Source organism: Pseudomonas sp. (genome assembly GCF_049653025.1).
Taxonomy (GTDB): Bacteria; Pseudomonadota; Gammaproteobacteria; order Pseudomonadales; family Pseudomonadaceae; genus Aquipseudomonas.
Map to the genome: position 1 here is coordinate 1 of NZ_JBASFM010000016.1, position 57,671 is coordinate 57,671.

The following is a 57,671-nucleotide window of genomic DNA, read 5'->3' on the forward strand; positions in this document are numbered from 1 at the left end:
GCTTACTCAGATCAACTTCTTGATGTTCCATGCCGCTCATGCATCCCTCACCCAGGTAACTGTCAAAGCGTGTGATTAGCCGCTGATGGTAGCCATGTGCGCCTGCGGTCGTTCAACTTTAGGTTGATCGACTCATCGCGCAACTACTTTGCGCAGGCTGCAGGGCCCAGTTGTCAGTTTGGTTGATATTGGCGGTCATGTGCGACTGTTAAGCCGGATTTATGCAGGATCTTGAGAATTTAGCCTTAGCCAGGGCTTAAAAACGCCGTCAGCGGTGTTGCAAGCGATCTTGGCCATCGCCAGATTTAGCCATAAACAAAACTGTCATGTGGAACTTGCTACAATGCGCGCCTTCTAACTAGCGGTTTTTACACAGAAAATCGCCGGTACTGAATCAATCAAGATAACTTTCCCCACGCTTTGGATGTATATGGATTTTTGGCTCGCGATACAGACGCTTTTGCTCGGTGTGGTTGAAGGACTGACAGAATTTTTACCAATTTCCAGTACGGGTCACCAGATCATCGTCGCGGATTTAGTTGGTTTTGGCGGCGATAGAGCCATAGCTTTTAATATCATCATCCAGCTCGGCGCGATTTTGGCGGTGGTCTGGGAGTACCGCCGCAAGATCCTCGAGGTGGTCGTTGGCCTGCCCAAGCAGGCCGAGGCGCAACGCTTTACCGGCAACCTGATCATCGCAGTACTGCCGGCCGTAGTGCTTGGCGTGGCCTTTGCTGATGTGATTCATCACTATTTGTTTAACCCGATCACCGTCGCCACCGCGTTGCTGGTGGGTGGGCTGATCATGCTCTGGGCCGAGCGGCGTCAACACCAGATCAGCGTTGAGACAGTCGAACAAATGCGCTGGACGGATGCCCTCAAAGTCGGCTGCGTGCAGTGTTTGGCGATGGTGCCTGGCACCTCACGCTCCGGTGCGACCATCATCGGCGGCCTGCTGTTTGGCTTGTCGCGTAAAGCCGCCACCGAGTTTTCCTTCTTTCTGGCGATGCCGACCATGGTCGGCGCGGCGCTGTACTCGGGCTACAAGTACCGTGAGATTTTTCAAGCCAGTGACTTGCCGGTGTTTGTCTTAGGCTTTGTCACCGCCTTTGTGTTTGCCATGATTGCGGTGCGCGGCCTGCTCAAATTTATCGCCAAACACAGCTATGTGGCCTTTGCCTGGTACCGGATTGGCTTTGGTCTGTTGATTCTGGCCACTTGGCAGTTTGGCTGGATTGACTGGGCCACGGCGCAAGGCTGATACCCCACTATGGCACCTCGTGCGCCGGTACAGCATCTGCGACTTAAGCTGCTGCTGTTTGCCGGGTTGTGCGCCTTACCGCTGTATGGCGCCACACAGTTGCTACTGAGTTATGGGCTTGTTTGGCCGTTGGCAGCTTACGGGTTATTTAGCCTGGTTAGCTTCGCGCAGTACTGGCATGACAAGGCTCGCGCCCACCAGGGTCATTGGCGTACGCCCGAAAAGATCCTGCAAATAACCGCGTTAATCGGCGGTTGGCCCGGTGCATTGTTGGTGCAACAAGTATTTCGCCACAAGACTCGCAAGCTCGCGTTTCAGTTACCGTTTTGGCTGATAGTGTTGGCGCATCAAAGCTTTTGGAGCTATTGGCTGATTGTCGACGGCCCACTGGTTGGCGCCAAGCTGCTGCGACTGGTTTATTGATCCAGCAACAACCCTACTTGGCGGATTTTCGGCAGCTTGCGCACCACCAACTGATGAGAGCGGCGCAACAATTGCTCTAACTCGGCATCGCCCAGCGGCGCCGGCATGGCCATGCTGATCCAGTGGGCGCGGGCCAAATAGGGGGCAGGGCGGATGCCGGGGCGGTCGATAAAGCCGAGAAATAGATCGTCGTCGACCTTAAAGGCCAAACCGCCGCCCATAAAGTCGAGAATGGCGAACATCTTGTTGCCCGCTATCGAGAACACCCGGTTATTGCCCCATTTCAGGTCTTCGCGGGCGCCTGGCAGACTGAGGCAAAAGTCGGCGATCTGTTGTGCGCTCATCACTTGCGGCTCTCCTTGGACTGAATTGCGACTAGCCTTAATGCTCCCTTCAAACAGGAGCATTAAGGCTATGTCACTTTCAATGTATCAGGCTTCGATTCCGGTTTTTACCCGCATGCTCGGTAACCTCTCGGCGATTCTCGACAAGGCGGCCGCATTTGCCGAAGCGAAGAAAATCGAACCCCAAGTGCTGCTGAATGCCCGCTTGGCCCCGGATATGTTTCCCTTGGTACGGCAGGTACAGATCGCCACCGATTCGGTGAAAGGCTGCGCCGCGCGTTTGGCCGGGGTGGATGTCCCCAGTTTCCCCGACACCGAGAGCAGTTTTGCGCAGTTGCAGGAGCGCCTGCAGAAAACCCAGGCTTTTCTGAACAGCTGCAGTGCCGCGCAGATCGATGGCAGTGAAACCATGCGCATAGTGCTGAACTTTCCTGGCCAGGAGCTGAAGTTTAGCGGGCAGGATTACCTGGTTAACTTTGTGCTGCCGAACTTTTATTTTCACCTGACCACGGCCTACGCGATCCTGCGTCACAACGGGCTGGAGCTGGGCAAGATGGATTTTCTCGGGCGCCCGGCCTGAAACAAAACGGCCCCGTTGCTTGTGCGAGCAGCGGGGCCGTTTTATCTCGGCTGGCTGCATTACGCAGTCCAGCCGTTACTCAGAGGCTAGCGATCAGGCGATCACGCCCTGGCTGCGCAGGTAATCATCGTAGGTGCCGCTGAAGTCGATGATGCCGTTGGCCGACAGTTCGATGATGCGGGTCGCCAAGGAACCAACAAACTCGCGGTCGTGGCTGACGAAAATCAAGGTGCCTGGGTAGTTTTCCAGCGCCAAGTTCAAGGCTTCGATGGATTCCATGTCCAAGTGGTTGGTCGGTTCATCCATGATCAGCACGTTAGGCTTTTGCAAGATCAGTTTGCCGAACAACATGCGGCCTTGCTCACCACCGGAGATGACTTTTACCGACTTGAGGATATCGTCGTTGCTGAATAGCATGCGCCCCAGCGTGCCGCGAATCACCTGTTCACCGGTAGTCCACTGACCTATCCAGTCGAATAGATTCAAGTCGTCTTCGAAGTCGTGGGCGTGGTCCTGGGCGTAGTAGCCGAGTTCCGCGCTTTCAGTCCACTTCACCGAGCCGGCATCCGGGGTCAGTTCGCCCACCAGGGTGCGCAGCAGGGTGGTCTTGCCGATGCCGTTCGGGCCGATGATGGCCACGCGCTCGCCGGCTTCCACGGTGAAGCTGAAGTTCTTGAACAGAATTTTGCCGTCGAAGCCCTTGGCCATGTGATCCACGGTCACGGCGTTGCGGTGCAACTTCTTGGTTTGCTCGAAGCGGATGAACGGGCTGATCCGGCTGGACGGCTTGACCTCGGCCAGCTGGATCTTGTCGCTCTGCTTGGCGCGCGAGGATGCCTGCTTGGATTTCGAGGCGTTGGCCGAGAAGCGGCTGACGAAGCTTTGCAGCTCGTTGATTTGCGCTTTTTTCTTGGCGTTATCCGACAGCAGTTGCTCGCGCGACTGGGTCGCGGCGGTCATGTACTCGTCGTAGTTGCCTGGGAACAGGCGCAGCTCGCCGTAATCCAGGTCAGCCATGTGGGTGCACACGCTGTTCAGGAAGTGACGGTCGTGGGAGATGATGATCATGGTGCTGTTGCGCTGGGTGAGGATGTTTTCCAGCCAGCGGATGGTGTTGATATCCAGGTGGTTGGTTGGTTCGTCCAGCAGCAACACTTCCGGGTCGGAGAACAGCGCCTGCGCCAGCAGTACGCGCAGTTTCCAGCCCGGCGCGACTTCGCTCATCGGGCCGAAATGCTGCTCCAACGGAATACCCAGGCCGAGCAGCAATTCACCAGCACGGGACTCTGCGGTGTAGCCGTCCATTTCAGCGAACTCACCTTCGAGTTCGCCGACCTTCATGCCATCTTCTTCGCTCATTTCCGCCAGGGAGTAGATGCGGTCGCGCTCGGCTTTGACCTTCCACAGCTCTTCGTGACCCATGATCACGGTGTCGATCACGGTGAATTCTTCGTAGGCGAACTGATCCTGACGCAGCTTACCCAGGCGCACGTTCGGCTCCAGCATCACCTGGCCACCGCTCGATTCCAGGTCGCCGCCGAGGATCTTCATAAAGGTCGACTTGCCGCAGCCGTTGGCCCCGATCAGGCCGTAGCGGTTGCCGCCGCCAAACTTGACGGACACGTTCTCGAACAGCGGCTTGGCGCCGAATTGCATGGTGATGTTAGCGGTGGAGATCACGAATCTTGGTCCAGATAAACGGGCGCACAGGCGCGAAAGGGGCGCGATTGTAGCGGGTTACGGCCACAAAAGGCAGCAGATGGGACAGGCGGAGTTTCTATTTGATGAATCACCCCTAGCTTTGTAGACACATCCGAGTGGCTGCTTTATCGATTGGGAAAGGGCTACAAAGAAAAGCCAGGCAGTGCCTGGCTTATTTCATAACGGTGCAGGTCATCAAAACAAAAAAATCACCCTGAGGTGCTTTTTTGTAAGCGCGACTAACGGGGTAAAGCCACTGCATTGGCCCGTGCCATATGCAGTTTCTTGTAGCTCTCGACCAGGCGCAGATGCCTATCGAGGCCTTCCAGTTTCATGCTCGTAGGCGTCAGGCCGTAAAAGCGTACGCTGCCATCTACTGAGCCGATTGCTGCATCCATCCGCTGGTTGCCGAACATCCTGCGGAAGTTGGGTTCAAAGTCGGCCAGTTCCAGTTCGTCGTCCAGCTGCACTTCCAGCACCACATTCAGGGCCTGGTAGAACAGCCCGCGTTCGAGGCTGTTGTCGTTGTACTGCAGGAAGGCCTCCACCAGCTCTTTCGCCTCGTCGAACTTCTTCAGCGCGACATAGATCAGCAGCTTCAGCTCCAAGATCGTCAGCTGGCCCCAGACGGTGTTGTCGTCGAATTCGATGCCGATCAGGGTGCCGATGTCGGTGTAATCATCGGCATCGCAGTTCTCCAGGCTCTTGAGCAGGGACTTGAGCCGCATATCGCTCAGGTTGTGCAGGTTGAGGATGTCCGCGCGAAACAGCAGCGCCTTGTTGGTGTTGTCCCAGATCAGGTCTTCCACCGGATAGATTTCCGAGTAACCCGGCACCAGGATGCGGCAGGCGGTTGCGCCGAGGTCGTCGTACACCGCCATATACACTTCCTTGCCCATGGCTTCGAGGATGCCGAACAGGGTCGCGGCTTCATCGGCATTGGACTCTTCGCCGTCGCCTGAGAAGTCCCACTCGACGAACTCGAAATCGGCTTTGGCGCTGAAGAAGCGCCACGACACCACGCCGCTGGAATCGATAAAGTGCTCGACGAAGTTGTTCGGCTCGGTCAGCGCCTGGCTCTCGAAGGTCGGCGGCGGTAGATCGTTGAGACCTTCGAAACTGCGGCCCTGGAGCAGTTCGGTGAGGCTGCGCTCCAGCGCGATCTCAAGGCTCGGGTGGGCACCGAACGAGGCGAATACGCCACCGGTGCGCGGGTTCATCAGGGTTACACACATCACCGGGAACTCGCCGCCCAGCGACGCATCCTTCACCAGCACCGGGAAGCCTTGTTCTTCCAGCCCCTGAATGCCGGCGAGGATGGCCGGGTATTTTTCCAGAACTTCCTGCGGCACATCCGGCAGGGCCAGTTCGCCTTCGAGGATTTCGCGTTTTACCGCGCGCTCGAAAATTTCCGACAGGCACTGCACCTGCGCCTCGGCCAGGGTATTGCCGGCGCTCATGCCGTTGCTGAGGAACAGGTTCTCGATCAGGTTGGAGGGGAAGTACACCACTTCGCCGTCCGATTGGCGCACAAACGGCAGCGAGCAGATGCCACGCGCCTTGTTGCCCGAATTGGTGTCGTACAAGTTCGAGCCGCGCAGTTCGCCATCGGGGTTGTAGATATCCAGGCAGTACGGGTCGAGGATTTCGGCTGGCAGCGCATCCCTGGGGCCTGGCTTGAACCAGCGCTCGTTCGGGTAATGCACGAACGGCGCGTTGGCGATCTCTTCGCCCCAGAATTGGTCGTTGTAGAAGAAGTTGCAGTTCAGCCGCTCGATAAACTCGCCCAGCGCCGAGGCCAGCGCGCCTTCCTTGGTCGCGCCCTTGCCATTGGTAAAGCACAGCGGCGAGTGCGCGTCGCGGATATGCAGCGACCAGACGTTGGGTACGATATTGCGCCACGAGGCGATTTCGATCTTCATGCCCAGGCCGGCTAGAATTGCCGACATATTGGTGATGGTCTGCTCCAGCGGCAGATCCTTGCCCGCAATGTAGGTATGCGCACCTGAAGCCCCCTCTGAACTAGAAGCAGGCATCAGCAGCGCCTGGGCATCGGCATCCAGATTGGCCACTTCCTCGATCACGAACTCGGGACCGGCCTGCACCACCTTTTTCACCGTGCAGCGGTCGATGGAGCGCAGGATGCCCAGGCGGTCTTTGTCGGAGATATCCGCTGGCAACTCGACCTGGATCTTGAAAATCTGTTGATAGCGATTTTCCGGGTCGACAATGTTGTTCTGCGACAGACGGATGTTCTCGGTAGGGATATCACGCGTCTGGCAGTACAGCTTGACGAAGTAGGCCGCACACAAGGCCGAGGAAGCCAGAAAGTAATCGAAGGGCCCGGGTGCCGAGCCATCGCCCTTGTAACGGATAGGCTGGTCGGCGATCACCGTAAAATCATCGAACTTGGCTTCAAGTCGAAGGTTGTCGAGAAAATTGACCTTGATTTCCATGCGGGATTACCAGAATAGCGAAGCAAAAAATTTGGCCGCTATTATCCGGCTTTTCTTCCGTAAGTCTTGTCCATCAGCCCAATCGTGGAGACTCAGCATGACCAACAAGAACACGATCTGCCTTTGGTACGACCACACCGCTCTGGAGGCCGCGACCTTCTACGCCAAGACCTTCCCGGACAGCGCAGTACTCGCTGTCCATCGCGCCCCTGGCGACTATCCCGCCGGCAAGCAGGGCGATGTGCTGACGGTCGAGTTCAGGGTCATGGGCATCCCGTGCCTCGGGTTGAATGGAGGGCCTGCGTTCCAGCACAACGAAGCGTTCTCGTTCCAGGTCGCGACCGACGATCAGGCCGAGACGGACCAGCTATGGAACGCGATCATCGACAATGGCGGACAGGAAAGCGCGTGCGGTTGGTGCAAGGACAAGTGGGGCGTCTCGTGGCAGATCACCCCACGCATCCTGATGGACGCGATAACCAGCGCCGATCAAGCGGCGGCCAAACGTGCGTTCGAGGCCATGATGGGCATGAGGAAGATCGACATCGCGGCGATTGAGACTGCGCTGAAGTCTTGACCCCCATCGTTTGGGGCGGTGAATAGGTTGGGCGTGGCAGGCTGTTTAGCGCAGCGAGCTTAGTTAGAGCAGCAAGCCCAGCTTCAGGCGCTTGGGCAGTTTGCCGACCACCAGTTGATGTGAGCGGCGCAGCAACTCGCCCAGTTCGGCATCGCTCAAGGGGTAGGGTGGCTTCATGCTGATCCAGCGAGCGCGGGCCAGGTAGGGAGCCGGACTAATTCCGGGGCGGTCGCAGAACCCGAGAAACAGGTCGTCATCGACCTTGAAGGACAGACCGTTCGTGCCGTTGATATGCAGCAGGGCGAACATCTTGCTCTGCGCCACGGAGAATACCCGCACACCGCCCCACTTGATGTCCTCGCGGGCACCCGGCAGGCTCAGGCAGTACTCGGCAACGTCCTCGGGGCGCATAGCATTCCTTACTCGCGATAGAAAACCTGCACCAGATGATAGCCAAACTGGCTTTTCACCGGGCCGTGCACTTCGCGCACCGGCTTCTTGAAGATCACCTGATCGATGGCGCGCACCATCTGTCCCGGACGCACCTCACCCAGGTCGCCACCTTTTTTGCCGGAGGGGCAGGTCGAATACTTGCGTGCCAGCACATCGAAGGCTTCACCGGCGGCGATGCGTTTTTTCAATGCCGCCGCTTCGGCCTCGGTTTTCACCAGAATGTGGCGGGCCATTGCCTTTGCCATGACGGCCTCCTCGGTTTTAGGTGGGGGTATTGTGCCAGTATTTTCAACCGCTTAGCGCCTGAACCAAGCAAGCCCCGATTTTCCCGGGAGCGATGCGCAATCTTGGCCTAACGTATTAAAGCCAACCCACGGGATATCTCGTTATGGACCTCAATGCCATGCTCAAAGTCCTGTCCAGTCAGGACGGGTCAGACCTTTATCTTTCCACTGGCGCGCCGCCGTGCGCCAAGTTCAATGGTGTGCTCAAGGCCTTGAGCGCCGAGCCGTTGAAGGCCGGGGAAGTGGCCGAAATTGCCGCCTCGGTGATGGATAGTGCGCAGCGTGAGGAATTCGAACGTGAGCTGGAGATGAACCTGGCGATCTCGCTGTCCAGCATCGGCCGCTTTCGTATCAATATCTTCAAGCAGCGCAATGAAGTGTCGATCGTGGCGCGCAACATCAAGATGGAAATCCCCAAGTTCGAAGATCTCAAACTGCCGGAAGTGCTGCTCAAGACCGTGATGGAGAAACGCGGCCTGGTGCTGTTCGTCGGCGGTACCGGCTCGGGCAAGTCGACCTCCCTGGCGGCGCTGATCGACTACCGCAACCGCAACAGCGGCGGCCATATCATCACCATCGAAGACCCGGTGGAGTACGTGCACAAGCACAAGAAGTCGATCATCAACCAGCGTGAGGTCGGGGTGGATACCCGCAGCTTCCATGCCGCGCTGAAAAACACCCTGCGCCAGGCCCCGGATGTGATCCTGATCGGCGAAATTCGCGACCGCGAGACCATGGAACATGCCCTGGCCTTCGCCGACACCGGCCACCTGGCGATCTCCACCCTGCATGCCAACAACGCTAACCAGGCGCTGGACCGCATTATCAACTTCTTCCCCGAAGACCGCCGCCCGCAGCTGCTCAACGACCTGGGCAACAACCTCAAGGCGTTTGTCTCGCAGCGTCTGGTCAAAACCATCGATGGCAAGCGTCGCGCCGCCGTCGAAGTGCTGTTGGGCACCCCGACCATCCGCGATCAGATCAAGCGCAGCGACTTCTCCGAGATCAAGGAAACCATGGAGAAATCGAAAAACCTCGGCATGCAGACCTTCGATCAGGCGCTGATCGACCTGGTCAACGACGGCAGCATCGATGAAGAGGAAGCGGTGAAAAACGCCGACTCGGCGAACAACGTGCGCTTGAAGCTCAAGCTCTATCGCGACAACCCAGGCACCTCAGCACCTGCCGCTGCGCCCGCGCCAGTTGCAGCCGCACCGACCCCGGCCGCGCCTGCTGCGTCAGCCGGGGAATGGGGGCTGGAGTTGAAGCTGGAAGATATCGAAGAAGACGCTCCGCCACCGGAGGACCCCGGCCGCGCCGGTATTTAGCGACGACGAAGCGCGGTTTCGCACGGCTAGGGCTGTGGCAAATAGGCCTTCTGCATGCGTCGTGCGGTGCCGTTGGCCCTGAGTGCCTCGACCGCGCGTCGCAGTTTGTTGACCAGCGCTGCATCGCAGGCTTTGGAGCAAGCCAGATACAGGTCTGTTCGAGCCAGTGGCGGGCTCATCTGCAGGTTGTTATTACTTTCTGGCCATAGATACAGCCCTTCAGGTATCCCGGTAAACCAGGCGTCGACGCGGCCCAGCTCAAGCATTCGCGCTGGGTTGTCACCGAGTTTGAGGGTGACAATCTGCTCATCGGAAAAACCCTCGGCCTTGAGTATTTCAATTTGCGCGGTACCCAGACCGACCGCAATCCGCTGATAGCGACGGCGGGCTTCGGCAAAGGTGCGAACCGGGGTGTCGAGGCTAAAGAATGCACGCTCAAGTGGCATGACGGGAGCAATCCAGGTGTACAGGGCTTCGCGCTCCGGGGTGCGCGAAAGCGGAATGATCAGCAGGTTATGGCCGCGGCTGACCTGCTGCTGGGCGCGAGCCCAGGGGGTTATATTGATATGGCTGAGATACCCCGCGTGGGCAATGGCGGCCAATGCCACATCGCCGACCATGCCATAACCGCCCTGAAAGCTGACAAAGGTCAGCGGCGGCGCGTCCGGCATATGCAACTCCAGCGGCTCCTGTGCTGTTGCGCTCAGGCTCAGTGGGGTCAGTAATATCGCGAGACAGATCCAGCGCACAACCACGGCGGCACTCCAGCAGCGACTGGCTAGGAGTATAGGCCCTGCAGGGTAGTGGGCTGGATTTTGGTACTTCAGTCCCGTAGTTCAGCCAGATCGCGATACAGCTCCAGCGCCTGCGGGTTGGCCAGGGCGTCGGTGTTCTTTACCGGTTTGCCGTGCACCACGTTGCGCACCGCCAGTTCGACGATCTTGCCGCTGATGGTGCGCGGGATATCCGCCACGGCGATGATCTTCGCCGGCACATGGCGTGGCGTGGTATTGGCGCGGATCACCTGGCGAATCTGCGCTTGCAGCGCGTCGGTCAGTTCGACGCCATCGCGCAGGCGCACAAACAGCACCACGCGTACGTCATCGTCCCACTCCTGGCCGATGGCGATGGACTCCAGCACTTCTTCGACCTTTTCCACTTGGCGGTAGATTTCGGCGGTGCCGATACGCACGCCGCCGGGATTCAGTACCGCATCGCTGCGACCATGAATGACCAGGCCGCCATGGGCGGTGATCTCGGCGTAATCGCCGTGAGCCCAGATGCCGGGGAAAGTCTCGAAGTAGGCCGCATGGAACTTGCTGCCGTCGTCATCCTTCCAGAAGCCAATCGGCATCGATGGGAAATGCTGAGCGCAGACCAGCTCGCCTTTTTCCCCTGTTACCGGCTGGCCGGCGTCGTTCCACACCTGCACGTCCATGCCCAAGCCCTTGCACTGCAACTCACCGCGCCATACCGGCAGCACCGGGTTGCCGAGGGCGAAGCAGGAAACGATATCGGTGCCGCCGGAGATTGACGACAGGCAGATATCGGCTTTGATCTCGCGGTAGACGTACTCGAAGCTCTCGTGGGACAGCGGCGAGCCGGTCGACAGAATCGCCTTGAGCCGTTCGAGTCGATGTGTGCTGCCTGGCTTGGCACCAGCTTTTTCCAGCGCCGCGAGAAACTTGGCGCTGGTGCCGAAGAGGCTGATGTTTTCTGCGTCGATCAGATCGATCAGGCGCTCGGCACCCGGGTGGAAGGGTGAGCCGTCGAACAGCACCAGAGTCGCGCCCAGGGCCAGGCCCGAGACCAGCCAGTTCCACATCATCCAGCCGCAGGTGGTGTAGTAGAACAGCGTGTCGTCGGCATGCAGGTCGGTGTGCAGGCCGAGTTCCTTGACGTGCTGCAACAAGGTGCCGCCAGTGCCATGCACGATGCACTTGGGCACGCCGGTGGTGCCGCTGGAATAGAGGATATACAGCGGATGATCGAAGGCGACCTGGGTGAATTCGGGCTCGCCGCCGGCCTGGTAGAAGTCCTGCCACCGCGCGACCTTGGCCGCAGAGTGGAAGTCGGCGGCTTTGGCCTGGGCGTTGGAGTAGGGCACCACAATCAGCTGTTCGAGCGAGGGCAGGCGTTCGAGGATTTCATTGAGCTTGGCAGTCAGGTCGAGGTTCTTGCCGGCGTAGCGGTAACCGGCGGCGGCGATTAGCACCTTGGGTTCAATCTGGCCGAAACGGTCGATCACGCCCTGGGTGCCGAAGTCCGGCGAGCAGCTCGACCAGGTTGCACCGAGGCTACTGGCGGCCAGCATGCCGACCAGGGTTTGCCAGGTGTTGGGCATAAAAGCGGCAACCCGGTCGCCAATACCCACGTCGGCAGCGCGCAGGCTGCGTTGCAAACCAGCGACATGGGCGGCCAGTTCGGCATAGCTCAGTTGCTCGCGGGAGCCGTCCTCGCCAATGGCGATCAGGGCAGGGTGGTTATCGCGGCGGCGCAACAAGTGTTCGGCGAAATTCAGTGTTGCGCCAGGAAACCAGTGAGCGCTGGGCATGGCGCTGCTTTCTTGCAGCACTGCCTCGGGCTGGGCGTTAAAGCGTATTTCAAAGAACTCGACAATCGCCTGCCAGAACGACTCGCGCTGGGCCACGCTCCAGGCGTGCAGGGCCGGATAGTCGGCCAGTTGCAGGCTGTGGTGCTGATTGACGAAGCGGCGGAAGCTGTCCATCCGAGTGGCGGCGATACGTTCGGCAGAAGGCGTCCACAGGGGCTGTTGCATCGTGCTTCCTCATCATTCTTGTTATGCCGGCGCGGTTAGCCGGCTTATTGCTGCAAGCCTACTGGCTGGCGGGGGGGCTTGCGTCGAGTTGTTGAGCGCTCGCGCTGATCGCTAGCAGCAGCTGCTGTAGTCGCTTTGCACCGCCATCAGGCAGCGGGCAGTAAGCCTGACGGCGGTGCTTTACAGTGCGTAAATAAAACCTTACGCGCGGCCTGCAGCTAGGCGCTGGCAAGCTTGGCCCGTGCCACCCGCGAGCCGTTGGGCTTGTCCAGGACTGCGCAAATGCGCTGGCCGGCAGCGATCAGTCGGTCCATATCGATGCCGGTTTCAATGCCCAGGCCATTGAGCAGATACAGCACGTCTTCGGTCGCGACATTGCCGGTTGCACCTTTGGCGTAAGGGCAGCCGCCCAGACCCGCCACCGAGCTGTCGAACACGCTGATGCCTTCCAGAAGGCCCGCGTAGATATTCGCCAGAGCCTGGCCGTAAGTGTCGTGGAAGTGCCCGGCCAACAGGTTGCGTGGCACCTCGCGGCCGACCACGTTGATCAGGTGACGGGTTGCCCCAGCGGTGCCACTGCCGATGGTGTCACCCAGCGACACTTCATAGCAGCCCATGCTGTACAGCTCGCGGGCCACGCTAGCCACTTGCTCGGGCGGCACATTGCCGTCATACGGGCAGCCCAGCACGCAGGAGACATAACCGCGCACGCGGATGCCATATTGCTTGGCGGCGTCCATGACCGGGACAAAGCGTTCGAGGCTTTCGTTTATCGAGCAGTTGATATTCTTTTGCGAGAAAGCTTCCGAGGCTGCGGCAAACACCGCCACTTCGCGCACGCCGGCCTCCAGCGCGCCTTCAAAACCTTTCAGGTTGGGAGCCAGCGCCGCGTAGGTAATGCCCGGCAGTTGCTGGATCTGCGCAAACACCTCGGCGCTGCCCGCCATCTGCGGTACCCACTTGGGCGAGACAAAGCTGCCCACCTCGATATAACCGAGGCCAGCGGCGGACAGGTCATCGACCAGGCGTACCTTGTCGGCCACGCTGATCGGCTGTTGCTCATTCTGCAAACCGTCACGCGGGCCGACTTCGACCAGGCTGACTCGTTTGGGTAGGTTCATGCCTCTTCTCCGTAGGGTGGATGGCGCTTTTCCATCCACCATTGCCGGGTGGAAAACGCTGCGCGGTTTTCCACCCTACAAAAATATCGGTTTATGCGCTGGCTTCGTCGAGTTCCACCAGTACGGTGCCTTCGCTGACCATCTCGCCCTCGCTGCAATACAGCGCCTTGACCACGCCGGCATGGGTTGCACGGATGCTGTGTTCCATCTTCATCGCTTCCAGTACCACCAGCGCCGTGCCGGTTTCCACCGCCTGACCGGCCTCGACCAGCACCCGTACGATACTGCCGTTCATCGGCGCGGTCAGGCCGCCGTGATGCTGATGGCTGGCTTCGACTTCGGCAATCGGGTCGACGCGCTGGATACAGCGTAACTCGCCGGCAAATTGCAGGTAGAGGCTGTCGCCGCGGCGAATCGCCAGATGCTGCTGGCGCAGGCCGTCGCGGTCTACCGACAGCGTTTCGCCTTGCAGCTGTACGGTGGAAGCCGAGGCATGGCGCAGACGCACCACCTGGCGCTCGTTCTGGCAGCTCAGGTGCAGATCGGTTTCCGCCGGCAGCCCCAAACGCAGGCCGTTATTGCGCGCCCAGGGCGAGTGATAGTCGTCATGGCGCTGAGGCGACGTTTCACTTTGCACAAAGGCCTCGGCGGCCAGTTGCCAGAACTCGCTTGGCAATTCGGTCACCGGAGGCAGCAGCTGCGCCTCGTGGCGTGGAATAAAGCCGGTATCCAGCTCCGCATTGGCAAAGGCCGGGTGGGCCAGCACGCGGGTTAGAAAGGCCAGGTTGGTGCGAACCCCGCCCACACAGGTTTCCTTAAGCATGGCCAGCAGGCGCAGGCGCGCCTCTTCGCGGTTTTCGCCCCAGGCTATCAGCTTGCCGAGCATCGGGTCATAGAAGGGCGAGACTTCATCGCCTTCGCTGACTCCGCTGTCGACTCGCCGGCCCTCACCGCCATTGGCTTCACGGTACAGCGCCAGAGTGCCGGTGGCCGGCAGAAAGTCGTTATCCGGGTCTTCCGCATACAGCCGCACCTCGATGGCGTGACCATTCAGCGGCACTTGTTCCTGGGTGATCGGTAGGGACTCGCCACGGGCGACGCGAATCTGCCAGGCGACCAGGTCCAGGCCGGTGATCAGCTCGGTAACCGGGTGCTCGACCTGCAGGCGGGTGTTCATCTCCATAAAGAAAAAGTCGCCGCGCTCATCCAGCAGAAATTCCACGGTGCCGGCACCGACATAGCCGATGGCTTGCGCGGCCTTGACCGCCGCTTCGCCCATGGCGCGGCGCAGCTCGGCGGACAGGCCCGGAGCAGGGGCTTCTTCGACGACCTTCTGGTGGCGGCGCTGGATCGAGCAGTCGCGCTCATTCAGGTACAGGCAGTTGCCGTGCTGGTCGGCAAATACCTGGATCTCCACATGGCGCGGCTTGAGTACGTATTTTTCCACCAGCATGCGTGAGTCGCCGAACGACGATTGCGCCTCGCGCTGGGCGCTGGCCAGGGCTTCGGCCAGTTCGCTTTCGCGCTCGACCACCTTCATGCCCTTGCCGCCGCCGCCGGCCGCCGCCTTGAGCAGCACCGGGTAGCCGATTGCGTTCGAGGCTACGCGGAAGGTTTCCACATCCTGCGCTTCGCCGTGATAGCCCGGCACCAATGGCACGCCGGCGGCTTCCATCAGCGCCTTGGCGGCGGACTTGCTGCCCATGGCATCGATAGCCGAGGCGGGCGGGCCGAGAAAGATCAGGCCAGCGGCTTCGATAGCGCGGGCAAAGCCGGCGTTTTCCGAGAGAAAGCCATAACCGGGGTGGATCGCCTGGGCACCACTTGCCTTGGCTGCAGCGATCAGTGCGTCAATACGTAGGTAGCTATCCGCTGGTTTGGCACCGCCCAGGTTGATCGCCAGATCGGCTTCGCGCACATGGCGCGCATTGGTGTCTATGCCGCTGTGTACCGCCACGGTCTGAATGCCCATGGCTTTGGCTGTGCGCATCACCCGGCAGGCGATTTCGCCACGGTTGGCTACCAGCAGGGTGTCGATAGGTTTGAGGCTCATGCTTGCGGCTCCTGCCAGGCGGGCGGACGTTTATCCAGGAATGCGCGCAGGCCTTCCTGCCCCTCGGGGCTGACGCGAATACGGGCAATCGCGTTTTCCGTGTAACGGCGCAGCGCCGGGGTCAGCACTCCGCTGCCGACTTCACGCAGCAGATCCTTGCTGGCCTGCATGGCCTGCGGGCTATTAAGCAGCAGCGTGTCGATCCACTGGGCTACGGCCTGCTCCAGGGCATCGGCGGCGTAGCATTCGGCAAACAGCCCTAGCTCCTGGGCACGGTCACCACTAAAACGCTCGGCAGTCAGGGCATAGCGCCGCGCCGCACGTTCGCCAATCGCCTGCACGACAAAGGGGCTGATTACCGCCGGTGCCAGGCCGATACGTACTTCGGACAGGCACAGCTGAGCGTCAACGGTGCCGATGGCCATATCGCAGCAGCTGATCAAACCCAGCGCTCCGCCAAAGGCCGCGCCTTGCACCACGGCCAGGGTCGGGATTTTCAGCTGATAGAGGTTGTGCATCAGCTCGGCCAACTCGCGTGAATCGGCCAGGTTGGCGTTGTAGTCCAGGGTCGCGGCGTGCTGCATCCAGGCCAGGTCCGCACCGGCGGAAAAGTGCTTGCCGCGGCCGCGTAGCAGCAGAAAACGCAGGGATTTGTCGGCCATTACCGCGTCGAGGGCGAGAATCAGCTCGCGGATCATCTCGGCGTTAAAGGCGTTGTTCTTGTCCGCGCGATTGAGCCAAAGGGTGGCAAAGCCGCGCGGGTCTGTTTCAAGTTCGATGGTGTTGAAGTCGGTCATGGTCTGTCGCTCTAGAATCCGGGGCAGGGCGCTGCCTTACATGCGGAACACGCCAAAGGTGGTCGGCTCAATCGGCGCGTTAAGGCTGGCGGACAACGCCAGGCCCAAGATGCCGCGGGTTTGCGCGGGGTCGATAACACCGTCGTCCCACAAACGAGCGCTGGAGTAGTAGGGGTGGCCCTGGCGCTCATACTGTTCGAGGATCGGCTGCTTGAGCTTGGCTTCATCTTCTGCGGAAAAGCTCTGCCCGGCGCGGGCGGCCTGCTCGTGCTTGACCTGCACCAGCACGCCGGCGGCCTGTTCGGCACCCATAACGCCGATCCGCGCATTCGGCCACATCCACAGGAAGCGTGGGTCGTAGGCGCGGCCGCACATGCCGTAGTTACCGGCACCGAAACTGCCGCCGATGATCACAGTGAACTTCGGCACCTTGGCGCAGGCCACCGCGTTGACCAGCTTGGCACCGTGCTTGGCGATGCCGCCGGCTTCGTACTTCTGCCCGACCATAAAACCGGTGATGTTCTGCAAGAACAGCAGCGGAATGCCGCGCTGGCAGGCCAGCTCGATAAAGTGCGCACCTTTCTGCGCGGATTCGGCGAACAAGATCCCGTTATTGGCGAGGATCGCCACCGGATAGCCGTGGATATGCGCAAAGCCGCAGACCAGGGTCGCACCAAACAGCGCCTTGAATTCATCGAATACGCTGCCATCGACGGTGCGGGCGATCACTTCGCGCACATCGAACGGCTGCTTGGCGTCCGCCGGAATCACCCCGTACAGCTCTTCACCGCTGTACAGCGGATTGATCGGCGCACGGTTGTTCAGTACGCCGAGCTTGCGCCAGTTCAGATTGGCGATTGAGCGGCGGGCCAGCGCCAGGGCATGTTCATCGTTGTCGGCGTAATGGTCGGCCACGCCCGAGGTCTTGCAGTGCACATCGGCGCCGCCGAGGTCTTCAGCGCTGACCACCTCACCGGTGGCGGCTTTTACCAACGGCGGGCCGGCGAGGAAGATGGTGGCCTGGTTGCGCACCATGATCGCTTCATCGGCCATGGCAGGCACATAAGCGCCGCCAGCGGTGCAGGAGCCCATGACCACGGCGATCTGCGGGATGCCCATGGCCGACATATTGGCCTGGTTGAAGAAGATCCGGCCGAAGTGCTCGCGATCCGGGAACACTTCATCCTGACGCGGCAGGTTGGCACCGCCGGAATCCACCAGATAGATACACGGCAGGCGGTTCTGCTGGGCGATAGTCTGCGCGCGCAGGTGTTTTTTCACCGTCAGCGGGTAGTAGCTGCCGCCTTTTACCGTGGCATCGTTGGCCACGATCATGCATTCCACACCCTCGACCCGGCCGATACCGGCCACTACGCCTGCCGCAGGCACTTCTTCGCCATACACCTCATGGGCAGCTAGTTGACCGATCTCGAGGAAGGGCGAGCCGATATCCAGCAGGCGGTTGATCCGTTCGCGCGGCAGCAACTTGCCCCGCGAGGTATGGCGTTCCTGAGCCTTGGCACCGCCGCCTTGATGAACGCGGGCGAGCAGGGCGCGCAGGTCGTTGACCTGGGTGAGCATCGCCGCACGGTTGGCGGCGAACTCCGGCGAACGGGTGTTGATCTGGGTATGCAGAATGGCCATCTGGCGCGCTCCGTCAGGCTATTTGGTTTCGTTGAACAGTTCGCGACCGATCAGCATGCGGCGGATTTCGCTGGTACCGGCGCCGATCTCGTAGAGCTTGGCGTCGCGCAGCAGGCGGCCGGCCGGGTATTCGTTGGTGTAGCCGTTGCCACCGAGCAGCTGGATGGTGTCCAGCGCCATTTTGGTAGCCATTTCGGCGGTGTAGAGGATTACTGCGGCGGCGTCTTTGCGCGATTCCTCGCCACGGTCGCAGGCTTTGGCGACGTTGTAGAGGTAGGACTTGGAGGCGTTCATGCCGGCGTACATGTCGGCCAGCTTGCCCTGCACCAACTGGAACTCGCCGATCGACTGCTTGAACTGCTGACGCTCGTGCACGTAGGGCAGCACCACATCCATACAGGCGCTCATGATCCCGGTCGGGCCGCCAGAGAGCACGGTGCGCTCGTAGTCCAGGCCGCTCATCAGCACGCGTACACCACCGCCTTCCGCGCCGAGGATGTTCTCTTCCGGCACTTCGCAATCCTCGAACACCAGTTCGCAGGTGTTCGAGCCGCGCATGCCCAGCTTGTCCAGCTTCTGGTGGCGGGAAAAGCCCTTGTAGTCACGCTCGACGATAAAGGCGGTCATGCCGCGCGAGCCGGCGCTGATGTCGGTCTTGGCGTAGATCACGTAGGTGTGGGCGTCGGGGCCGTTGGTGATCCACATCTTGTTGCCGTTGAGTACATAGCGATCGCCGCGCTTCTCGGCGCGCAGCTTCATCGATACCACGTCAGAGCCTGCGTTTGGTTCGCTCATGGCCAGGGCGCCGATGTGCTCACCGGAGCACAGCTTGGGCAGGTACTTGGTCTTCTGCTCATGCGTGCCGTTCTTGCGGATCTGGTTCAGGCACAGGTTGGAGTGCGCGCCGTAGGACAGGCCGACCGAGGCCGAAGCACGGCTGATCTCTTCCATGGCCACCACGTGGGCCAGGTAGCCCATGTTGGTGCCGCCGTATTCCTCTTCCACGGTCATGCCGAGCAGGCCCATGTCGCCGAACTTGCGCCACATGTCCATCGGGAACTCGTTGTCGCGGTCGATCTGCGCAGCACGCGGGGCCAGCTCGGCTTGTGAGAACTGATACACCGAGTCGCGCAGCATATCGATGGTCTCGCCGAGACCGAAGTTGAGGGATGGGTAGCTCATGGTTCCGCCTGTAATTGTTCGAATTAAGTTCAGGAGATAACAGTTTGTTTTTTATCAGTTTCAGCCAGCGCAGCCAGGCAGCGCTCTTCGGCGGTATCCAGCTCGAGCTGCATCTGTTCGATATCCAGCAGCTGCTGTTGCAGCTGGGCGCGGCGCTCGGCGATCTTCGTCATAAAGGTGTGCAGCTGCTTGTGGTTGCCGTGCACCGGGTCGTACAGCTCGATCAGTTCCTTGCACTCGGCCAGCGAGAAACCGATGCGCTTGCCGCGCAGAATCAGCTTGAGAGTGACCTTGTCCTTGGCGGTGTAGACGCGTTCCTGGCCGCGGCGCTCGGGGTTGAGCATCTGCTGCTCTTCGTAGAAACGAATGGCCCGCGTGGTGATGTCCAGTTCGCGGGCCAGTTCGGAGATGGAGTAAGTGATCACGGGCAGGCCTCAAGTTTACCTTTACGTTAACGTAAACTTGCTATGGCCTGAAGTCAACCGTTCGACAGTCAGTCCCTATCGGGTGCGCCGAGGGGAAACAGCGAGCGATAGGGCCGTGCCTCATCTACCGCTCGGGCAAACGAAGGCCTGGCCAGCAGGCGGTTACGGTAGCCGCGCAGGTTAGCGTACGTATCGCTGATTGGATGGACCCAGTCAGCGTAAAACAGGGCTGGAGCCGCCGAGCAGTCAGCCAGGCTGAAGGCGTCTCCCGTGGCCCATTCACGCCCGGCAATGCTGCGGTCTAGCCAGCAATAGGCGGTTTCGAACAGGGCGTGCGCTTCGTCTACACCGTAGGCGTCACGCTGCTCGGCAGGACGAAGGCTGTCGAAAACAACCTTCAGCAGTGGCCCGGAGATGTAGTTGTCGAAGAATCGATCGAGAAAGCGGGCGTGCAGGGCCGCTTGCGGATCTTCCGGTATCAGCCTTGTTGGCCCGGGATGGTGAAGCTCAAGATGTTCGATGATGATGCTCGACTCGGCCAGCATCTGGTCTCCGTCCAGCAGCACGGGAAAGCGTTTGAGTGGCCACAGTTCGGCATGCTCGGCCATTACCTGTGGGGCTGCCTCCTCCAGCACTCGCCATTCGAACGGGGTGTCGTTTTCATACAACGCGATCAGGACTTTCTGGCAGTAGGACGAAAAAGGGTGGGCATACAGTTTCAGTGACATTGGGGACTCCTTGCCGATTCTAGGCATTCGCGACGATGCGGAGGCGTGCGCCAGGCCATAGCCGGCAAGCGCTCCTGCTAATGGTCGTTTGGGCTGGCCTGAAATCGACAACCCTGATGCAGCGCTGAGGCGTTCTGCCGGGAGTCTGTTCCGCTCAAGCGAAGGAGTGCTGGCACCCGCTACATCTGAGCGTAGGTGCCGCAGTCGTATTGGCCAGATCGGCAGAGGATACGTGCTGTGTTAGCGCCTGAGCCGAGGGCTCAGGCGGTTATGCGGGCTTGCTCACGCCGGCTGTTTTGCCGTTTTCTTTTCCTGGGCCGTGGCCTGCTGGGAAATCTCGATGATCTGCTCGCGCATCCAGCGGTTGGCCGGGTCCTGGTCGGTGCTTTCGTGCCAGTACAGGTGGGTTTCCAGCGGTGTCATGTCCTTGATTGGCAGTTCCATGTAATGCAGGTCGTTGCGTCGGGCAAAACGCTCCGGCACGGTCATGGCCATGTCGGTGCCTTGCAATACGGTGGTGGCCATCAGGTAATGCTGCGAGCGCAGGGCGATCTTGCGCTGGATGCCCATGCGGCCCAGCGCCAGGTCGACATGGCCGAGGCCACTACGCCGGCTGGAGATATGGATATGGGTCAGCCCCATGTATTCGTCGAGGCTGAGCTTGTCCTTGGCCAGCGGATGGCCGCGGCGCAGGGCGCAGACGTAGCGGTCTTCCATCAGCTTGACGTGGCGTACCTGTGGGTCGGTATTGAGCGGCGCATCCACGGCGAAATCCAGGCGCCCGGCGGCCAGCTCCTTGGTGGTTTCGCGGCGCCGCGCCAGCATGCTCTCGATATTCACGTTGGGAGCCATACGGCGCAGGCGCTGGAACAGCGGTGGCAGCACGATGGCCTCGGTGAGGTCGGTCATGCTGATGCGGAAGGTCTTGTTGGCCTGGGCCGGGTTGAAGATGCGGCTTTCCTGCACGGAAATGCGCAGCTGCTGCAGGGCGTTGCGCACCGGGCCGATGATGTTCTGCGCCATCGGTGTGGGCACCATGCCCTGGGCGGTACGCACGAACAGCGGGTCATTGAAGGTTTCGCGCAAACGCGCCAGGGCGTTGGACACTGCGGGCTGGGTAATGCCGACGATCTGCCCTGCACGGGTCAGATTGGCCTCGGTGTAGATGGCATCGAAGACGACAAAGAGGTTGAGGTCGACCTTGTTCAGATTCATTACACGCTCGCTCCGCAGGTTGTCGGTATCAGTGGATCATATATCGGTGATGAATGTTTATACACGGCGAGAATAGATTAGATAAATCTTAAGCCCTGATCTAGCATCATTTCCACTTCACCGAACTCCCCCAAAATCAGCGTCAGAAGGTAGCCGCCCATGGATTTCGCCTACTCCCCCAAGGTTCAGCAGCTGCGTGAACGCGTCACTGCGTTTATGGAAGCGCATGTCTATCCAGCCGAGGCCGTGTTCGAGCAACAGGTCAATGAAGGCGACCGCTGGCAGCCCACCGCAATCATGGAAGAGTTGAAAGCCAAGGCTAAAGCCGAGGGCCTGTGGAACCTGTTTCTGCCTGAGTCTGCCCTCGGTGCTGGCCTGACCAACACCGAATACGCGCCGCTGGCGGAAATCATGGGCAGCTCGCTGATCGGTGCCGAACCGTTCAACTGCGCCGCGCCGGACACCGGCAATATGGAAGTGCTGGTGCGCTACGCCAACGAAGCGCAGAAAGAACAATGGCTCAAGCCGCTGCTGGACGGCACCATCCGTTCCGCCTTCGCCATGACCGAGCCAGGCGTGGCTTCTTCGGATGCCACCAATATGCAGGCCAGCGCCGTGCGCCAGGGCGATGAGTGGGTGATCAACGGCCGCAAGTGGTGGACTTCCGGCGCGTGCGATCCGCGCTGCAAAATCATGATCTTTATGGGCCTGACCAACCCAGATGGCCCGCGCCATCAACAACACTCGATGATTCTGGTGCCGATGGACGCCCCTGGTGTGAAAGTGCTGCGTCCGCTGCCGGTATTCGGCTACGACGACGCGCCACACGGTCACGCCGAAGTGTTGTTCGAAAACGTCCGTGTACCCTATGAAAATGTGCTGCTGGGCGAGGGCCGTGGCTTCGAGATTGCCCAGGGTCGCCTTGGCCCAGGCCGTATTCACCACTGCATGCGCTCCATCGGCATGGCCGAGCGCGCGCTGAAGCTGATGTGCGAGCGCTCGATCAACCGTACCGCCTTCGGCAAGCCCCTGGCCCGTCTGGGCGGCAATATCGACCACATCGCCGACTCGCGCATGGAGATCAATATGGCGCGTCTGCTGACACTGAACGCGGCTTATATGATGGACACCGTGGGCAACAAGATTGCCGCCAGCGAAATCGCCCAGATCAAGGTGGTCGCCCCTAACGTGGCGCTCAAGGTGATCGACCGTGCGATCCAGATTCACGGCGGTGCCGGGGTTTCCAACGACTTCCCGCTGGCCTACTGGTATGCCATGCAACGCACCCTGCGCCTGGCCGACGGCCCGGACGAAGTGCACCGCGCGGCCATCGGCAAGTTCGAAATCGGCAAGTACGTGTCGAAAGACGTGATGAAAGCCAGCCGCTAACCGCCGCGGCTACAGAAAACCCAAGGCCCGCAGATGCGGGCCTTGGCGTTTTTGGCCTAAACAGGGCTCGCACCTTGCGCCTCTGAGCGTGTGCGCCCTTGGTGCTGCAGAGAGGCCTGCCTGATACGGTATGAGGTCTATAGTGATAGGGCAGCAACAGAACCATTACAGGATGTAGGGGGACGGTATGCAGATGCAGCAGCGCACTGCAGTGGTAGATGCATTGGGCCTGGCTGTGTGCACGCATTTAGCCCCCTGCCTGGAAGGCTTGATCGATGCGTCCAACGAGGCATTTAAAGAGCAACGCTTGGCGGCGCGCAGCAATGTCGAAGCCCAGTCTTGTGAAGACTTTCTGCGTTTGTGCAGCGTGCAGCGCATATGCATCATCGACGAAACCATCGAAGCCATCCGAGGCTTATTGTCTAGCGGCATCGCACCGCCGGCAGTAGCTCCCTCACATGGCAGCGAGTGGCAGCTGGTAGATGATGCGGAAGTGGATGAAATGCTCGAGGCGCGTCGACTGGTACGCCAGTTGCGTGAGCCTCTAGGGGTTATGGAGTGGCGCAGCTGCGCCAGGTTGAACGCCTTGACCGGGGCTGCGGCTAAAGACCGCGAGAACCCACTGTCACTCGAATTTATGCTGCGTGCCTTGCAGTCACAGCTGCAACTACGGGCACAGCCGCCCATGGTCCGAGAACTGTTCTACGCCGTGGCGGCGAGGGAGTTGGGCCACGCCCTGCAAACCTACTTTAAGCATCTGGACACATTGTTCAGTACATTTCAGATCGAGCCCCGTATTGATCCGATCGTACAGCCTGCCCAGGAACGGCAGCGCGAACGAGCTGCGCGCCATCCTGACGGGCCTTATCAGGCGATCCAGCAGCTGCGTGCGGCGGGCTTGTCGGCCGCCGGTCTGAACGGTTTCGCAGAGGTTGCCGCTACTCCGGTGCAGGATGCTGGGATGCTGCAACAGGCGCTGGCTCAACTGCAGGGCCTCAAACCTCCGCCGGAAGGCTGGTCGAGTCAGGCGGTCTTGCAGTGTTTGAGTGCCGCCGGGGCTGTCTTGACGCCTCGCCAGCGTGACGACGTTGGGGTCGTGTCCGAGTTATTCCAACACATGGAGCAGGAGCACATCATCGCCAGCGGGATCAAGCCAGCGCTGCGCCGGCTGATGGTTCCAGTTGCTCAAGCAGCGCTGTTCGATCCCGCCGCATTTGCCGATGCATCCCACCCGGTGCGTGCCACCCTGGACAAACTGATAGGCCTTTGCGACTTTTCCGAGCCGCCCAATCACGCCCTGGAAAACCGCGTACAGCAACTGATTGATGGAATCGTTGAGGATTATCAGGGCGACAGCAGCGTCTTCAGCCAATGCAGTCAAGAGCTCGAACATCTGCTGAGTGTGCAGCAGCGCGCCTACAGAAATAACGCCGACCGCGTGCGTCAGTACAACCGTGGCCGTGATGCCCTGGAGTACGCCCGTAAACAAATCGATCGTGAGCTGGCGAGGTTGTTTGGCAGCCACGCGCCCAAGGTACTGCTCGCTTGGCTGGATGCCGGCTGGCACGAGTTGCTGGTGCATGAACTGCTGCGTTATGGCCAGGAGAGTGTCGAATTGCTCGCCGGTTTAGCGGTAATCCATCAGCTCAATGGCTGGTTGCAAGCGAAGTCGGATGGCGAACCTTGTGCAATCGACCCCATCGAACGCGCCTATGAGTGCGGGCCCCTGCTGGAGTTGCTGCGCAAGCGCATGGATACCTTCCTGCCTGGTCAGTACCGGCACACACCCGTGCTCAAGCAACTGCAACAGCAGTTGTTAGGCGAGCAGGCCGTTGAGCTGGTTGCTGTGGCCGTTCTGCCGCCAGATGTCCGGGTGCCGAGTGTAGAGCCCGCCCAGTTGCGCTGGCGTGAGCGGGTACAGCAACTCAGCGAGGGTAATTGGTTGCTTACGCAAGACGGGCAATACCTGCAACTGGTCTGGGCCAATGCAGCCAGCGATCACTATGTGCTGGTCGATCGGCAAGGACACGAAGCGGGAAGCTTTACCGCCCACGAACTGATGCAACAGCTCGCCGCAGGCTGGATTGGCACCTCTGCTCCCGATGGTCAGGGGGTGATTCAGGATCATCTGGAAGACATAGTCGGCAAGTTGTACCGCGATATTGCTTACGCGCGCAGCCACGACGAACTGACCGGCTTGCTCAATCGCCGCAGCTTTGAGGCCGCGGCGGCGCAGGCGCTGGCAACCACTGAGGCCTGTCCCTTTATTTACGGTCACATCGACCAGTTCAGCGTGCTCAACTCCAGTTTCGGCCCCTTGGCTGGCGATACCTACCTGAAACAAACCGCCAGCCTGCTGGCTGACCTGTTACCCGCCAATGCGACGCTGGCCCGCATTGGCGGGGTGGATTTTGCCGTGATCTTGCCGCAAACCGCTATTGCCCAAGCCAGTCGCTTTGCCGAACAGGCGCGAGCCGCCATCGAGGCCGCGCCGCTGGAGTGGCAGGGGCATTCCCAGAGCGTGACCATGAGCCTGGGTATTGTCCTGACCAACGAACGCCACGATGTGATTACGCTGTTTCGCGACCTGCAAGTGGCGTGCAATACCGCCAAAGAGTCCGGGCGCAACCGCGTGCATATCAGCGTTGATGAACTCGACGGTGCGCGCACGGGTTTGCTGGCTATCGCCGGGCGAGTGGACGACATAGTCGAGCGCGGTGAACTCAGCCTGCGGGTGCAGCAAATTGCTCCGGCGGCAGTTACAGACAAGCAACTGCCGCATTACGAAGTGCTGCTGGTGATGGAAAACGACCTCAACTTGCTGGACTTTATCAGCGCCGCCGAGCGCTATAACCGCATGACCAAAGTCGACCGCTGGGTGCTCAAGCGGATTTTCAGCGAGCTGGCGCAACATCCGCATCTCTGGACGCAGTGCAGCGGCCTGTCGATCAATCTGTCCGGCAGTAGCCTGAACGATGACAAGCTGCTCGAGTTTATCGAGGCCCTGTTCGAGGATTACCCGGTGCCAGCCGACAAAATCTGTTTCGAACTGACCGAAACGGCTGCTGTGGCCAATCTGGCCAAGACCGCCGACTTGGTGCGTTACCTGCAACGCCTAGGCTGCACCTTTTCCATCGACGATTTTGGCACGGGGTTTTCCTCCTACGAGTACCTCAAGCGGCTGCCTGTGGACTACGTGAAGATCGACGGTAGTTTCGTCAAGGAAATCGAGTGTTCGCCCAGCGACCTGGCCATGGTCAAGTCGATCAATGAGATTGCTCACGTGTTAGGCCGCAAGACCATTGCCGAATACGTCGAGACCGTCAGCATTCGCGAGCGCCTGGCGGAGCTGGGGATTGATTATGTGCAGGGCTACGGCGTGCAGTTGCCACTGACGTTTGACGAGCTTCTTTCCGGCTGTTATCGGCCGGCATAGACCGGTGCGGGGTTATGCTTATGGGTCGTGGCGCTCGCTTTCGGCGAGCTGACGCAGCCACTGCAGGCGCTGATGCAGTTGGGCTGCAAAGGTGCGAGCCGCCGATTCCTCGCTAAAGGTCAGCCTCCGCAGCCCCATGCGCACTTGCCACAAGGTGCAGTCATGCCGCTGCAGCGCTTCGATCTGTACATCCATTTGGCGTTCCTTAGGACTTGTCTGCAGTGACGCTGTCGCGGGTCTTTAGCATGGAAAGCAGCACCCCGCCGGCCAGCAGACCCAGGGTCAGGCTGAGTGAGATCAGCGCTGGGATCTTGACGATATCGTGGAGGAATATCTTGCCACCGATAAACATCAGAACCAATGCCAGGGCGTACTTCAGGTAGATGAAACGGTGCATCAGCGCGGCCAGGGCAAAGTACAGCGAGCGCAGGCCGAGGATCGCGAAGATGTTCGAGGTGTAGACGATAAACGGGTCCTGGGAGATGGCCAGCACCGCCGGCACGCTGTCCACGGCAAACACCAGATCAGCCAGCTCGATCAGGATAAGCGCCAGCAGCAGTGGGGTGGCATGCAGCAGGAGCTTGCCCGATTTTTTATCCGGTTTGCGTAGCAGAAAGCGCCCGCCGTGCATATCCTCGGTCACCCGCAGATGCCTGCGCAGGAACTGCAGCAAGCGGTTCTGGCTTAGGTCGGGGTGTTGTTCTTGCTGAGCCGAGAGCATCCGCACCCCGGTAAACAGCAGAAATGCGCCGAACAGGTAGAGCACCCATTCGAAGTTCTGCACCAGCGCCGTGCCCAGGCCAATCATGATCGCCCGCAGCACCACCACGCCGAGAATGCCCCAGAACAGCACGCGGTGCTGATAGTGCCGCGGGATGGCGAAGAAGCCGAGAATCACCGCCATGACGAACACGTTGTCCATCGACAGTGACTGTTCGACCAGAAAGCCGGTGTAGAACTCCAGCGCCTTGGTCGCGCCCAGTTGCCACCAGATCCAGCCACCAAAGGCCACGCCAACGCTGAAGTAGCCGCTGTACAACAGCAGGCTTTCACGCATCTCGATCTCATGCTCGTCGCGGTGCAGAACGCCGAGATCAAGCACCAGCAGGCCGATGATGATTAGGGCAAAGGCCAGCCAGAACCAGCCAGGAGTGCCAAACAGCGGGGTCGTGAGCACGCTTGCAAGGCTATCCATAGAGCCACCTCGAATGTCTGCCTAAGTTGAGTATCAACTCAGTGACTCCGACATCACGGTGAGAGCTCACCGCCAGAGGGGCCCGGCGTCACGCTTGAATAAGGTTAGCAGGCCGGCAGCAGTTTCCCTTAGAACCTGTTTACAACCTGCTGCGCGTCGGCCCTGCTGCGTTAAAAGCAGGTTCTTAGTACACCCAGACTTCCACCCGACGATTCTTGATCCGGCCTTCATCTGCGGTGTTGGCAGCCACCGGCAGCTCATCGCCGAGGCCGATGATGTCGCGGAAGATCACCCCGTGCTTGTTCAGTTCACGGCGCACGGCCATGGCGCGCAGTTTGGACAGCAGTTCGGCGCGGGCTGGGTCGGCCTTGGCATCGCCAAAGCCGACCAGCACCACCTTGCTGCGCAGCTTGTCCTGGGTTTTCAGGTAGCTCATCAGCCGCTTGATGTCGCGCAGGGCCTTGTTGTCGAGGTTGGCGCTACCTTCCTGGAAGCGGAAGTTCACCGATAGACGTTGCGCATCCTTGGCCAGGCTCTGATAGGACGCTGGCATATCCGGGTTCTGCGGGATTTTTACAGCCTGCACGGTCTGCGCGATAAACCCGTTCTGGTCGACAATCGCCTGGCCGCGCGGGCTGTGCGCGAATTTCACCAGGGCCAGCGCCCAGGGGTTCTGCAGCTCCGGCTGGTTGTACAGAAACAGGCGGCGCGACAGCGGGTAGTCTTCGGTGGCGATCAGGGTCAGGCTCGGCAACATCGGCTGCGACTTGCCGGCGGCAATGGCCACGGCCTTGGCCTGGCGGATATAGGGTAGGCCGATAAAACCGATGCCGCCCGGGTCCTGGCTAACGGCGTCGGAGAGTTTCTCGCTGTTCTCGAAACGTTTGGCGCTGGCCGCCAGGCTCTTGCCATTGGCACTTAGCACCAGCTCCTTGAAGGTATCGAAGGTGCCGGATTTATCATCGCGGGCATACAGCGTGATGGTGCCGGCCGGTGCCCCGAGCTGCACCCAATCCTTGATCTCGCCGGCAAAGATCTGCGCCAGCTGTTCGGTGCTCAACGCGCCGAGTGGGTTGCCGGGATGCAGGATGATCGCCAGGCCGTCGAGGGCAATGATCTGCTCGGCTTCCGGGCTTTGCAGATCACCAAAGGCTTGCAGGCTGGCCAACTCGCTGTCCTTGATCGGCCGGGACGAGGCGGCCAGTTCGGCGCTGCCATCGCCCAGGGCAACAAAGCCGGTGCCCGAACCGTGGGCGGCGACTTCGATGCTGACGCTGCGGCCGTCGCTGGTCTTGCCGCTGACCTTCTGCTCGTTCTCGGCATTCCCGGCTTCGATGCGGATGGCGCTCAGGCCTTGCTCTTCCAGCAGCCCTTTGACCAACGCCGGGCCCAGCCGCGCGCCAATGGTGTTGGAACCCTGGATGCGCAGCACGCTGCTGTTGTCGCTGGGGATGGGCAGGGCGGCGAACACCGACCAGGGCAGGGCGTAGCAGATGGAGCCGAGCAGCAGAAAGCTGACGGTGCGAATCCAGGTATCACGGTCGGAGGCAGCGGAGGCGCGCGACATGCGGCAAACACCTTATATGGGTGAGTGAAAGTGCCGCGACGATAAGACAAATAAGTGACTGCAATATGACAGCCACTTTTCCAGGTGAACGCTCTAGTACAGGGTTACTCGCCCAGTTCCAGCCAGATCGGCGCGTGGTCGGAGGGCTTCTCCATACCGCGCAGGTCGTAGTCGATGCCGGCGTCCTTGATCCGCCCCTGCAATCCCAGGGAAGCCAGCACCACGTCGATGCGCAGGCCGCGTTTGGGCTCATCCTCGAAGCCGCGGCTGCGGTAGTCGAACCAGCTGAAGCGATCATTCACCGCCGGGTTGAGCTGGCGGAAGCTGTCGACCAGGCCCCAGCTCTTCAAGGTGGCCAGCCACTCGCGCTCCTCCGGCAGAAAGCTGCATTTACCGGTTTTAAGCCAGCGCAGGCGATTCGGCTCGCCGATGCCGATGTCGCAGTCCTCGGGGGAGATATTGATGTCGCCCATCACCACCAGCGCCTGCTCGGGGCTGAACTGGCTCAGCAGCAACTGTTGCAGGTCTGCGTAGAAACGCTGTTTGGCCGGGAACTTGGTCGGGTGGTCGCGGCTTTCGCCTTGCGGGAAGTAGCCATTCATCACCGTGACCGGATTGCCCTGGGCGTCGGCGAAGGTGCCATAGATAAAGCGTCGCTGGGCGTCTTCGGCATCACCGGGAAAGCCCTTGTGCAGGCTTAATGGCTCCTGGCGCGAGAGCAGGGCGACGCCGTAATGGCCTTTCTGCCCGTGGTAGTGCACGTGATAGCCGAGCTGGCGGATGTCCGCTTCGGGGAACTGCTCGTCGGCGACTTTGGTTTCCTGCAAGCCGATCACATCCGGCTGGTGCTTGTCGATCAACGCCGCCAATTGATGGGGGCGCGCACGCAGGCCGTTGATATTGAAGGAGACGATCTTCATGGGCGGCAGTCCTGACTGAGGCTCTGGGTAGCCGGTGATGCTAGCCGATTAGTCGCTGCGCCGGCCAGCCTGTGGCGGCTGCCGGGCGGCGGTGCTAACGTGGCGCAAGGCTCGATAAACCAATAAAAACAGAGGTCAGCCCTATGCCCAACAGCCCCGCTGAAGTTCGTTTGCTCGATGGCGGCTACGCCCGTGAAGCCCGTTCGCTGCTGTACCACGCCTATCGCCATGATCCGACCTTTGCCTACCTGTTCGAGGCCGAGCGGCCGGGCTATGACCAGCGTGTGCGCGCCACGGTGCGTGAGCTGGTGCAGCAACACTTTGGCGAGGACCTGCCGGCCATCGGCCTGCTGATCGATGATCGCCTGGTGGGCATGGCGCTGATCGCGCCGCCGCAACGGCGCATGGACATCACCGAAAGCTGGGGCTGGCGCATGCGCATGTTGCTGACCACAGGTTTCCGCTGCACCAAGCGTTATCTGGAATACCACGACGCGGTGATCGCCTGCCTGCCGCCGGGGCCCTATCACGTGTTGCCGCTGCTGGGCGTGCACCCGGAATACCAGGGCAAACACCTCGGCGAGCAACTGCTCGAGGCGCTGCACAACTGGTGCGCCGAGGATGCCAGCTCGCAGGGTGTGGTGCTCGATACCGGCAACGCCCATTACCTGGACTTCTATAAGCGCCAGGGTTACGAGGAAATCGGCGAGGTGGCCATCGGCCCGATCATCGAGCACGTGTTCTTCCATCCCAGCCCGCAAACGGCGATCAAGGCCAGTGCCTGAGCGCGGCATCTGTGGGGTTGGCGGCGACAGCTTGAGTTGCCGCCACCACATGACCGCACCCGCTAAACGCAACGCAGGCTTAAGTGCCATGTTTATGAGGGCCAGCGCTGGATTAAGGCAGTTAATTCGCGTTTAAATTACGCCCCTTGCTCAAAACGTCTGAGCGTTGAAATCTAAACAGTGAAAACCCCTATCACCGTCTTCATATACTGACCGCCGCTAACCACTGGGCAGTCGTTGTGCTGACCGGTATAGCCCGATTCGCTGTTTGCAGGCGCGCCGACCCGGCGCGTTCTCTGCGTAGCAGCATGGCCTACCCGGCAATCGGATAAGCGAAGGCTACCCACCTCGCGTTCACTACAAGAATAAGGATATGAGCATGGAATTCCTCAACACCCTGGTCAACCAACTCAATGGCGTGGTCTGGGGCCCGCCGATGCTGGTGCTGATTCTCGGCACCGGTTTGTTCCTCATGCTGCGCCTGAAATTTATGCCGCTGATCAAGATCGGCGCAGGCTTCAAACTGATGTGGCAAGGCCGCCAGAAAGGCGACGCCGAAAGCGGCGAGATCAGCCCGTTCCAAGCGCTGATGACCTGTCTGGCCGCCACTGTGGGTACCGGCAATATCGCCGGCGTGGCCACCGCGATCTTCCTCGGCGGCCCCGGTGCATTGTTCTGGATGTGGTGCACGGCGCTGGTCGGCATGGCCACCAAATACTGTGAAGTGGTGCTGGCCGTGCATTACCGCGAGAAGGATGCACGCGGCGAACACGTCGGCGGGCCGATGTACGCGATCAAGAATGGCCTGGGCAAGAAGTGGCTGTGGCTGGGCACTGCATTCGCCATCTTCGGCGGCTTTGCCGGTTTCGGCATCGGCAACATGGTCCAGGTCAACAGCATGGCGTCTGCCCTGCAGGCCAGTTTCAACATTCCACTGTGGGTCACCGGTGTAGTGACCATGGTCGTCACTGGGCTGGTGATTCTGGGCGGGATCAAGCGTATCGGTAAGGTTGCCGCGTCGCTGGTGCCGTTTATGTGCGTGGCCTACATCATTGCCTCGATCGTGGTGCTGGTGGTGCATGCCGACGCGATTCCCGGCGCATTCGAGCTGATTTTCACCCATGCCTTCAGCCCGGCAGCGGCCACTGGCGGCTTTGCCGGTGCGGCCGTTATGGCGGCGATCCGCTTCGGTGTGGCGCGCGGCATCTTCTCCAACGAAGCGGGCCTGGGTACAGCCGGTATCGCCCAGGCGGCCGGTACCACCAACAGCCCGGTGCGCTCGGGGATGATTGGCATGATCGGTACCTTTATCGACACCATCATCATCTGCTCGATGACCGGTTTGGCGATCATCTGCTCCGGCGTATGGACCAGCGGTGCCAGCGGCGCAGCCTTGTCGGCGGCGGCCTTCGAGTCGGCCATGCCTGGCGTCGGCGGTTATATCCTGACCATCGCCCTGGTGATCTTTGCCTATACCACGGTGCTGGGCTGGAGCTACTACGGCGAGCGCTGCTGGGAATACCTGGTGGGCACCAAGGCAATTCTGCCGTTCCGCATCCTCTGGGTGCTGGCCGTGCCGTTCGGCGCGATTGCCCAGCTGGATTTTGCCTGGCTAGTGGCGGATACCCTGAATGGCCTGATGGCGATTCCCAACCTGCTGGCGCTGCTGCTGCTCAGCCCGGTGGTGGTCAAGCTGACCCGCGATCACTTCGCAAAAAATTGATGTGCCGGCTGGGCGAGCAGGGTAGTCTGACTCTCTGGTCAGCTATGCTCGCCACCCTGCAACGGCTGCGAGCTTGCCATTTGGCGGGTTCGCGCCCTTACTTGTTTTCCGCCCCTCAACTCCACTGATAAGGATCTATCCCATGGCACAAGTCACTCTCAAAGGTTCCCCGGTTGAAGTCGCCGGTCAACTGCCGCAAGTGGGTCAGCAAGCCCCGGCTTTCAGCCTGGTTGCAGGTGACCTGAGTGATGTCAGCCTGGCCAGCCTGGCCGGCAAGCGCAAAGTCCTGAACATTTTCCCAAGCGTTGACACGCCGACCTGCGCCACCTCGGTGCGCACCTTCAACGCCGGTGCCAGCAAGCTGGATAACACCGTGGTGCTGTGCATTTCCACCGACCTGCCGTTCGCCCAGGCACGCTTCTGCGGTGCCGAAGGCCTGGAAAACGTGGTCAACCTGTCGACCATGCGCGGTGCCGAGTTCCTCAAGAACTACGGCGTAGCTATCGCCAGCGGCCCGCTGGTGGGTGTAGCTGCACGTGCGGTAGTGGTGCTGGATGAAAGCAACAAGGTGCTGCACAGCGAGTTGGTCGGTGAAATCGCTGACGAGCCGAACTACGCGGCCGCGATTGCCGCGCTCAAGTAACACCCGCTGAATGCTTGTCCAACGGCCTGCTCTGCAGGCCGTTTTTATTTATGGCCTGCCATCCCTAGCGGCCACCCTGCGGGTCTTCGCTGCGCGACGTTAAAAATGACTCCCGATCATTTTTTATGACCTGCCACCCTTGGCGGCCACCCTGCAGGCGCGTCGCTACGCGACGTTGAACACTGTTCCCGACAATTTTCTATTCGGATCAGATATTTAGTTACGTAAGGAAAAGGTAAATAGGCGGTAAAGAGGCTTTGCAGGCTGGCTGATAGTGAATATCGTTCACGCTCCCCAAGGAAGTGATCGTCGCCATGCCTGATACACAGTTCGCCCTCCGTCCTCGCAACCTGTCGCGCCAATGGCTGTTTGGCTCCATTGCGCTGGTTGTTCTTGTTGCGCTGCTCTGGTGGTTCTGGCCCAGCAGCCCGGCAGCTGCGCCGCGTGGCGGGCCTTGGCGTGATGGCGGACCGGTCCCAGTGCGGGTCGCCGCGGTCAGTCAGGGCGACTTCCAGATTGAGCTCAAGGCGCTCGGCACCGTCAGCGCCTACAACACGGTGAATGTGCGCACCCGGGTCGAGGGTGAACTGGTCAAGTTGCTGTTCAAGGATGGCCAACAGGTCAAGGCCGGTGATCTGCTCGCGGTGATCGACCCGCGCCCCTACGAAATTGCCCTGCAACAGGCGCAAGGCACGCTGCAGGAGAACCAGGCGCAACTGCGCAATGCCGAGCTGGACCTGGCGCGCTACACCGGCCTGTATGCCGAAGACTCGATTGCCAAACAGACCCTCGACACCCAGCGGGCCCTGGTCAACCAATACCGTGGCGGTATCAAGAACCTGCAGGCGCAGGTCGCCAACGCCCGGCTGAACCTCGATTTCACCCAGATTCGCGCCCCCATCACCGGTCGCCTGGGCCTGCGTCAGGCCGACATCGGTAACCTGCTGAAGTCCGGCGACACCTTGCCGTTGGTGGTGATCACCCAGACCCTGCCGATAGCCGTGATGTTTACCCTGCCGGAAGCCGAATTGCCGGCCGTGGTGCAGCAACTGCGCGCCGGCGAAACCCTCGCCGTCGAGGCCTGGGATCGCAGCGAGAAGCTCAAGTTGGCTGAGGGCCAACTGGAGAGCGTCGACAACCTGATCGACACCGCCACGGGCACGATCAAGCTCAAGGCGCGCTTCGAGAACGCCGAAGAGCTGCTGTTCCCCAACCAGTTCGTCAACGCGCGCCTGCGGGTGAAAACCCTCAGCCAGGTGACGCTGATGCCAGCCGCCGCCCTGCAGTTTGGCACCACGGGCACCTTCGCCTATGTGCTGGACGGCGAGGACAAGGTACAGCTGACGCCACTCACCATCGGGGCCAGCGATGGCCAGCTGACGGTGGTCGAGCAGGGCCTCAAGCCGGGCGACCGCTTGGTGCTGGAAGGCACTGACCGCCTGCGTTCGGGTAACAAGGTCGAAGTGATCGGCGACAAACCTGTCGCCGCCCAAGCTGAGCAGGCAGCGCCTGAAAGCAAACGAGCGCCGCGCACCCAATGAACACCTCACGCCTGTTTATCCTGCGGCCGGTCGCCACCACGCTGATCATGCTGGCGATCTTCTTGAGCGGCCTGATCGCCTACCGCCTGCTGCCGGTGTCGGCCTTGCCAGAGGTCGATTACCCGACCATCCGCGTGCTGACTCTGTATCCCGGTGCCAGCCCGGATGTGATGACCAGTGCGGTGACTGCGCCGCTGGAGCGTCAGTTCGGCCAGATGGCCGGGCTGAAACAGATGTCCTCGACCAGCTCCGGCGGCGCATCGGTGATTACCCTGCGCTTCAACCTGGAGGTGAAGCTGGATGTTGCCGAGCAGGAAGTGCAGGCGGCGATCAATGGCGCGACCAATCTGCTGCCTAGCGACCTGCCGGCACCGCCGGTGTACAACAAGGTCAACCCAGCCGACACCCCGGTACTGACCCTGGCCATCAGCTCGAAAACCATGCCGTTGCCGCAGGTGTTCGATCTGGTCGATACCCGCCTGGCGCAGAAGCTCGCGCAAACCAGCGGCGTCGGCCTGGTCACCCTGGCCGGCGGCCAGCGGCCGGCGGTGCGCCTGCGGGTCAATCCGCAAGCCCTGGCCGCGGCGGGGCTGAATCTGGAAGATGTGCGCAGCCTGATCACCGCCAGCAACGTCAATCAGCCCAAGGGCAACTTCGACGGCCCGACCCGGGTGTCGCAGCTGGATGCCAACGATCAGCTGAAATCGGTGGATGAGTACCGCGAGCTGATCCTCGGCTACAAGGACGGTGCGGCGCTGCGCCTGAAGGATGTCGCCGAGATTATCGACGGTGCCGAGAACCAGCGCCTGGCCGCCTGGGCCAACCGTAGCGAAGCGGTGCTGGTCAACGTGCAACGCCAACCCGGCGCCAACGTGATCGAGGTGGTCGACCGGATCAAGGAACTGCTACCGAGCCTCACTGAAGGGCTGCCGGCGAGTGTCGAGGTCAGCGTGCTGACCGACCGCACCGAAACCATCCGCGCCTCGGTGCGCAGCGTGCAACACGAGCTGCTGCTGGCCATCGGCCTTGTGGTGCTGGTGACCTTCCTGTTCCTGCGCAAGCTCTCGGCCACCCTGATTCCGTCTATCGTGGTGCCGTTGTCGCTGATTGGCACTTTCGGCGTGATGTACCTGGCCGGTTTCACGGTGAACAACCTGACCCTGATGGCGCTGACCATCGCCACCGGCTTTGTGGTGGACGATGCCATCGTCATGCTGGAGAACATCGCACGGCATCTGGAGGAGGGCGAGACCCCGCTGAATGCGGCGCTCAAGGGGGCCAAGCAGATTGGCTTTACCCTGGTTTCGCTGACCATTTCGCTGATCGCGGTGCTGATTCCGCTGCTGTTTATGGCCAGTGTGGTGGGGCGGCTGTTCCGCGAGTTCGCCATCACCCTGGCGGTGGCCATCCTGATTTCCCTGGTGATCTCCCTGAGCCTGACGCCGATGATGTGCGCGCGCCTGCTCAAGGCGGAAAAGCCCGAGGAAGAAGGGCGCTTCTACCGCGCGGCTGGGGCGGTGATCGACGGTATGATCGCCCGCTATGGCCTGTGTCTGCAGTGGGTGCTCAAGCGCCAGCCACTGACCCTGCTGGTGGCCATCGGCACCATGGTGCTGACCGTGGTGCTGTACCTGGCGGTGCCCAAGGGCTTCTTCCCAGTGCAGGACACCGGGGTAATCCAGGGCATTTCCGAGGCACCGCAGTCGATTTCCTTCCGCGCCATGAGCGAACGCCAGCAGCGCCTGGCCGAGGTCATTCTGCAAGACCCTGCAGTGGCCAGCCTGTCGTCCTATATTGGCGTGGATGGCGACAACCCGACGCTGAACAGCGGGCGCTTGTTGATCAACCTGAAGCCGCGCGCCGAGCGTGATGTCGACGCCAGCCAGATCATCGAGCGCCTGCGCCCGCAGCTGGCGCGCCTGCCGGGTATCGAGCTGTTCCTGCAGCCGGTACAGGACCTGTCCATCGAGGACCGGGTCAGCCGTACCCAGTTCCAGTTCAGCATGGAGTCGCCGGATATCGGCCTGCTGGAAGAATGGGTGCCCAAACTGGTTCGCGCCCTGCGCGAGCAACCGGAACTCACCGATGTCGCCAGCGACCTGCAGAACCGCGGTTTGCAGGTGTTCCTGCAGATCGACCGCGATATGGCCGGGCGGCTCGGCGTGAGCATCGCCGACATCGACAACGCGTTGTACGACGCCTTCGGCCAGCGGCAGATTTCCACCATCTACACCCAGTCCAGCCAGTACCGCGTGGTGCTGGAGAGCCAGGATGCTGGCAGCATCGGCCCGGCCGCGCTGCGGCAGATTCATGTGGCCGCCGCCGATGGTCAGCAGATCCCGCTGTCGAGCCTGGCGCGCATCGAGGAACGCGCCGCCAGCCTGTTGATCAACCATATCGGCCAATTCCCGGCCGCGACCCTGTCGTTCAACCTGGCCGAAGGTGTAGCTCTGGGCGAGGCGGTGGCGGTGATCGAGCGGGTTGAGCAGGAGATCGGCATTCCGCCTGCCGTGCAGAGCCGCTTCCAGGGCGCGGCCGAGGCGTTCCGCGCCTCCTTGTCGAGCACCTTGCTGCTGATTCTGGCGGCCATCGTCACCATGTACATCGTGCTCGGCGTACTCTACGAGAGCTATATCCACCCGATCACCATCCTCTCCACCTTGCCCTCGGCGGGTGTCGGCGCGCTGCTGGCCTTGCTACTGAGCGGCAATGAGCTGGGCCTGATCGCCATCATCGGCATCATCCTGCTGATCGGCATCGTCAAGAAGAACGCGATCATGATGATCGACTTCGCCCTCGACGCCGAACGCAACCAGGGCATGCAGCCTGAGGAGGCGATCTATCAGGCGGCGCTGCTGCGTTTCCGGCCGATTTTGATGACCACATTAGCCGCGTTGTTCGGCGCGATTCCGCTGATGCTGGCCACCGGCTCCGGTGCCGAACTGCGCCAGCCGCTGGGTTTGGTGATGGTCGGCGGCCTGCTGCTGAGCCAGGTGCTGACGCTGTTCACCACGCCGGTGATCTACCTGTACTTCGATCGCCTGTCGCGGCGCATCAGCGGCCGTAGCGCCTCCGGGCTCGTGGTCAGCCGATGAACCTGTCCGCGCCCTTTATCCGCCGCCCGGTCGCTACCCTGCTGCTGAGCCTGGCGATTCTGCTGCTCGGCGGCGTCAGCTTTGCCTTGCTGCCGGTCGCGCCGCTGCCGGAGATGGATTTCCCCACCATCACCGTGCAGGCCAGCCTGCCGGGGGCCAGCCCGCAGATCATGGCGTCCAGCGTGGCCACGCCACTTGAACGCTCGCTCGGCACCATCGCCGGCATCAGCCAGATGAACAGCCGCAGCAGCCAGGGCAGCACGCGGATCATGCTGCAGTTCGACCTGGATCGGGATATCAACGCCGCCGCCCGCGAGGTGCAGGCGGCGATCAATGCCTCACGCAACCTGCTGCCCAGCGGTATGCGCAGCATGCCGACCTATGCCAAGGTCAACCCATCGCAAGCGCCGATCATGGTGCTGTCGCTAACCAGCGAGGTGCTCGGCAAGGGCCAGCTGTACGACGTGGCCTCGACCATCCTGGCGCAGAAGCTGGCCCAGGTAACCGGCGTTGGCGAAGTGCAGATCGGCGGCAGCTCCTTGCCGGCGGTGCGCGTGGCCCTGGAGCCGCGCCTGCTCGATCAGTACGGCATCGCCCTGGATGAAGTGCGCCAGAGCATCAGTGACGCCAACGCCAAACGGCCGAAGGGCGCTGTGGAGGACGGCGAGCGGCATTGGCAGGTGCAGGCCAGCGACCAGTTGGAAAAAGCCGCCGATTACCTGCCGCTGATCATCCGTTATCAGGACGGTGCGGCGGTGCGCCTGGGTGATGTCGCCAGCGTCACCGATGGCGTTGAGGACCGCTACAACAGCGGCTTTTTCAACGACGAAGAAGCGGTGCTGCTGGTGATCAACCGCCAGACCGGGGCCAATATCATCGAAACCATCGCCGGTATTCGCGAGCAGCTGCCGGCGCTGCGTGCGGTGATTCCGGCCAATATCGAGCTGCAAGTGGCGATGGACCGTTCGCCGGTGATCCGCGCCACCCTGCACGAGGCCGAGCAAACCCTGCTGTTGGCCGTGGTGCTGGTAATTCTGGTGGTGTTCGCCTTCCTTGGACGTTGGCGCGCGGCGCTGATTCCGGCGCTGGCGGTGCCGGTGTCGCTGGTTGGCACCTTTGTGGTGATGTACCTGCTGGATTTCTCCCTGAACAACTTGTCGCTGATGGCGCTGATCATCGTCACCGGCCTGGTGGTGGATGACGCCATCGTTGTGTTGGAAAACATCTCGCGGCATATCGAGGCCGGCGAAACGCCTATGGCGGCGGCCTTCAAGGGCGCGCGTGAGGTGGGTTTTACCCTGCTGGCGATGAACCTGTCGCTGGTCGCGGTGTTTATCTCGATCCTGTTTATGGGCGGCATCGTCGAGCGGCTGTTCCGCGAGTTTTCCATCACCCTGGCCGTGGCCATCGTGATCTCGCTAATGGTCTCGCTGACCCTCACGCCGATGCTCTGCGCGCGCTGGCTCAAGGCGGAAACCGCAGAGTACCGCCCAGGCGTGCTGCAACGCTTTGGCACGGCGCTACAAGCCCGGGTACTGGCGTTCTACAGCCGCAGCCTGGACTGGGCGTTACGCCATTCGCTGCTGATGCTGTTCAGCCTGCTGGCGACCATCGCCTTGAACATTTTCCTGTTTGTCAGCGTGCCGAAGACCTTTCTGCCGCAGCAGGACACCGGCCAGTTGATCGGCATGATCCGCGGCGATGATGGCCTGTCGTTTCAGGTGATGCAGCCGAAGATGGAAGTCTTCCGCCGCGCCGTACTGGCAGATCCTGCCGTGGAAAGTGTGGCCGGTTTTATCGGCGGCAGCGGCGGGATCAACAACGCCTTTATCATCGTGCGCCTGAAGCCAGTGAGCGAGCGCGGGGCCAGTTCACAGGAGGTCATCAACCGCTTGCGCCAGTCGGTGCCGAAAGTGCCGGGCGGGCGCATGTTCCTGATGCCCGATCAGGATCTGCAGATTGGCGGGCGCGAAGGGCGCAGCTCGGAAACCGAATACATGCTGCTGTCCGGCGATCTCGATCTGCTGCGCCAGTGGCTGCCGCCGGTGCGTGAAGCGCTGCGCGCGCTGCCGGAGCTGACCGACCTCGACGTCAAGGAAGTCGAAGGCACCCAGCAGATCCGCCTGGTGGTCGACCGCGATGCCGCTAAGCGCCTGGGCGTGGACATGAACATGATCACCGCGGTGCTCAACAACGCCTTCAGCCAGCGTCAGGTGTCGACCATCTACGACAGCCTCAACCAGTACAGCGTGGTCATGGAGATCAACCCGCAGTTCGCCCAGTACCCGGAAACTCTCGACCAGATCCAGCTGATTACTGCCGACGGTGCGCGGGTACCGTTGTCCAGCTTCGCCCGCTGGGAGCGCAGCCTGGAGGAGGATCGCGTGCATCACCAAGGCCAGTTCGCCGCAGAAAACATCGGCTTTGCCCTGGCCGAAGGCGTCAGCCTGGATCAGGCCAGCGCGGCGATCGATAACGCGATTGCCCGGGTCGGTCTGCCGACCGAGGTGCAAGGCATGATGGGTGGCACCGGGGGTGCCTTCCAGCAGACGCAGCAGAACCAGCCGTGGATGATCCTGCTGGCGTTGGTGGTGGTGTATATCGTCCTCGGCGTGCTGTACGAGAGCTATATCCACCCGCTGACCATTCTTTCGACTCTACCCTCGGCCGGCGTCGGCGCGCTGCTAGCCCTGCAGTTGATGAGCATCGAATTCAGCCTGATCTCGCTGCTGGGGCTGTTTCTGCTGATCGGTATCGTCAAGAAGAACGCGATTCTGATGATCGACCTGGCCCTGCAGTTGGAACGCCAGCAGCACCTGAGCCCGCAGGAGTCGATCCGCCAGGCCTGTCTACTGCGTTTTCGGCCGATCATGATGACCACCCTGGCGGCGATTCTCGGCGCGCTGCCGTTGATGCTGAGCAGCGCCGAAGGCGCGGAAATGCGCCAGCCGCTGGGCATCACCATTGTCGGCGGGCTGGTCCTCAGCCAGTTGCTGACCCTCTACACCACCCCGGTGATTTACCTGTATTTCGACCGCCTGCGCCACCGGATCAACCGCTGGCGCGGCGTACGCACCGACGCTGCTCTGGAAACCCCGTTATGAAAGCTCTAGTTGCCTTGCCCACGTTGTTGGCGCTCAGTCTGGCCCTAAGTGCCTGCGCCATTGGCCCGGACTATCAGCGCCCGCAGCTGCAAACACCGGCGCAGTTCAAGCAGGTCGAAGGCTGGACGCAGGCCAAACCCGGCGATGCCCTGGCGCGTGACAGCTGGTGGCAGCTGTATGACGACAAAGAGCTGAATGCTCTGGTAGCGCGGCTGAATGTCTCCAACCAGAACCTGGCTGCCAGCGAGGCGCAGTTTCGCCAGGCGCGCGCCCTGGTACGCGGCGCGCGGGCGGCGTTCTACCCGACGCTGTCGAGCAGCGCCGGGGTGACCCGGGCCGGGCAGGGCGGTGGCGACAGCACCCTGAGTACCTCCGATGGCATCGCCGTCAGCGGCTCGAATGCGGCGAGTATCTCGAAGAGCTACGACCTGAGTCTGAATGCCGCCTGGGAACTGGATATCTGGGGCAAGTTGCGCCGCGGCCTGGAATCCAGCCGCGCCGACTACGAGGCCAGCGCCGCCGACCTGGCCGCGGCCAAGCTCAGCCTGCAAGCCGAATTGGTGCAGAACTACCTGCAATTGCGCGTGCTGGATGATCAGCAGCGCCTACTGGATGCCACGGTGGCCGCTTATACGCGTTCGCTGAAGCTCACCGAGAACCAGTACAACGCCGGCATCGTGCCGAAATCCGATGTCAGCCAGGCGCTAACCCAGCTGAAAAGCACTGAGGCCCAGGCCATCGACCTGAAATGGCAGCGCGCCCAGCTGGAACACGCGATTGCCGTGCTGGTCGGGGTGCCGCCGAGCGAGCTGAGTATCGCCGTGCGCGAGCAACTGCCCAGCCTGCCGCAAATTCCCGTGGCCTTGCCGTCGCAGCTGTTGGAACGTCGTCCGGATGTGGCCGGTGCCGAGCGCCGGGTGATCGCCGCCAATGCGCAGATCGGCGTGGCCGAAGCGGCCTGGTATCCCGATCTGACTATTTCTGCCAGTGGTGGTTATCGCGGCAGCAGCTTTGCCGATTGGATCGAGTTGCCCAACCGCTTCTGGTCCCTCGGCCCGCAGCTGGCGCTGACCCTGTTCGATGGCGGTGCGCGCAGCGCGGAGCTGGAACGCAGCGAAGCCGCTTACGATCGGACCGTGGCGCAATACCGTCAGGCCGTGCTCGACAGCTTCCGCGAGGTCGAGGACTATCTGGTGCAACTGCGCGTACTGGAGCAGGAAGCCGTGGTTCAGCAGCAGGCGCTGGAGGCCGCGCGCGAATCGCTGCGCCTGATCGAGAACCAGTACAAAGCCGGCACCGTCGACTTCAACAGCGTGGTCAATGTCCAGGCCACCGCGCTGAGCAATGAGCGCAGCACCCTCAGCCTGCTCGGCAGCCGCCTGACTGCCAGCGTGCAGCTGATTGCAGCGCTCGGTGGCGGTTGGCAGGTCGCCCAGTTGCAGGTGGAGCCGACTAGCGACCCTGGCGCAATGCCCGCCAGCCAGTAAATAGGCTCAAGGCCAGCAGCAGCGCAACGCTAAGCAGCGTCCAGTGGGTAAACGACACCCCGAGGATGCTGTAGTCGTTCTGCCCGCACACCCCGGCGCTCATAAATACGCTGGGCAGCCATTCATGCAGCGGCAGGTAGAACGCGTAGAAGGGGAAGGGCGAGCAGCTGAAGCTTTCAAGCACACCTGTCTCGATCAGCACCAGATGCGTGTTGTCGTACACCGCCATGCCTGCGGCGGCCAGCAGCAGGGGCCAGAGTGGCAGGGTCAACCAGCGCAGACCGAGCGCTTCTGCCGCCAGGATCAGCAGGCTGAGCACGCCGCCACACAGCAGCCACAGGCGAATCTGGATGCACAGCGTGCAGGGCTCCCAGCCAAACTGCTGCTGTAGCAGCAATGCCCCGCCGAGCATGGCAAAGCAGGCGAGGGCAATCAGGGCGAGTAGGGGCTTGAGTGAGGCGGGGCGGGACATCTGAATCTCCGAAAGGGTCACTAAGGCGGGTCGTGTGGCGACGTTTAAGACGTGCAGCGCAGGCTTAAGTTGCAGCTGTGCGGGTTTTGTCCAGGTACAGGGCGAGCAGCGCCAGGATGATCGCCAGTGAATAGGCAAACAAGCCCAGGTTGAGCCCCAGAATCATTTTCTCCGAGCCATCGGACAACACCATCGAGCCGCCGTAACTGCCACGCAGCGCATAGGCCAGCAGAAAGCCACCGGTGACGAAGAAGGTCATCAGGCTACTCAGGCGCAGATTGCCCCGGAACCACACCAGCCACAACGAAAACGCGCCGATGGCGCAATTGGTTGCCAGCTGCCAGACCTCGTGCAGGCGTGCGTGCGGCTCCCAGCCTGGGTTGAACGCGTGCGAGTCATTCAGCTCGAAAATCGGCACAACAATGGCGTAGAACAAGATACCGACGGTGACCAGCAGTTTGCCGAGCATGGAAACGCTCCTTGTTGTGCAGAGCAGGCGAGGATAACGGCGAGCCGTCACTTCGGCAAAAGCTGAATACGACCTGGCTTGAAAGCGATAGCCGCATAGAGCGTCTAACGTGCGCTCAAACCGGGCGGTGTTCGGTACCGGCACCAGGCGTCAGAAACAGCAGGGTGGTGGGCTGCGTGGTTCTGGCCGTATGCCACACGCCTTGAGGTACCAGCACGTAGCTGCCGACCGTATCGAGCAGCAGCGCACGCTCGCCAGTCGTCTCCTCAAGCAGTAGCACGGTGGCTCCTGCCAGCAGCATGACCAACTCCTCACTTGCCGGGTGGCGTTCCCAACTGGGCCAGTCTTGCGAAAAGCTGAAGGCGGACATCAGTCGGCCCTGGTCCAGCTCAGGCTTGCTGCCGCCGACCAGATCACTCCAGAACTGCTCGGTAACAGCAATCTGCTCGATTTTCCCGCCATCCTGCACATGCAGGTAGGTGTGCAGAATTTCCTCGGGTTTGTTGGCGGCCATCCTGCGCTCCTTGTCCTGTTCAGGCTCAGCGTTTGAGTAGGGATGAATCCAGTTGATTGAAGCACTGCACGATGCGCTCATGGCTGACCTCGGCGAACTCCTTCTGCGTCAGGCTTACCAATACGCCCGGTTTTACTCGGCCGGAACGCAGTTGCCGCTGCATATAGGCCAGCACTTCGGCGTCGCTGGCGGGTGTCGGTAGGCTGGATTCATCCACGGTGTGTGCGCTCTTTGTCAGTGAAGTTGGGCCGTGCTTCTCGGCGCAGCAGTGTGCTGCTAACCGCCACTTTATCAGCACATTCAGCCGATTTTCTCAGCATCCGTTCAGGATGTTTCTCAGGCATGACTCTATAGTCATTGGGTCATATACCCTGACTACTATTACGGTCATACCCAAATCCTATTGGCCCGATCGCAGTCCAGCTACCACGCTGAGTTGACCCGTTAGGTGAAAAACAACAGGAGAGAGACATGTCAAATGATGCGAAATGCCCGTTCTCGGGTGCCGCCGGAACCAACAGCGTGGCTGGCGGCGCACCGAAGAACGCAGACTGGTGGCCGAACCAGCTCAACCTGAAGATGCTCCATCAACATTCCTCCAAGTCCGACCCCATGGGCGCGGGCTTCAACTACGCCGATGAATTCAAGAGCCTCGATCTGCAAGCCGTGGTCAAGGACCTCACCGCGCTGATGACCGACTCCCAGGACTGGTGGCCAGCCGATTGGGGCCACTACGGCGGCCTGATGATCCGGATGGCCTGGCACGTCGCCGGGACGTACCGCATTCACGATGGCCGTGGCGGTGCGGGCACCGGCAACCAGCGCTTCGCACCACTTAACAGCTGGCCGGACAACGGCAACCTCGACAAGGCACGCCGCCTGCTCTGGCCGATCAAACAGAAGTACGGGCGCAAGCTGTCCTGGGCCGACCTGTTCGTGTTGGCCGGCAACGTTGCTCTGGAATCCATGGGCTTCAAGACCTTCGGCTTTGGCGGCGGCCGCCCGGATATCTGGGAGCCGGAAGAAGACACCTACTGGGGCTCGGAAACCGAATGGTTGGCCACCAGCGACAAGCCCAACAGCCGCTACTCCGGTGACCGCAACCTGGAAAACCCGCTGGCTGCCGTGCAGATGGGCCTGATCTACGTCAACCCGGAAGGCCCGGACGGTAACCCCGACCCACTGGCATCGGGCCGCGATGTGCGCGAAACCTTCGCTCGCATGGCCATGAATGATGAAGAAACCGTGGCCCTGGTGGCCGGCGGTCACACCTTCGGCAAGGCCCATGGCGCGGGTGATCCAACCCTGGTTGGCCCCGAGCCGGAAGCAGCAGGCATCGAAGACCAGGGCCTGGGCTGGATCAACAAGCTCGGCAGCGGCAAGGGCGTACACACCACCACCAGCGGTATCGAAGGTGCCTGGAAGCCCAACCCAACGACCTGGGACAACGGCTATTTCGACATGCTGTTCGGTTACGAGTGGGAGCTGACCAAGAGTCCAGCAGGTGCCAAGCAATGGGTGGCCAAGAACGTCAAACCCGAGCACATGATTCCCGACGCGCATGACCCGGCGAAGAAGCACCCGCCGATGATGACCACCGCCGACATGTCGCTGCGCATGGACCCGGCTTACGAGAAAATCTCGCGTCGCTTCCACCAGAACCCGCAGGCGTTCGCCGATGCTTTCGCCCGCGCCTGGTTCAAGCTGACTCACCGTGACATGGGGCCGCGTGCCCGTTACCTTGGTCCGCTGGTGCCTGCGGAGGTGCTGATCTGGCAAGACCCGGTTCCGGCCGTCAACCATGCCCTGGTCGATGCGCAGGACATCGCCGGCCTCAAGGCCAAGGTGCTGGCCTCCGGTCTGTCGATTGGCCAATTGGTCAATACCGCCTGGGCTTCGGCGTCCACCTTCCGTGGCAGCGACAAGCGTGGTGGTGCCAACGGCGCGCGTATTCGCCTGGCTCCGCAAAAGGACTGGGAAGTTAACCAGCCGGCCGAACTGGCCAAGGTACTGGCTGCGCTGGAAGCCATCCAGAAGGACTTCAACGCCTCGGCCGCCGGTGGCAAGAAAGTCTCCCTGGCCGATCTGATCGTCCTCGCCGGTAGCGCAGCGGTGGAAGCCGCGGCGAAGAAGGGCGGTGTGGATGTCGTCGTGCCGTTCGCCCCGGGTCGTACCGACGCCACGCAGGAGCAGACTGATGTCGAATCCTTCGCGGTGCTGGAACCCAAGGCTGACGGCTTCCGCAACTACGCTCGCAAGGGCTATGAAGGCGTTGCAGCCGAGCTATTGATTGACAAGGCGCAACTGCTGGAACTGACCTCGCCGGAGATGACCGTGCTGATCGGTGGTCTGCGCGCGTTGAATGCCAATGCCGGTAAAGCCCAGCATGGTGTCTTCACCAAGCGCCCGGAAACTCTGAGCACTGACTTCTTCGTCAATCTGCTCGACATGGGCAGCAAATGGCAGAAGTCTGCCACTGAAGGTGTGCTGGAAGGCCGCGACCGCAAAACCGGCGATCTGAAGTGGACCGGCACCCAGGTTGACCTGGTGTTCGGCTCCAACTCCCAGCTGCGTGCCCTGGCCGAGGTCTACGCCACCAGCGACGCACAAGCGAAGTTCGTTAAGGACTTCGTCGCCGCCTGGACCAAGGTGATGAACCTGGATCGCTTTGATCTCAAGTGATCCACATAGAGGCCTAACACACCTCAGATGAAACCACTTCGCCCCGCCATGGTCATTCATGGCGGGGCGAAGTTTTTTATAAGTGCTTGATTAAGTTTGAATTCAGCCAGCGCCGTTAACCTAGCCCAACTTTCTAAACGCCTCTGGAGTCTCCTATGCCAACCCTTGCCTTCGTACCGCTTAAACAGGCTCCGGTCGCATTCGCACTCTGCGCCGCACTGTTCGCCACCAGCGCGATGGCCAGCCAGCCGCAGATCTACGGCTTGCACGAACAGGTTTCGCTGCATGAACTGGCCCTGGAGCTGCCCGCCAAACTCGATACCGGTGCCGAAACCGCCTCACTCAGCGCCAAGAATATTGAAATGTTCAAGCGTGACGGTGGCGAGTGGGTGCGCTTCCAGGTGGGCCTGGACAATGCCAAACAGGCCCCGGTGATTGAGAAACCGCTGGCGCGCATGAGCTATATCAAACGCCGCGCCGATGACCGCCAGCCCGGCGACAAGCAGCTGTACACCGAGCGCCCGGTGGTTGAGATGGATATCTGTGTGGGCGATGAACTGAAGAATATCGAGGTCAACCTGACTGACCGCAGCGCCTTCGAATTTCCGCTGCTGATCGGCTCATCGGCGCTGAAAGAATTCAACGCCGCCGTCAGCCCCGGCGTGCGCTATTCGGCCGGGCAGCCGAGTTGTACGCAGGCCAGCTGAGAGCAGGACTCCCAGCTGTAACTTCGGCACCCCAAGCCTGGGTCAGGGGCGATGCAGGGTGCCGTGATGCGCTTCGCCGACATAGAACGCAGGTTTTGCTCCTGGGAAGGCCCAGAACGGGGTCATTTCCGATGATGGGAATACGTTAGGGAAGCGCGGGTCCCGGGCCGATGGGCCGGCAATGGTCTTTTCCTGAACCATGGAAATGTACTGATCCACGGAGTTTTCCAGGGTGTTGCCATTGATGATGACCTCCGTGCCCAGCGTTTTGGCATATTCAGCCACGCCACTGGCGGTGGACAGATGGGGCGCATAGGCGTCCACGCTCACGCCGTTTTCGCTGGTCACCCAGAGCCCTTCATCGGTGTGCACGACAATCGAGTGATTGCCTTCGGTGTGACCCGGCGTATGCACCAGCGCGACACCATCGCCGAGCATGATGGAACCATCAAACTTGATGATCTTGTCCTCGGCGATTCCCATCACGCCGTTAGGGCAATACCAATCCGCCTGGTAGGGGTTCAAGTCGTGGCTGGAGGCCCATTCTTGCCAATGCACCAGTAGCTTGGCGTTGGGGAACAGCGCCGGTTGTTCGGCCGTACCCAGCCAGCGTCGTACATCCTGGGTGTGCAGGTGGTCATAGGTGATGTAGTCGATATCCTCCGGCTTCAGCCCCAGCCCGGCGATGATCTCAGGCACGGTGTTTTGCCGAATCAGCATGCGCTTGGTGATGAAGTCTGGAGTCTTGTCCTGCAGCCGGCGGAAGAACGGTGTTTCGCCACCGCGCTCATGGTCGGACGGCGAGACGAGCATGGTTTTTACACCATCGACGGTATCGAACTGCACGACGAAAAGTCGGTTCTGGATATGCAGATACTCCACCCAGTACTCCCGGGAGAAGGCATTGCGCAGCCCGAAGCGCGACGGGTAAGGCACGCGAATCAGATCGAATGAGCGGAAATAGCGAGCCTTGGGGCCGGCCAGCATGTGCTTACGAAAATCCAGCGCGGCCGCACGGGTGTCTTCAACCCGGGCCTGCTGGCCGTGAGCGTTCCGCGAACCATCAAAATCGGTTATTGCCTTGAATTGTGTCACTGCCATCTCCTCTCGAATCAGGATGCGCTGCTACTCGCGAAAGTTGCTACTAGCGATAGCTGTCTGCGTTGAAATGCTTCTTGCCACGCTCCGCCGCACCTTTGGCGATGCGTAGAAACAACCCTGGAGCGATGCTGCACAGCTTGCCCATAACGCCCTCATGCCAGGGAATAAAGCGTTCCAGAGGGCGTGTACGCATGACCGGCCCGAGGACGGCTTGTGCCACTTCCTCGGGCTCAAGTGCGCGCGCGCCGGAAAAGGTCAGCGCGGCCTTTTCGTCACCCCGTTGCTGTTCCAACATGGCGGTTTTCACCGGCCCAGGGCCGACCAGACTGACGGCGATGCCGTAGGGTTTGAGATCACCAGCGGCGGCGATACTGAAGCCGCGCACGGCATATTTGCTGGTGGCGTAGATCGACGTACCAGGTGTGGGATAGAGCGATGCCAGGGAGCCGATGTTGATGATGTGGCCAGCATAGCCCCTGGCAATCATGCTGGCGGCCACGGCATTGGTGCCGAGAATCACGCCTTTGACATTGACGTCCAGCATCAGCTCGATATCGCCCAGTTGCAGTTCGCCGGCTCTGCCGCTGCGCAATACGCCCGCCACGTTGATCAACACATCCACCGGACAATCCTGCTCATCCAGCTGAGCCAGCAGCTGCAGCCATGAATCCTGGCTGCGGACATCCAGCTTTATGCAAACCACTGCGCTTGTGTGCTGCCAGCGCGATTGCAACGCTGCCTCATCCAGATCGGCCGCAATCACCCTATGCCCTTGCTTCACGGCGAGTTCAGCGATGCAGGCAGCAATTCCGCTGGCGGCTCCGGTAATCAGTAGGTTCATCTGGCAGGCTCCTTTGAAGTGCTGCCATGGTGGCAAAAAGAACCTAGTGCAACTTGACAGTACCTGCCATAGAACTTGACATTTTGCGCCAGGCTTCGCGAGCTAGAGCCGTGCATGCCCGTTACTACAGACTCTGTTTAAACCCGCCAAATAAAAAAGCCCCACGGCAAGGAGCAACTGCCGTGGGGCGGGAAGGGGTTGGCTAGCCAACCAGGGGAGAGACGTTGATTAGGCGTTGGGTTGCCAGCCGCCACCCAGCGCCTTGTAGATGGCGACGATGCCGCGGTACAGCTCGACCTCGGCCTGAGCCTGGGCGTCTTCGGCGCTTAGGCGTTCGCGTTCGGCATCCAGCAGTACGAGGAAGTCCACTTCACCTTCGCGGTAACGCACGGCGGCTTGTTCGGCCGCGGCGCGGCTGGCCTCGGATTGGCGTACCAGGGAGACCAGGCGCTGCTGGCGTTTGCCGTAGTCGCTAAAGGCGTTTTCCGATTCCTCCAGGGCCAGCAGCACCTGCTGCTCATAGCTGGCCAGGGCACCATCGGCTTCGGCTTCGGCACCGCGCAGACGAGCGCGTACGCTGCCCAGGTCAAACGCCGCCCAGCTGATGGTCGGCGCTACACCCCAGGCGCGGGCCGCAGACGAGCCAAGCTGCGAACCCCGTCCGGCGGTAAAACCGAGGAAACCGGACAGGCTGACCCGTGGAAACAGATCAGCAGTGGCCACGCCGATATTGGCGGTGGAGGCCGCCAGCGTGCGTTCAGCTGCGCGGATATCCGGGCGTCGGCGCAGCAGTTCGGCCGGATCGCCAATCGGCAGGGCCTTGGCAATGACTGGCAGCGGTTTGGCCGACAGATCGACCGTCAGCTGTTCCGGGCGCTGGCCGAGCAAGGTGGCGATGCGGTTGCGCGCTCGCGCTTGCTCAGCCTGTAGTTGCGGCAAGCTGGCCTCGGTGGCGGCCAAGCGAGCATCGGCGCGCAAGACATCGAGTTGATTACCGACGCCGGCATCGCGCAGTTGCTCGGTCAGGCCGCGCGACTTCTGCTGGTTCTGCAGGTTGTCGCGAGCAATCCGCTCCCTGAGCTGGGCGCCGCGCATATCGCCGTAGGCGTCCACCAGTTCGGCGATCAGGCTGATCTGCAGTTGATACAACTCTGCCTCGGCTACCTCGATCTGCGCGTCGCTGGCTTCCAGTTGGCGCTGGATGCGCCCGAACAGGTCGAGCTCCCAGGCCATATCCAGACCCAGGTCGTAGCGTTCCTGACGGATGCGCTCCTCGCTGGTCGGCGGTTGTTGCGCCTTGCCAAACTCGCCACTGGCGCGGCTGGTGATGGTGGGCATCTGGTCGTTGGCCACGTCATCGCGAATCGAACGGGCGGCGCGCAGACGGGCGAAGGCCACACGTAGCTCGCGGTTTTCCTTGAGCGACTGCTGCACCAGCTGGTTCAGGGTCGGATCATCGAACTGCTGCCACCAGACCGCCTCGAAACGCGTGCGGTCATAGTCTACGGCTTCCAGGCTACTCAGCTTGGCCGGTTCAGTGGCCGGCGCCTGGTAATCGGGGCCGACGGCGCAGGCACTGACTGCCAGGGCGAGCAGGGCGGGCATCAACAGTTTCATACCTGCACCTCCTGCAAACGGGCGGCTTTTTTCGCTTCGCGGTTCTCCACGAAGGCGCGAATCAACACGTAGAACACCGGGGTCAGCAGCAGGCCGAAGAAGGTCACTCCGAGCATGCCGCTGAATACCGCGACGCCCATGGCATGGCGCATTTCCGCGCCGGCACCGGAGGACAGCACCAGCGGCACCACACCCATGATAAAGGCGAAGCTGGTCATCAGAATCGGCCGCAGACGCAGGCGGCAGGCTTCCAGCACCGCACTGACACGGTCCATGCCTTCTTCCTGTTTCTCTTTGGCGAATTCGACGATCAGGATGGCGTTCTTACAGGCCAATCCCACCAGTACGATCAATCCGATCTGGGTGAAGATGTTGTTGTCGCCACCGGCCAGGATCACCCCGGTGATGGCCGACAGCAGGGTCATCGGCACGATCAGGATCACCGCCAGCGGCAGGCTCCAGCTTTCGTACTGAGCAGCCAGCACCAGGAAGGCCAGCAGCACGCAGAGCGGGAAGACGAAGATCGCGCTGTTACCGGCGAGGATCTGCTGGTAGGTCAGGTCGGTCCACTCGAAGCTCATGCCGTTGGGCAGCTCTTCCTTGAGCAGCTTGGCGATCGCCACCTCGGCCTGGCCGGAGCTGTAGCCGGGTGCTGCCGCGCCGTTGATCTCGGCGGTAAGGAAGCCGTTGTAGTGCATCACCCGATCCGGACCTGAGCTGGCGCTGACCTTGAGGAAGGCCGACAGCGGCACCATTTCGCCACGGTTGTTGCGCACCTTGAGCTGGCCGATCTGCTCCGGTTCCAGGCGGAACTGCTGCTCAGCCTGCACGTTGACCTGATAGGTACGGCCAAAGCGGTTGAAGTCGTTGGCGTACAGCGAGCCCAGGTAGATCTGCATGGTGTCGAAGATGTCGCTGATCGCCACGCCGTGGGTCTTGGCCTTCTCGCGGTCGATGGCAGCATCGATCTGCGGCACGTTGACCTGGTAGCTGGTGAACACCGACATCGGGTCCAGCTCTGGCAGTTGGCGGGCCTTGGCGATAACGTTCTGGGTTTGCACGTACAGCTCGTCGTAACCCAGGTTGCCACGGTCCTGCACCTGCAGGCGGAAGCCGCCGATGGTGCCCAAGCCTTGTACCGGAGGTGGCGGGAAGATCGCCAGGTAGGCTTCCTGAATACCCGCGAACTGGCCGTTAAGCTCGGCGGCAATGGCTCCGGCGGACATGCTTTCGTTTGTGCGCTGGTCGAAGTCTTTCAAGGCGACGAAGACGATGCCGCTGTTCGGGCTATTGGTGAAGCCGTTGATCGACAGACCTGGGAAGGCGATGGTGTTGGCCACGCCTGGGTGTTTACCGGCGATCTCCGACATCTGCTTCATCACATCTTCGGTGCGATCCAGGGTCGCCGCATCCGGCAGTTGGGCGAATGCCACCAGGTACTGCTTGTCCTGCGCCGGTACGAAACCCGTCGGGGTAGTGGCAAAACCCAGGTAGGTCAGGCCCATCAGCCCGGCATAGACGAACAGGGCGATGCCGCTGCCGCGCAGCACGCGCTTCACGGTGCCGACATAGCCATGGCTGGCACGATCAAACGCCCGGTTGAACGGCTTGAACAACCAGCCGCCGAACAGCTTGTCGAGCACCTTGGAAAAACGGTCTTTTGGCGCATCGTGGCTTTTCAGCAGTACGGCGGCCAGGGCAGGGGACAGGGTCAGCGAGTTGATTGCCGAGATCACCGTGGAGATGGCGATGGTCAGCGCGAACTGCTGATAGAACTGTCCGCTCAGCCCGGAAATAAAGGCCGTGGGGATAAACACCGCGCAGAGCACCAGGGCCGTGGCGACGATGGGACCGGTCACTTCCTTCATCGCCTGTTTGGTGGCTTCCACCGGCGACTTGCCCAGGCCGATATTGCGTTCGACGTTCTCCACCACCACGATGGCGTCGTCGACCACGATGCCGATGGCCAGCACCAGGCCGAACAGCGACAGCGCGTTGAGCGAGAAGCCGAACATGTGCATCACGGCGAAGGTGCCGATCAACGACACCGGCACGGCGGCCAGCGGGATGATCGAGGCGCGCCAGGTTTGCAGGAACAGAATCACCACCAGCACCACCAGGATGATGGCTTCGAGCAGGGTGTGTACCACCGCCTCGATGGAGCCGCGCACGAAGATGGTTGGGTCATAGACAATTTCGTAGTCAACGCCCTGCGGGAAGCTCTGCTTCAACTCGGCCATGCGTGCGCGTACCGCATCGGAAATCTCGATGGCGTTGGAGCCGGGGCGCTGGAATACCGGGATCGCGACTGCGGGTTTGTTGTTGAGCAGCGAGCGTAGAGCGTACTGACTGGAACCCAACTCGATCCGTGCGATGTCCTTCAGACGAGTGATTTCGCCGTTTTCACCGGCGCGGATAATGATGTTCTCGAACTCTTCCTCAGTGACCAGACGGCCCTGGGTGTTGATCGACAGTTGAAAGCTGTTGCCCGCATCCGACGGCGGCGCACCGAGCGAACCGGCAGCAACCTGGCGGTTCTGCTCGCGGATGGCGTTGACCACGTCCGCAGCAGTCAGATTACGCGAGGCGACCTTGTTCGGATCGAGCCACACCCGCAACGAGTAGTTGCCCAGACCAAACAGCTGCACATCACCGATGCCATCCAGGCGCGCCAACTCGTCCTTGATATTCAGCGCGGCGTAGTTGGACAGATACAGCATGTCGTAACGGTCGTCTGGCGAGGTCAGGTGCACGACCATGGTCAGGTCGGGCGAGGCCTTGTCGACCGTCACACCGAGACGCTGCACTTCCGTAGGCAGAGTCGGCATGGTGCGGGTCACGCGGTTCTGCACCTGTACCTGGGCGTTGTCCAGATCGGTGCCCAGAGCAAAGGTGATGGTCAGGGTCATCTTGCCGTCGGCAGTACCCTGGGACGACATATAAAGCATGCCTTCCACACCGGTAATCGCCTGTTCCAGCGGTGAGGCAACGGTTTCGCCGATCACCTTGGGGTTGGCACCGGGGAAGGTGGCGCGCACCACCACGGTAGGCGGCACCACTTCCGGGTATTCGCTGATCGGCAACTGGAACAGCGAGATGGCCCCGCTGATCAGGATCAGCAGCGACAGCACGGCGGCGAAGATTGGCCGCTGGATAAAGAATTGCGAGAAATTCATCGTCTTTCTACCTATTTAACCGCGTGTTAGCCGCGCGGCGCAGTGACGGACTGGGAGGCTTTCTCGGCCACGCGCGGGGTGCTACGGGCGTCCACGGCTTGGCGCTGACTGGCCAGGGCGGCGAGGGTCTGTGCATCAGCCATCGGCACGGCCTGTGGATCAACGGTCGAACCCGGGAAGGCGCGCTGCAGGCCGTTGACCACGATCTGCTCGCCCTTGGCCAGGCCGCTGCGCACAATGCGCAGGCCTTCCAGCTTCGGCCCCAATTCAACGGCGCGGTACTGCACAGCGTTGTCCTTGTCGAGCACCAGCACGAACTTCTTGCCCAGGTCCGTGCCGACCGCGGCGTCCTGAATCAGGGTGGCATCGTAAGTGCCGCTGCCCACCAGTTTCAGCCGCGCATACAGGCCGGGGGTGAACTGGCCATCACGGTTGTCGAATACGGCGCGACCACGGATGGTGCCGGTCTGCGGGTTGACCTGGTTGTCGAGGAAATCCAATTGACCGAGGTGCGGGTTACCGTCTTCGCTGGACAGCCCCAGGTACACCGGGCTGGCATCGCGGGTCTCTACGCCGGCCTTGCGCGCCAGCTCGACGTACTTGAGGAACACACGTTCGTCGGCGTCGAAGTAGGCGTAGACCTTGTCGGTGCTGACCAACGAGGTGAGCTTGCTCTGCCCGGCGTTAACCAGGTTGCCCTCGGTGATCTCGGCGCGGCTGACACGCCCGTCGATGGGCGCGGTAACGCGGGTAAAACTGAGGTTGAGCTTGGCGTTATCCAATTCGGCCTGGATGCCGGCGACCGCGGCTTGCGCCTCGGCGGCGGCACTGGCACGGGCATCGGCCAGTTCGGCGGAAATCGCGTTGCTCTTGCGCAGGCGTTCGCCACGCTGGGCTTCATTGACGGTGCGGGTCTGGCTGGCGCGCGCTTGTTGCAGCTGGGCTTGCAGCCGCTTGACCTCGGCCTCGAACGGACGCGGATCGATCTGGAACAGCAGCTCGCCTTTTTTCACCAGGCTGCCTTCATCGAAGGCCACCCGGTCGATATAACCAGAGACACGAGGGCGGACCTCTACCGACTCAGGCGCTTGCAGACGCCCGGTGAACTCGTCCCATTCATTGATCGGTTGCTGAATGACTTCGGCGACGCTGACCTTGGCGGCCGGCATCTGCTGGCTGGTTTCCGCGGCCTTGCCGCATGCGCTGAGCACCAGAATGGCCGCAAGGGCCAAGGGAAAGCGCCAAGTGAGATTGTTTGACTGTTCCATGTATGACTCCGCCAGTCGGATTTGTGAATGGGCGGAGTGTGTGGCGAGAAGCTCCCAGCGACGAATCGAAAGACCCGAAGATGAGTATCAGTGAGAATGATGATTGGTAGGCTTGTATCGACAAACAGCTATGTGAGCACAGAGTGCTGAGTTAGAGCGCTAGAGCAGGCTGTCAGGGTCGCCGCAGAACATCTGGATACGCGAACGCAGCCAACGCTCGGCGGGGTCGTTGTCCTGGGCACCGCGCCAGGCCATGGACAGCTCGAACGGCTGAGTCGGCATGGGCGGATCTTCGGCGCGCAGGCCGCCAGCGGCGGTCAGGGCCGCTGCGGTGTAGTCCGGCACCATGGCCACCAGATTGGTGCCCGAGAGGAGGGTGCCCAGACCGTTGAACTGTGGCACCGCCAATACCACACGGCGCTTGCGGCCGAGCTTGGCCAGCTCCTCGTCAACGAAGCCGCCCAGATCACCAGCAAAGGACACCAGGGCATGTGGGCGCTCGCAATAGTCGTCGAGGCTAAGTGGGCCAGGCACCGTATCGGCGCGCAGCAGCTTGGGTTTGGAGCGGCGCAGGGTCTTGCGCTTGGCATTGGCCGGCAATTCATCGGTGTAGCTGACGCCCACGGAAATCTCGCCAGACGCCAACAGCGACGGCATCAGCAGGTAATTGGTGCGGCGCACCACCAACACCACACCCGGTGCTTCGGCGCGCAGGCGTTTGATCAGCGGCGGCAACAGGCCGAACTCGACATCATCCGACAGGCCGATACGAAACACGGTGGTGCTGGTGGCCGGGTCGAAGTCGGCTGCGCGGCTGACCGCCGTAGAAATCGAATCCAGCGCCGGCGAGAGCAGGGTGGCGATCTCCATCGCCCGGGCGGTGGGCTCCATGCTGCGGCCGGTGCGCACGAACAAGGCGTCATCAAACAGGCTGCGCAAACGGGCGAGGGCGGCGCTGATGGCCGGCTGCCCGAGAAACAGCTTTTCCGCCGCACGGGTCACGCTGCGTTCATGCATCAGCGTTTCAAAGACGATCAGCAGGTTGAGATCGACGCGGCGAAGATCGTTACGGTTCATCCGGTGTCCATTCTGGAGTGGCGGCAGTTTTGCGCGCGACTCAGGCTAATGCCGAATGCCATTGCCAGGCAATACACCACTGAAAATGATCGGCGGCTGGCTTATCATCATCGACAGGCATGGTGAATATCACCCCCGAGCGGTGGCATTGCCAGCAAAGCCCCGATAAAGTCCGTGGCCATAAGCGGTCAACCGACGAGGTTAGTTATGTCCCGCATCATCCGTTTTCATCAGTTCGGCGAGGCCGATGTCCTCAAGATCGAAGAGCACTCGAGCCCAGCACCTGCTGCTGGTGAGGTGCTGATCGATGTCGAGGCCGTGGGCGTCAGTTGGTATGACGTACTCTGGCGGCAGAACCTGGCCAATACCCCGGCTCAATTGCCTGCGGGCCTAGGCCATGAATTGGCCGGCACGGTGCTGGCAGTCGGGGCAGGGGTCACAGACCTGGCGATTGGTGATCGGGTTGCCAGTTTCCCTGGGCACAACGCCAATCGTTACCCCGGTTACGCCGAACACGCGGTATTGCCACGCAGCTCCTTGACCCGCTACCCGGATCAACTGACTCCGCAGCAGGCCAGCGTGCACTATTTGCCCTCAATGGTTGGCTGGTTCGGGTTCGTCGAGCTAGCGCGCCTGCAGCCGGGTGAAACAGTACTGGTGACCGCAGCAAGTCGTTGCTGGGGGCCTTACATCGTGCAGATGGGCAAAGCGCTGGGCGCCACCATCATTGCAGCGACTGATAGCGACGAAGACAGTGACTTCCTACGCAAGCTGGGCGCAGATCACATCATCCTTACCGAAGAGCAGGACTTGGTCAGCCGCGTCAGCAAGCTAACCGATGGCCGCGGCGTCAATGTGGTGATGGATGCGCTCGGCGGCCCGCAGATGTGTCTGCTGGGCGATGCCATCGCGCCACGCGGTCGCTTGATCCTGTACGGACTGCAAGGTGGCAATGAAACGCCATTCCCAGCCTGTGCAGCGTTTCAAAAGAACATCCAGTTCTTCGTGCATTGCATCGGCAACTTCACCGGCAAGGAAGAACTGAACATTCCGCAGGATGAAGTCGCCCTTACCAAAGCGCTGCAAGGGATCAACCAATTGACTGCCTACGGTCTGCTGTTGCCGCTGATCGACAAGGTCTATGCCTTCGACCAAGTGGTTGCAGCGCATCGCTACATGGAAACCTGCCCAAGCCGCGGTCGAGTGCTTTTGGATCTGACTGCAAGCGATTGAACATAACTTTCGCTATGTGAATGACGGGACAAAGGACTCCAAGCCGTCACGCTATTGATTCGCGAACCAGCGCCTCCGCACCGAACGGGTGAGGGCGCTGTACCTCACCACTTTGCCATGGAGGCCATGGTTTAGCGTATCGGCACCACCTCTGCTGTTATTTGTTCAGCCTTCGCGACCATGCCTTTGTTTGTCAGATCAAGAGCCAGTTTCTCGGCTGCTGATTGCAGTTTGTAGCCCTTGGCGTCGATCCTCTCGCTGGACAGCTTGACACGCTT

47 protein-coding genes (1 of these 47 running past the window's edge) are annotated in these 57,671 nt (G+C 61.2%); 17 read left to right on the top strand and 30 right to left on the bottom strand.

Annotated elements, in window-relative coordinates; all coding sequences use genetic code 11:
- Positions 1-430 precede the first annotated feature (430 nt).
- On the top strand, positions 431-1,261 hold the full coding sequence (locus WBK23_RS11795) for an undecaprenyl-diphosphate phosphatase (protein WP_424484141.1): 831 nt from the start codon (positions 431-433) through the stop codon (positions 1,259-1,261).
- Positions 1,262-1,270: 9 nt separating this feature from the next.
- Complete coding sequence (locus tag WBK23_RS11800; RefSeq protein ID WP_424484142.1) at positions 1,271-1,684, top strand: DUF1294 domain-containing protein; 414 nt, start codon at positions 1,271-1,273, stop codon at positions 1,682-1,684.
- Here the strand turns inward: WBK23_RS11800 and WBK23_RS11805 are convergent.
- Complete coding sequence (locus WBK23_RS11805) at positions 1,678-2,028, bottom strand: MmcQ/YjbR family DNA-binding protein (RefSeq protein ID WP_424484143.1); 351 nt, start codon at positions 2,026-2,028, stop codon at positions 1,678-1,680. The two genes, WBK23_RS11800 and WBK23_RS11805, sit on opposite strands and share 7 nt — an antisense overlap.
- A 70-nt stretch (positions 2,029-2,098) precedes the next feature.
- On the opposite strand from WBK23_RS11805, the gene WBK23_RS11810 reads away from it, so the two are divergent.
- Positions 2,099-2,608, top strand: coding sequence for a DUF1993 domain-containing protein (locus WBK23_RS11810; protein ID WP_424484144.1), 510 nt, complete (start codon positions 2,099-2,101; stop codon positions 2,606-2,608).
- A gap of 93 nt (positions 2,609-2,701) precedes the next feature.
- Here WBK23_RS11810 and WBK23_RS11815 read toward each other — a convergent pair whose 3' ends face one another.
- Positions 2,702-4,288: an ABC-F family ATPase gene (locus WBK23_RS11815; RefSeq protein WP_424484145.1), complete on the bottom strand. Its 1,587-nt coding sequence runs from the start codon at positions 4,286-4,288 to the stop codon at positions 2,702-2,704.
- A 260-nt stretch (positions 4,289-4,548) separates the two neighbouring features.
- The gene (locus tag WBK23_RS11820; protein ID WP_424484146.1) at positions 4,549-6,765 is read right to left on the bottom strand and encodes an OsmC domain/YcaO domain-containing protein; all 2,217 of its coding nucleotides are present in this window, start codon (positions 6,763-6,765) and stop codon (positions 4,549-4,551) included.
- A 97-nt stretch (positions 6,766-6,862) separates the two neighbouring features.
- Here WBK23_RS11820 and WBK23_RS11825 point away from each other — a divergent pair, with 97 nt between their 5' ends.
- Positions 6,863-7,342, top strand: a complete 480-nt coding sequence (locus WBK23_RS11825) for a VOC family protein (RefSeq protein ID WP_424484147.1) — start codon at positions 6,863-6,865, stop codon at positions 7,340-7,342.
- A 63-nt stretch (positions 7,343-7,405) separates the two neighbouring features.
- Here WBK23_RS11825 and WBK23_RS11830 read toward each other — a convergent pair whose 3' ends face one another.
- Both WBK23_RS11830 and WBK23_RS11835 read right to left on the bottom strand, forming a co-directional pair.
- Complete coding sequence (locus WBK23_RS11830) at positions 7,406-7,753, bottom strand: MmcQ/YjbR family DNA-binding protein (RefSeq protein WP_424484148.1); 348 nt, start codon at positions 7,751-7,753, stop codon at positions 7,406-7,408.
- Between the two features lie 8 nt (positions 7,754-7,761).
- Positions 7,762-8,040, bottom strand: a complete 279-nt coding sequence (locus WBK23_RS11835) for a peptidylprolyl isomerase (protein WP_090253882.1) — start codon at positions 8,038-8,040, stop codon at positions 7,762-7,764.
- Positions 8,041-8,183: 143 nt separating this feature from the next.
- Between WBK23_RS11835 and WBK23_RS11840 the strand changes: the two genes are divergently transcribed.
- Positions 8,184-9,407: a PilT/PilU family type 4a pilus ATPase gene (locus WBK23_RS11840; RefSeq protein WP_424484149.1), complete on the top strand. Its 1,224-nt coding sequence runs from the start codon at positions 8,184-8,186 to the stop codon at positions 9,405-9,407.
- Between the two features lie 26 nt (positions 9,408-9,433).
- On the opposite strand, the gene WBK23_RS11845 is transcribed toward WBK23_RS11840, so the two are convergent.
- From WBK23_RS11845 to WBK23_RS11890, 10 genes are all read right to left on the bottom strand, one after another.
- On the bottom strand, positions 9,434-10,162 hold the full coding sequence (locus tag WBK23_RS11845) for a substrate-binding periplasmic protein (protein WP_424484150.1): 729 nt from the start codon (positions 10,160-10,162) through the stop codon (positions 9,434-9,436).
- Positions 10,163-10,230: 68 nt separating this feature from the next.
- A complete protein-coding gene (locus WBK23_RS11850; RefSeq protein ID WP_424484151.1) occupies positions 10,231-12,186 on the bottom strand; it encodes an acetoacetate--CoA ligase in 1,956 nt (651 codons plus the stop codon).
- A 218-nt stretch (positions 12,187-12,404) separates the two neighbouring features.
- Complete coding sequence (locus tag WBK23_RS11855; RefSeq protein ID WP_424484152.1) at positions 12,405-13,307, bottom strand: hydroxymethylglutaryl-CoA lyase; 903 nt, start codon at positions 13,305-13,307, stop codon at positions 12,405-12,407.
- A gap of 91 nt (positions 13,308-13,398) precedes the next feature.
- Positions 13,399-15,360, bottom strand: coding sequence for an acetyl/propionyl/methylcrotonyl-CoA carboxylase subunit alpha (locus WBK23_RS11860; RefSeq protein ID WP_424484153.1), 1,962 nt, complete (start codon positions 15,358-15,360; stop codon positions 13,399-13,401).
- Positions 15,357-16,157 (bottom strand): gamma-carboxygeranoyl-CoA hydratase, encoded by an 801-nt coding sequence (locus WBK23_RS11865; protein ID WP_424484154.1) that lies wholly within the window; start codon positions 16,155-16,157, stop codon positions 15,357-15,359. Before WBK23_RS11865 ends, WBK23_RS11860 begins: the two co-directional genes overlap by 4 nt.
- Before the next feature lie 36 nt (positions 16,158-16,193).
- Positions 16,194-17,801 (bottom strand): carboxyl transferase domain-containing protein, encoded by a 1,608-nt coding sequence (locus tag WBK23_RS11870; protein ID WP_424484155.1) that lies wholly within the window; start codon positions 17,799-17,801, stop codon positions 16,194-16,196.
- Positions 17,802-17,819: 18 nt separating this feature from the next.
- Positions 17,820-18,983 (bottom strand): isovaleryl-CoA dehydrogenase, encoded by a 1,164-nt coding sequence (locus WBK23_RS11875; RefSeq protein ID WP_424484156.1) that lies wholly within the window; start codon positions 18,981-18,983, stop codon positions 17,820-17,822.
- A 29-nt stretch (positions 18,984-19,012) separates the two neighbouring features.
- Positions 19,013-19,408 (bottom strand): MerR family transcriptional regulator, encoded by a 396-nt coding sequence (locus WBK23_RS11880; RefSeq protein WP_424484157.1) that lies wholly within the window; start codon positions 19,406-19,408, stop codon positions 19,013-19,015.
- A 68-nt stretch (positions 19,409-19,476) separates the two neighbouring features.
- A complete protein-coding gene (locus tag WBK23_RS11885) occupies positions 19,477-20,136 on the bottom strand; it encodes a glutathione S-transferase family protein (protein ID WP_424484158.1) in 660 nt (219 codons plus the stop codon).
- 282 nt (positions 20,137-20,418) lie between these two features.
- Positions 20,419-21,351, bottom strand: a complete 933-nt coding sequence (locus WBK23_RS11890) for a LysR family transcriptional regulator (protein WP_424484159.1) — start codon at positions 21,349-21,351, stop codon at positions 20,419-20,421.
- A 159-nt stretch (positions 21,352-21,510) separates the two neighbouring features.
- Here WBK23_RS11890 and WBK23_RS11895 point away from each other — a divergent pair, with 159 nt between their 5' ends.
- A complete protein-coding gene (locus WBK23_RS11895; RefSeq protein WP_424484160.1) occupies positions 21,511-22,740 on the top strand; it encodes an acyl-CoA dehydrogenase in 1,230 nt (409 codons plus the stop codon).
- A gap of 187 nt (positions 22,741-22,927) precedes the next feature.
- A complete protein-coding gene (locus WBK23_RS11900) occupies positions 22,928-26,176 on the top strand; it encodes a DUF1631 family protein (RefSeq protein WP_424484161.1) in 3,249 nt (1,082 codons plus the stop codon).
- Positions 26,177-26,194: 18 nt separating this feature from the next.
- Here WBK23_RS11900 and WBK23_RS11905 read toward each other — a convergent pair whose 3' ends face one another.
- The 4 genes from WBK23_RS11905 to xthA all read right to left on the bottom strand — a co-directional run bounded on the left by WBK23_RS11905 (position 26,195) and on the right by xthA (position 29,858).
- Positions 26,195-26,371: a hypothetical protein gene (locus WBK23_RS11905; protein WP_424484162.1), complete on the bottom strand. Its 177-nt coding sequence runs from the start codon at positions 26,369-26,371 to the stop codon at positions 26,195-26,197.
- A 10-nt stretch (positions 26,372-26,381) separates the two neighbouring features.
- Positions 26,382-27,371 (bottom strand): TerC/Alx family metal homeostasis membrane protein, encoded by a 990-nt coding sequence (locus WBK23_RS11910; RefSeq protein ID WP_424484163.1) that lies wholly within the window; start codon positions 27,369-27,371, stop codon positions 26,382-26,384.
- A 184-nt stretch (positions 27,372-27,555) separates the two neighbouring features.
- A complete protein-coding gene (locus WBK23_RS11915; RefSeq protein WP_424484164.1) occupies positions 27,556-28,938 on the bottom strand; it encodes a substrate-binding domain-containing protein in 1,383 nt (460 codons plus the stop codon).
- 104 nt (positions 28,939-29,042) lie between these two features.
- Positions 29,043-29,858: an exodeoxyribonuclease III gene (gene xthA, locus WBK23_RS11920; protein WP_424484165.1), complete on the bottom strand. Its 816-nt coding sequence runs from the start codon at positions 29,856-29,858 to the stop codon at positions 29,043-29,045.
- A 143-nt stretch (positions 29,859-30,001) separates the two neighbouring features.
- On the opposite strand from xthA, the gene WBK23_RS11925 reads away from it, so the two are divergent.
- The 7 genes from WBK23_RS11925 (at position 30,002) to WBK23_RS11955 (ending at position 42,236) form a co-directional block, all read left to right on the top strand.
- On the top strand, positions 30,002-30,643 hold the full coding sequence (locus tag WBK23_RS11925) for a GNAT family N-acetyltransferase (RefSeq protein ID WP_424484166.1): 642 nt from the start codon (positions 30,002-30,004) through the stop codon (positions 30,641-30,643).
- 379 nt (positions 30,644-31,022) lie between these two features.
- Positions 31,023-32,366: an alanine/glycine:cation symporter family protein gene (locus WBK23_RS11930; protein WP_424484167.1), complete on the top strand. Its 1,344-nt coding sequence runs from the start codon at positions 31,023-31,025 to the stop codon at positions 32,364-32,366.
- A gap of 142 nt (positions 32,367-32,508) precedes the next feature.
- Entirely contained in the window at positions 32,509-33,009 is a 501-nt protein-coding gene (gene tpx / locus WBK23_RS11935; RefSeq protein ID WP_424484168.1) for a thiol peroxidase, read from the top strand.
- Positions 33,010-33,323: 314 nt separating this feature from the next.
- Entirely contained in the window at positions 33,324-34,550 is a 1,227-nt protein-coding gene (locus tag WBK23_RS11940) for an MdtA/MuxA family multidrug efflux RND transporter periplasmic adaptor subunit (protein ID WP_424484169.1), read from the top strand.
- On the top strand, positions 34,547-37,645 hold the full coding sequence (locus WBK23_RS11945; protein ID WP_424484170.1) for an MdtB/MuxB family multidrug efflux RND transporter permease subunit: 3,099 nt from the start codon (positions 34,547-34,549) through the stop codon (positions 37,643-37,645). Before WBK23_RS11940 ends, WBK23_RS11945 begins: the two co-directional genes overlap by 4 nt.
- A complete protein-coding gene (locus WBK23_RS11950) occupies positions 37,642-40,749 on the top strand; it encodes an efflux RND transporter permease subunit (protein WP_424484171.1) in 3,108 nt (1,035 codons plus the stop codon). Before WBK23_RS11945 ends, WBK23_RS11950 begins: the two co-directional genes overlap by 4 nt.
- A complete protein-coding gene (locus WBK23_RS11955; RefSeq protein WP_424484172.1) occupies positions 40,746-42,236 on the top strand; it encodes an efflux transporter outer membrane subunit in 1,491 nt (496 codons plus the stop codon). Before WBK23_RS11950 ends, WBK23_RS11955 begins: the two co-directional genes overlap by 4 nt.
- Here the strand turns inward: WBK23_RS11955 and WBK23_RS11960 are convergent.
- The 4 genes from WBK23_RS11960 to WBK23_RS11975 all read right to left on the bottom strand — a co-directional run bounded on the left by WBK23_RS11960 (position 42,202) and on the right by WBK23_RS11975 (position 43,908).
- The gene (locus WBK23_RS11960) at positions 42,202-42,708 is read right to left on the bottom strand and encodes a disulfide bond formation protein B (RefSeq protein WP_424484173.1); all 507 of its coding nucleotides are present in this window, start codon (positions 42,706-42,708) and stop codon (positions 42,202-42,204) included. The two genes, WBK23_RS11955 and WBK23_RS11960, sit on opposite strands and share 35 nt — an antisense overlap.
- 64 nt (positions 42,709-42,772) lie before the next feature.
- Positions 42,773-43,177 carry a hypothetical protein gene (locus WBK23_RS11965; protein ID WP_424484174.1) on the bottom strand — a complete coding sequence of 135 codons (405 nt, stop codon included), beginning with the start codon at positions 43,175-43,177 and terminating at the stop codon, positions 42,773-42,775.
- A gap of 115 nt (positions 43,178-43,292) precedes the next feature.
- Positions 43,293-43,691: a hypothetical protein gene (locus tag WBK23_RS11970; RefSeq protein WP_424484175.1), complete on the bottom strand. Its 399-nt coding sequence runs from the start codon at positions 43,689-43,691 to the stop codon at positions 43,293-43,295.
- Positions 43,692-43,716: 25 nt separating this feature from the next.
- Positions 43,717-43,908, bottom strand: a complete 192-nt coding sequence (locus WBK23_RS11975; RefSeq protein ID WP_424484176.1) for a hypothetical protein — start codon at positions 43,906-43,908, stop codon at positions 43,717-43,719.
- 254 nt (positions 43,909-44,162) lie between these two features.
- Here WBK23_RS11975 and katG point away from each other — a divergent pair, with 254 nt between their 5' ends.
- Both katG and WBK23_RS11985 read left to right on the top strand, forming a co-directional pair.
- Positions 44,163-46,373, top strand: coding sequence for a catalase/peroxidase HPI (gene katG / locus WBK23_RS11980; RefSeq protein WP_424484177.1), 2,211 nt, complete (start codon positions 44,163-44,165; stop codon positions 46,371-46,373).
- Positions 46,374-46,528: 155 nt separating this feature from the next.
- Positions 46,529-47,080, top strand: a complete 552-nt coding sequence (locus WBK23_RS11985) for an ATP-dependent zinc protease (RefSeq protein ID WP_424484178.1) — start codon at positions 46,529-46,531, stop codon at positions 47,078-47,080.
- A 42-nt stretch (positions 47,081-47,122) separates the two neighbouring features.
- On the opposite strand, the gene WBK23_RS11990 is transcribed toward WBK23_RS11985, so the two are convergent.
- The 6 genes from WBK23_RS11990 to WBK23_RS12015 form a co-directional block, all read right to left on the bottom strand.
- Positions 47,123-48,175, bottom strand: a complete 1,053-nt coding sequence (locus tag WBK23_RS11990) for a hypothetical protein (RefSeq protein WP_424484179.1) — start codon at positions 48,173-48,175, stop codon at positions 47,123-47,125.
- A 49-nt stretch (positions 48,176-48,224) separates the two neighbouring features.
- Positions 48,225-49,022 carry an SDR family NAD(P)-dependent oxidoreductase gene (locus tag WBK23_RS11995; RefSeq protein ID WP_424484180.1) on the bottom strand — a complete coding sequence of 266 codons (798 nt, stop codon included), beginning with the start codon at positions 49,020-49,022 and terminating at the stop codon, positions 48,225-48,227.
- A 228-nt stretch (positions 49,023-49,250) separates the two neighbouring features.
- Positions 49,251-50,639, bottom strand: a complete 1,389-nt coding sequence (locus WBK23_RS12000) for an efflux transporter outer membrane subunit (RefSeq protein ID WP_424484181.1) — start codon at positions 50,637-50,639, stop codon at positions 49,251-49,253.
- On the bottom strand, positions 50,636-53,815 hold the full coding sequence (locus tag WBK23_RS12005) for an efflux RND transporter permease subunit (RefSeq protein WP_424484182.1): 3,180 nt from the start codon (positions 53,813-53,815) through the stop codon (positions 50,636-50,638). Before WBK23_RS12005 ends, WBK23_RS12000 begins: the two co-directional genes overlap by 4 nt.
- A 26-nt stretch (positions 53,816-53,841) precedes the next feature.
- Positions 53,842-55,083 (bottom strand): multidrug efflux RND transporter periplasmic adaptor subunit MexE, encoded by a 1,242-nt coding sequence (gene mexE / locus WBK23_RS12010; RefSeq protein WP_424484183.1) that lies wholly within the window; start codon positions 55,081-55,083, stop codon positions 53,842-53,844.
- A 159-nt stretch (positions 55,084-55,242) separates the two neighbouring features.
- Complete coding sequence (locus WBK23_RS12015; protein WP_424484184.1) at positions 55,243-56,160, bottom strand: LysR family transcriptional regulator; 918 nt, start codon at positions 56,158-56,160, stop codon at positions 55,243-55,245.
- Positions 56,161-56,367: 207 nt separating this feature from the next.
- Here WBK23_RS12015 and WBK23_RS12020 point away from each other — a divergent pair, with 207 nt between their 5' ends.
- Positions 56,368-57,393, top strand: a complete 1,026-nt coding sequence (locus WBK23_RS12020; protein ID WP_424484185.1) for a zinc-dependent alcohol dehydrogenase family protein — start codon at positions 56,368-56,370, stop codon at positions 57,391-57,393.
- Between the two features lie 131 nt (positions 57,394-57,524).
- Here WBK23_RS12020 and WBK23_RS12025 read toward each other — a convergent pair whose 3' ends face one another.
- On the bottom strand, positions 57,525-57,671 hold the 3' end of the coding sequence (locus WBK23_RS12025; RefSeq protein ID WP_424484186.1) for a hypothetical protein. It continues 306 nt past the right edge of the window; only the last 147 of its 453 coding nucleotides appear in the window; its start codon lies beyond the right edge, outside the window; it ends in the stop codon at positions 57,525-57,527.

Bases quoted from the DNA above. Each gene is read 5' to 3' on its own strand.
- WBK23_RS11950 (WP_424484171.1), top strand. From the start codon at position 37,642: ATGAACCTGTCCGCGCCCTTTATCCGCCGCCCGGTCGCTACCCTGCTG.
- WBK23_RS11910 (WP_424484163.1), bottom strand. From the start codon at position 27,371: ATGGATAGCCTTGCAAGCGTGCTCACGACCCCGCTGTTTGGCACTCCT.
- WBK23_RS11925 (WP_424484166.1), top strand. From the start codon at position 30,002: ATGCCCAACAGCCCCGCTGAAGTTCGTTTGCTCGATGGCGGCTACGCC.
- WBK23_RS11965 (WP_424484174.1), bottom strand. From the start codon at position 43,177: ATGCTCGGCAAACTGCTGGTCACCGTCGGTATCTTGTTCTACGCCATT.
- WBK23_RS11940 (WP_424484169.1), top strand. From the start codon at position 33,324: ATGCCTGATACACAGTTCGCCCTCCGTCCTCGCAACCTGTCGCGCCAA.
- WBK23_RS11955 (WP_424484172.1), top strand. From the start codon at position 40,746: ATGAAAGCTCTAGTTGCCTTGCCCACGTTGTTGGCGCTCAGTCTGGCC.
- WBK23_RS11985 (WP_424484178.1), top strand. From the start codon at position 46,529: ATGCCAACCCTTGCCTTCGTACCGCTTAAACAGGCTCCGGTCGCATTC.
- WBK23_RS11800 (WP_424484142.1), top strand. From the start codon at position 1,271: ATGGCACCTCGTGCGCCGGTACAGCATCTGCGACTTAAGCTGCTGCTG.
- WBK23_RS12005 (WP_424484182.1), bottom strand. From the start codon at position 53,815: ATGAATTTCTCGCAATTCTTTATCCAGCGGCCAATCTTCGCCGCCGTG.
- WBK23_RS11875 (WP_424484156.1), bottom strand. From the start codon at position 18,983: ATGAGCTACCCATCCCTCAACTTCGGTCTCGGCGAGACCATCGATATG.
- WBK23_RS11855 (WP_424484152.1), bottom strand. From the start codon at position 13,307: ATGAACCTACCCAAACGAGTCAGCCTGGTCGAAGTCGGCCCGCGTGAC.
- WBK23_RS11865 (WP_424484154.1), bottom strand. From the start codon at position 16,157: ATGACCGACTTCAACACCATCGAACTTGAAACAGACCCGCGCGGCTTT.
- WBK23_RS11835 (WP_090253882.1), bottom strand. From the start codon at position 8,040: ATGGCAAAGGCAATGGCCCGCCACATTCTGGTGAAAACCGAGGCCGAA.
- WBK23_RS12020 (WP_424484185.1), top strand. From the start codon at position 56,368: ATGTCCCGCATCATCCGTTTTCATCAGTTCGGCGAGGCCGATGTCCTC.
- WBK23_RS11795 (WP_424484141.1), top strand. From the start codon at position 431: ATGGATTTTTGGCTCGCGATACAGACGCTTTTGCTCGGTGTGGTTGAA.
- WBK23_RS11860 (WP_424484153.1), bottom strand. From the start codon at position 15,360: ATGAGCCTCAAACCTATCGACACCCTGCTGGTAGCCAACCGTGGCGAA.
- WBK23_RS12015 (WP_424484184.1), bottom strand. From the start codon at position 56,160: ATGAACCGTAACGATCTTCGCCGCGTCGATCTCAACCTGCTGATCGTC.
- WBK23_RS11890 (WP_424484159.1), bottom strand. From the start codon at position 21,351: ATGAATCTGAACAAGGTCGACCTCAACCTCTTTGTCGTCTTCGATGCC.
- WBK23_RS11895 (WP_424484160.1), top strand. From the start codon at position 21,511: ATGGATTTCGCCTACTCCCCCAAGGTTCAGCAGCTGCGTGAACGCGTC.
- WBK23_RS11830 (WP_424484148.1), bottom strand. From the start codon at position 7,753: ATGCGCCCCGAGGACGTTGCCGAGTACTGCCTGAGCCTGCCGGGTGCC.
- WBK23_RS11870 (WP_424484155.1), bottom strand. From the start codon at position 17,801: ATGGCCATTCTGCATACCCAGATCAACACCCGTTCGCCGGAGTTCGCC.
- WBK23_RS11900 (WP_424484161.1), top strand. From the start codon at position 22,928: ATGCAGATGCAGCAGCGCACTGCAGTGGTAGATGCATTGGGCCTGGCT.
- xthA (WP_424484165.1), bottom strand. From the start codon at position 29,858: ATGAAGATCGTCTCCTTCAATATCAACGGCCTGCGTGCGCGCCCCCAT.
- mexE (WP_424484183.1), bottom strand. From the start codon at position 55,083: ATGGAACAGTCAAACAATCTCACTTGGCGCTTTCCCTTGGCCCTTGCG.
- WBK23_RS11945 (WP_424484170.1), top strand. From the start codon at position 34,547: ATGAACACCTCACGCCTGTTTATCCTGCGGCCGGTCGCCACCACGCTG.
- WBK23_RS11995 (WP_424484180.1), bottom strand. From the start codon at position 49,022: ATGAACCTACTGATTACCGGAGCCGCCAGCGGAATTGCTGCCTGCATC.
- WBK23_RS11905 (WP_424484162.1), bottom strand. From the start codon at position 26,371: ATGGATGTACAGATCGAAGCGCTGCAGCGGCATGACTGCACCTTGTGG.
- WBK23_RS11885 (WP_424484158.1), bottom strand. From the start codon at position 20,136: ATGTCACTGAAACTGTATGCCCACCCTTTTTCGTCCTACTGCCAGAAA.
- WBK23_RS11805 (WP_424484143.1), bottom strand. From the start codon at position 2,028: ATGAGCGCACAACAGATCGCCGACTTTTGCCTCAGTCTGCCAGGCGCC.
- WBK23_RS11850 (WP_424484151.1), bottom strand. From the start codon at position 12,186: ATGCAACAGCCCCTGTGGACGCCTTCTGCCGAACGTATCGCCGCCACT.
- WBK23_RS11915 (WP_424484164.1), bottom strand. From the start codon at position 28,938: ATGTCGCGCGCCTCCGCTGCCTCCGACCGTGATACCTGGATTCGCACC.
- WBK23_RS11820 (WP_424484146.1), bottom strand. From the start codon at position 6,765: ATGGAAATCAAGGTCAATTTTCTCGACAACCTTCGACTTGAAGCCAAG.
- tpx (WP_424484168.1), top strand. From the start codon at position 32,509: ATGGCACAAGTCACTCTCAAAGGTTCCCCGGTTGAAGTCGCCGGTCAA.
- WBK23_RS11930 (WP_424484167.1), top strand. From the start codon at position 31,023: ATGGAATTCCTCAACACCCTGGTCAACCAACTCAATGGCGTGGTCTGG.
- katG (WP_424484177.1), top strand. From the start codon at position 44,163: ATGTCAAATGATGCGAAATGCCCGTTCTCGGGTGCCGCCGGAACCAAC.
- WBK23_RS11825 (WP_424484147.1), top strand. From the start codon at position 6,863: ATGACCAACAAGAACACGATCTGCCTTTGGTACGACCACACCGCTCTG.
- WBK23_RS11970 (WP_424484175.1), bottom strand. From the start codon at position 43,691: ATGGCCGCCAACAAACCCGAGGAAATTCTGCACACCTACCTGCATGTG.
- WBK23_RS11960 (WP_424484173.1), bottom strand. From the start codon at position 42,708: ATGTCCCGCCCCGCCTCACTCAAGCCCCTACTCGCCCTGATTGCCCTC.
- WBK23_RS11840 (WP_424484149.1), top strand. From the start codon at position 8,184: ATGGACCTCAATGCCATGCTCAAAGTCCTGTCCAGTCAGGACGGGTCA.
- WBK23_RS12000 (WP_424484181.1), bottom strand. From the start codon at position 50,639: ATGAAACTGTTGATGCCCGCCCTGCTCGCCCTGGCAGTCAGTGCCTGC.
- WBK23_RS11810 (WP_424484144.1), top strand. From the start codon at position 2,099: ATGTCACTTTCAATGTATCAGGCTTCGATTCCGGTTTTTACCCGCATG.